Origin of the sequence: Rhodococcus sp. UFZ-B548 (assembly GCF_903819475.1) — a bacterium.
Taxonomy (GTDB): domain Bacteria; phylum Actinomycetota; class Actinomycetes; order Mycobacteriales; family Mycobacteriaceae; genus Rhodococcus_F; species Rhodococcus_F erythropolis.
This window is the reverse complement of record NZ_CAIJDS010000049.1, coordinates 1-56,333: the sequence shown is the minus strand read 5'-3', so window position 1 is coordinate 56,333 and position 56,333 is coordinate 1. Positions and strand designations below refer to the sequence as shown.

The following is a 56,333-nucleotide window of genomic DNA, read 5'->3' as shown; positions in this document are numbered from 1 at the left end:
TCGGGTGCGTTCATCTCCTGCATCGGTGTCGGTCCCGGCCGCGACGAGACGATCGTCCGGCGCGAGATCGTCCGCTAGTTCGTTCCCTCGAAATCCCCGCTCCTGCAAGCAGGAGCGGGGGATTCGTGTTTCAAGCCAGCTTCGACAAGTGTGCGGTGACGGTCTTCCAGTCGGGAAACTTGGTGCTGCCGAACTTGATCCACTCGCCCTCGAAACGATCTGCGCCGTTTGCTCCGCGGTCGTCGACGAGGTAATCGCCTCGATTGAGGTGCTTGTGGTGCGAGAGGATCAGACGTTTGTACGCGACGCTGCCCTCCTCCATGCCGAGGTGCTCTTGGACCCACAGAACCTTGTCGTGCCAGGCTGTGGCGTTCTTCCACGGCGCTGTCGAGAGGATGTAGGTGTCGAACTGCTGCGCCAGTTGGTGGTAGGCGTCGATAGCACCGTCGAGAGGATCCATGCGAGAGAAGATGTGCGGCGCTTCGTCGAGGTCGTTCTTGTACTTCTCCCGGACGCCGTCGGTCAGGCGATCGATGCCCGACTGGAAGTTGACCAAGGTGTTGTCGAGATCGATGTAGAGGATCTTTTTGGAAGCCGGCATGCAATCCCTCTCTGGAGACTTTCTGAGTGCGAAAAGAGTCCAGTTTTACGCAACTGGACTGAGATCAGTGAATTCTTCCCCTTGATCACAATCGCACGGAGGTCTGACAGAGTTGATCGCGCGGTCTGAAGTCTTGTCGTGGAAGATGCCGCCGAGGGGTGCTGCCAGGCGAAACTGCTCCAAACGAATGTAAGTACCTTCACCTTCGGCGGGCGCGAAGAAGTAGACGAGTGCCACGAAGAGTCCGATGCCGATCAGGGTTGCGAAGGTAGTCATGGACATATGATCAACTCGACTGGTATTGAGTTACATAGCCAAGTTGTCGATACTGGACTGCATGATGACTCGAGTTCTCGGTGCCCGTTCGCTTGCGCGCGATCTGGGGTCCTGGCAGGAAGAGTCCGGACGCAGGCCCGCGTACCGTGCGCTTGCCGACGGTATCCGCCTGCTCGTGCACGACGGTCGCGTTCCGCTGGGGGTCGCACTGCCGAGTGAGCGTGAACTCGCGGCGGTGCTCGAACTCAGTCGGACCACGATCACGTCGTCGTACTCGGTGCTGCGAGACGAGGGGTATCTGATCAGCCGGCAGGGTTCGCGAAGCACCGTGGCTTTGCCCGCCGGCGCGCGGCCGAACGGGTTGATGTTCCGCTCCCATCAACCGGGGCCGAGTGGGCCCGTCGTCGACCTCAGTTACGCGGCGATGGCAGCTCCCGCCGCTCAGGTCGAACTGGCGTATGCGTCTGCGCTGCAGGAACTTCCGAACTTCCTGCCCACGCACGGGATGGAACCGGTCGGGATCGCCGACTTGCGTGACGTGATCGCGCAGCGCTACACGGCGCGGGGTCTACCCACCACCGCCGAACAGATCATGGTGACCTCGGGTGCGCAGCACGCGCTTCGATTGTTGCTGTCGGTGCTCACCTCACCCGGCGAGCGAGTGCTGGTCGATCATCCGACGTACCCCAATGCGCTGGAAGCGATTCGGCGAAACGGCGCTCGGCCCGTACCGGTTCCGGTCCGACCGGAGTTCGCGGCGGCCGGAGCCTGGGATCTCGACGGGATTCGAAGTGCAGCAAGGCAAACCGCTGCCAGAATGGCGTACCTGATTCCCGACTTTCACAACCCGACCGGCCTCTGCATGGACTCTTCCGGCCGCGCCGAGCTTGCGAAGATTGCGCACGAAACGCGAATGACTCTGGTCGTCGACGAGACGATGGTGGACCTGTGGCTCGACGCACCGCCGCCGGCGCCGGTCGCGTCACATGGGCGAGGCGCGGCGAAAACCGAAGTGGTGACCCTCGGTTCGACGGCGAAGTCGCTGTGGGGCGGGCTACGTGTCGGTTGGATTCGCGCCGATGCCGCGCTCATCACCCAGTTGGTAGGGGCGCGCGCCGCGGTCGACCTCGGTACTCCCGTCATGGATCAGTTGGCAGCCGCTTACTTGCTCGCCGACGACCGCTCGTTGCTCGAACAGCGTCGCGAAGTGCTGCGAGAACAGCGTGCGGTACTCCTCGGCGCAGTGGCAGAGCATCTGCCCGACTGGCGTCCCACCATCGGCTCCGGTGGAATGTCGGTCTGGATGCGAATGTCCGCACCAGTCTCGACGGCGTTGGCGGCGGTGGCACCCAACTTCGGTGTACTCCTTGCCGCCGGCCCCCGTTTCGGCGTCGAAGGTGCGTTCGAACGATTCATCCGCGTGCCGTACGCACGTTCTCCCGAGGACCTCATTCGCGGCGTCGCGTCCATCGCCGCTGCGTACGACACCCTCGCGACGGATCGCGACACGGCAGACCAACGAATGGTCGTCGTCTGAGAACTGGGTACACACCCTGAAAGTGGTGTGAAACCAGGAGGTAGGGCATGACGGCGGTAGACGGTACAGGCGCAGCGGGAACAAGTGCGGCGGACGCGCTCGCAGAACGATTGTTCGCGGCCACGCTCGGGGCGTCGGAGCTGCAGGCTGTGTATCTGGGCGACCGGCTGGGCTGGTACCGCGCGCTGAGCGATCACGGCCCGCTCACGTCGACGGAGCTGGCGGACCGGACAGGGACCGTCGAAAGGTATGCGCGGGAGTGGCTCGAGCAGCAGGCCGTCGCCGGTTATGTGGAGGTCAATTCGGATGCCGATCGCCGGTACAGCCTGCCGCAGGCCCACGCCGATGTTCTGGTCGACGACGAGAACCTGCTTTTTCTGGCGCCGTTGGCGAGGCTGTTCGTCGCGACGACGTCGTCGATGCCGCGTCTACTCGACGCTTATCGTCACGGCGGGGGAGTCACGTGGGAATCGATGGGCCCCGATGCTCGCGAGGGCCAGGCGCTGCTGAACCGGCCGATGTATCTCCAGCAGCTCTGTCAGCAGTTCCTGCCGGTAGTCACCGACCTGCACGCCATTCTTGTCGGCGGCGGGCAGGTCGCTGATCTCGGGATGGGGGAGGGCTGGTCGTCGATCGCGCTCGCCCTCGGATACCCGAAGATCGAAGTGCACGGCTTCGACGTCGACGCGGCATCGGTGAACGCTGCCCGTCGTAACGCCCACGATCGTGGGGTGGACGACCGAGTACATTTCTCGTTGGTCGACGTCGCCGGACAGGCTCCTGAGGCCGGGCGAGTCGATGCCGGGACCTACGATGCCGTCTTCGCCTTCGAGTGCCTTCACGACGTTCCGGATCCGGTGGGATTTCTGTCCACGGCTCGGGCGATTGCCCAGCCGGGCGCCCCGGTGATCGTCATGGACGAACGAACGGCAGATGCGTTCGATCCCGAGGCTGGTCCGATCGAGCAATTGCTGTACGGATTTTCGCTGACGTGCTGTCTGCCCGACAGCCTGTCACATCCGGGGAGCGTTGCCACCGGGACGGTGATGAGGCACTCGACACTCGAAAGCTATGCCAAGGCGGCCGGTTTCGAGCGGGTTGACGTGCTGCCGATCGAGCACGAGATGTTCAGGTTCTACAGGTTGGGCTGACGCCCCGTGCGTGGTTAGAGAGTCCTGAGGCTCCTTAACCGCGCACGGGGCCGAAGGCCCTAGGTCCAGACCGTGTCGATATCCGTCGCCTCACGCGCCGGCGCAGCGGGCGTCGCGGTGGGCGTGCGCGAGAAGCGCGGTGCGGGAGCATGCTGAGTGACGCCGTCGAGTTCGATGAGCGAACCGCGGGCCGCGATGTGTTCGTTGGACGGAGCCTCGGCGAAAGTCAGGACAGGGGAGACACAGGCGTCGGTGCCGAGGAAGATCTTGGCCCACTCGTCGCGAGTCTTGGACAAGAACTTTTCGGTGAAGAGCGTCTTCATGTCGTCCCACTTGGACGTGTCCATCTGGTGAGGGAGCGTCGCGGGATCGAGTTCGAGGCCCTCGAGCAACAATGCGTAGAACTGCGGTTCGATGGATCCGACGGCCATGTACTTGCCGTCGGAGGTCTCGTAGGTGTCGTAGAACGGAGCGCCGGTGTCGAGGAGGTTGACGCCGCGCTCGTCGGACCAGACGCCGCGACCGCGGAATGCCCACATCATGTGCGAGAGCGCGAGGGTTCCGTCGACCATCGCCGCGTCGACGACCTGGCCCTTACCGGACGTCGAGCGCTCGACGAGAGCCGACAGAATGCCGAAGATCAGGAACATGGAACCGCCGCCGAAATCGCCGACCATGTTGAGCGGCGGGACGGGGCGTTCACCCTTGCGTCCGATGGCGTTGAGGACACCGGTCAGTGAGATGTAGTTGATGTCGTGACCGGCGGCGTTGGCGAGCGGTCCTTCCTGTCCCCAGCCCGTCATACGGGCGTAAACGAGGCGCGGATTGCGCTCCGACACCACGTCGGGTCCGAGTCCCATGCGTTCCATGACGCCGGGGCGGAAGCCCTCGATGAGGACGTCGGCGCGGCCCAGGAGATCGAGAACCTTGGCGACGTCGGCCGGATCCTTCAGGTTGGCCTCGACGATGCGGCGGCCGCGCTTGATCTGGTCGGTTGCGTTCGAGTCCTGCGGAATCTGCCCTGCGCGCTGCACGATGACGATGTCGGCGCCCATGTCCGCCAAAAGCGTCGCGGCGTGCGGGCCCGGTCCCAATCCAGCGAATTCCACGATCCGAATGCCCGCGAGCGGGCCCTTCTTCTCCACAGCTTCTGCAGACACACGCACTCCCAATTCAGACGGTGACAACACTCCTGACTCGACGGTAACGTGTCGAATCGGTCAGGTGTGCTCCGGGGCACTGTGTCCGCCGAGGGAGGCGCCGATCACTAGACGGCGGCACCCTCGAACTGAGCGTTGTAGAGACGGAAGTACGCGCCCGCAGCTGCGATGAGTTCGTCGTGTGTGCCCTGCTCGACGATCTTGCCCGCCTCCATCACGACGATCAGATCGGCGTTACGGATGGTGGAGAGCCGGTGCGCGATGATGAAGCTGGTGCGCCCGACGCGCAACGCGGACATTGCTTGCTGCACAAGCTGTTCCGTACGTGTGTCGACCGAGCTGGTCGCCTCGTCGAGAATCAGCAGCGACGGCTCCGACAGGAATGCTCGGGCAATCGTGATGAGCTGCTTCTCGCCGGAGCTGATGTTCGATGCCTCCTCGTCCAGCACGGTGTCGTACCCGTCCGGGAGCGTGTGGATGAAGCGGTCGACGAAGGCAGCGCGTGCGGCTTCGTGGATCTCGTATTCACTGGCGTCGAGCCGGCCGTACGCGATGTTGTCGCGGATCGTTCCGCCGAAGAGCCAGGTGTCCTGCAGGACCATGCCGACGTGCTTGCGCAAGTCGGAGCGGCGCATCTGCGAGATGTCGACGTCGTCGAGAGTGATTCGGCCCGAGTCGACTTCGTAGAAGCGCATGAGCAGGTTGACCAAGGTGGTCTTGCCGGCACCGGTGGGTCCGACGATGGCGACCATCTGCCCGGGCCGAGCCGTCAGGTACACGTTCTCGATCAACGGCTTGTCCGGCTCGTAGCGGAACGAGACGTTCTCGAACTCGATGTGTCCGACGTTGCGATGGCGTCCGGCAGGCTCGGGCATTAGTGGCACGTCGATGTCGGGCGACTGCTCGGGTTCGTCGAGAAGCTCGAAGACCCGCTCAGCCGACGCGGCTCCGGACTGCAGGCTCGTCGACATGGACGCGATCTGCGTGAGTGGTTGGCTGAACTGGCGCGAATAGACGATGAACGCCTGAACGTCACCGAGTGACATGTTGCCGCTGGCGACCTTGAGTGCGCCGACCACAGCGAGCAGCACGTAGGTGATGTTTCCGACGAAGTTCATGACCGGCATGATCAGGCTGGAGAGGAACTGTGCGCCGAAGGACGCGTCGAGGAGTTTCTTGTTCTGCTCGGCGAATTCACGCTCGGCTTCGGCCTGATGCCCGTACACGCGTACCAGGTCGCGACCGCTGTAGTTCTCCTCGATCTGTGCGTTGATCTTGCCCGTCTCGGTCCACTGAGCCTTGTACAACACCTGTGCACGCTTGGCGACCCTGGCAACGAGGAGCACCGATACCGGCACCGCAATCAGTGCGATCAGGGCGAGCATCGGGGAGATGACGAACATCATCGTCAGGACGCCGAGGACGGTGAGCACCGACGTCAGGAGTGAGGTCAACGTCGACGACAACGTCGACGAGATGTTGTCGATGTCGTTGGTGACGCGGCTGAGGATCTCGCCGCGCGGCGTCTTGTCGAAGTATGGAAGGGGGAGACGGTGAAGCTTCGCCTCGACCGAGGCACGCAGGTTGTAGATGGTCTTCTGGACGATGATGTTGAGGAGGAATGCTTCCAACCAGGCAAGTAGCGACGAGAGCAAGTACACGACGATCGCGAGCATGACGACTTTGCCGATGGCGTCGAAGTTCAGACCTACACCGGGAACGACGTCGGTCGAGTTGGCGACGAGGTCGGCGAACGTCGAATTTCCTGATGCGCGGATCGCCTCTGCTGCCTGATCGCGGGTCAGTCCGGCGGGCAGGCTCTTGCCGATGAACCCGGCGAAGATGAGGTCTGTCGCGTGACCGAGGATCTTCGGCACCGCGACGGAGAGCGCGATGCTGGCGATCGTCGCAACGACGACACAGACGACCGCAAACTTGTGTGGCTGCAGAAGCGAGAGAAGCCGCTTCATCGTCGCCTTGAAGTGGCGAGGTTTGGTGTCCGTCGCGGTCAGCGCAGGCTTCGGCTCTTTGTCGGGATTCTCGGGGCTACTCGACTTCGCATCCCCGTCCGCGGATTCAGGTTCGCTCGGGATCTTGGCGAACACCACCGTCGGGGCATCGTCGAAGTACTGGCTGTTGGGGCTGCCCCACGTCGGGTCCTGCGGGCTGGTCATGCGCTCATCTCCGCGGGAATCTGGGAAGCCACGATCTCTTGGTACGTCGGACAGTTGGCCAGGAGGAACTGATGGTCGCCGAGACCGACCGGAGCGCCGTCTTCGAGGACCATGATCTGGTCGGCATCGATGATGGACGCGACGCGCTGCGCGACGATGATGACCGTCGAATGAGTCGAGACCGTGCGGAGTTCGCGTCGGACTGCGGCGTCGGTGTGCATGTCGAGTGCGGAGAACGAATCGTCGAAGACGAAGATCCGGGGTCTGCGGACCACAGCTCTGGCGATGGCGAGACGTTGTTTCTGTCCGCCCGAGAGATTGCCGCCGCCCTGCGCGATCGGAGACTCGAGACCGTCGGACAGTTCCCGGACGAATTCGTCTGCCTGGGCGATGGTGAGGGCTGCCCAGATGTCGTCGTCGGTGGCGGTCGGGTTTCCGTAGCGGATGTTGCTCGCGATCGTGCCGGCGAACAGGTAGGCCTTCTGGGGCACGTATCCGAAGTTGGCGAAGAGTTCGTCCTGATCCCAGCCACGCACGTCCAAGCCGTCGACCAGGACGGCGCCGGCCGTGACGTCGAACAGTCGGGGGATGAGTGAGACGAGGGTCGATTTGCCACTACCGGTACTGCCAACGATCGCGGTGACCGTTCCTGGCATGCATCGCATCGAGACATTCGACAGGACCGGCGTTTCAGCTCCCGGATACGTGAATCCGGCTCCACCGAACTCGACAACGCCGTAGGGGCTGGTCGGGCGAAGGGGCTGGGCCGGTGCGGGCACGGTCGGCTCGGTGTCGAGTACCTCGGTGATGCGGTCGGCACACACGGCCGCGCGGGGGATCACGACGGCCAACATGGTCGCCATGACCACGGACATCAGGATCTGCATGACGTAGGCGAGGAAGGCGCTGATCTGGCCGATCTGCATGTCTCCGGTATCGACCAGATGCGCGCCGAACCACAGCACCGCGACGCTCGACAGGTTGGCGATCAACATGACGGTGGGCAGCAGAACCGCCTGGTAGCGACCGATGAGGAGCGAGGTGTCGGTCAGTTCCTTGTTGGCTTTGTCGAAGCGGATCGTCTCGTCGGGTTCTCGAACGAAGGCGCGGATGACACGCATACCGGTGAGCTGTTCGCGCAGTGATCGATTGATGTTGTCGATCCGCGTCTGCATCGTCCGGAAATGCGGGATCAGCTTGGCCACCACGACCGAGACGGTGATGCCGAGCAGTGGTACCGAAATCGTCAGGAGCCAGGACATCTGCAGGTTCTCGCGCAGCGCCATGATGATGCCGCCGATACACATCAGTGGGGCGCTGACGAGCATCGAGGACGTCAGCATGACCAGGGCCTGGATCTGCAGGACGTCGTTGGTGTTCCGTGTGATCAGCGTCGGCGCACCGAAACTGTTGAATTCGCGATCAGAGAAGCTGCCGACGGCCTTGTAAAAGGCGCCTCGAACGTCGTGGCCGAAGCCCATCGACGATTTTGCCGCCAGATAGGTCGACGCGACCGACGCGATGATCGACGCAAGCGAGACCAGCAGCATGATCCCGCCGGTGGACATGATGAATCCGGTGTCGCCTCGGGCGACACCGTCGTCGATGATCCGAGCGTTGAGCGTGGGGAGGACTAACGACGCGATGGCCCCGAAGAGTTGAAGTGCGAGGACCCCGGCAAGCAACCAGCGGTACGGCGGCAGGTACGCCTTGAGGAGTTTTGCTAGCACGACGGTTCCCGGTGAGTTGCTTCGGTTGCCGCTCGTTCGCGATTGATCACAAGCACACGGTATGACAGATCGTGGTCGAGGTTGGCACCGACTCTGACGATTGCATCCATTTGTCCAAATCGAATGTGATGTCCAACACACTTGAATTCGATATTGGTTTCAGGTCACAGGGCCTGAACTGCTGGTTTACACATTGCTCCAATATGTCACGGTCCTTCTTGGATAGAAACAAACTGGACGTACGTATTTAGCTTGGCTACAAAGAGGCGGAGCGAACAAAACGTGCGCCGCGTCATAGATATTCATGCAAGGAGTCACACATGGGATCCCTCGGAAACCTTCTCAAGGCCAACGGCATGGGCTGGGGCATTCTCCAGCTTCTTCCCCTGGTCAACATGCTCAAGACCCTTCAGGGGCTGGACACCGCGAGCTCGAACTCCTGACGTTCGACCACAACAATTCTTCCGAAACAACACAGGAGTAGTCGCATGACCTCAATTCAGAATCTCGACGCCTTCCTCAAGAGCGTTCTCGCATTCGTGACCAAGTTGAACGCGGGATCGGCGGACGGCTCGGGTTCGGCTGGTTCCACTGCCGAGTAATTCTCGGTCCCCACTTCATTTCAACTGCATCCCGACATAAGGAGGCCCGACATGGGTTCGTTCGAAGACTTCAGCGGCGTCGTCAAGACGTTCATTCCGGTACTCAAGGACCTGTTCACGGCACTCGGTGGTGGCTCGCTCACCCCGGGCACAGGATCGGCGGCTGACAAGTAAGTCCCGTTTGTCCGAAAGTGTGGCTCGCGGTTGTCTGCGGGCCACACTTTTTGCATTTCAATTGTGAGCTAAATCACATTATGGGATATTTCGAACCGTCTATTTGGCCTCTGAACTGCAATTATGTCAGAAGGTGTTACCGACAGTTCAAGTTGGTAGCTATTCGGTAGCTAGACAAGTGTGGGCAGTCAGTCTATAAATGCAGGCAGCGCCAAGTTAGTGCGCTACATCACAGCTCGGGATGTTGTTCGGGGGGCGGTTCAGCCATCCGCGCGGCAGAAGTTCCCGAACCATCTCGGCCACCGCCTGCGGCCGGAATGGCGCTGGAACATCACACCACCTCACAAACAGGAGAACCTCCTATGTTCGGATCACTCAGCACCCTCGGACCCCTGCTCACCGCGCTCGGAGCTTTCCTCAAGTCCGTTCCCACCGAATCGCTGTCCGGCGAGGGCGAGGGCTCGTCCACCGGTTCACTCTCGGGTCTGTCCAGCGGATCCGCCGAGTAGTCATCCCTTCCGGCAGGTCCATTCGGCTCTGCCAATCGGATTGCATGCAGGTGCCCTCTGTCCACTGTCGTGGCCGGAGGGCACCCGCGTTTGCGGAGATTTTCGTAGTTGCCGTTTTGGCGTGTGAACACAGAACTGTGAGTGGCAGCACCTGCGTACGATGGTTCGACGACATCGGCATACGGTCACCGCGACGTCCGGTGCTCCCGAATTCAGAGGTAGCCGACCGCGAGGTGACGCATGGTAGGGACGAGTCGCTTTCTGCGCCTTCTCCTAGTGCTGGCCGTTGTACTTGCGGCTTCGTTGATCGGCATCCTCACGCGCCCACCAGGTTTGCTCGCGACATTCTGGTGCGCCAACGCCATTCTGCTGGGAATGATGGTCAGATGGCCGGTCCTGATCGAGTGGCCGACGTGGATCGCTGCGGCTGTCGGATACGTCTGCGCTGACCTGATCACCGGCAACTCGCTCTCGCTTGCGGTGCAGTTGAACGGGGCGAACCTCGCCGGAGTCACAGTCGGTGTTCTTGTTCTGTACTACTTGAAGCGCACACCGTTCCGATTGGTCGATTCGCAGTCGCTGGTGTGGATGGTCTTCGTCTCGTTCGTCGCGGCGACTGGTACCGCGGCCACTGCCGGCGCCTTGGACCGGCTCTTACGCGGTCAGTCCTTTACCGACACGTTCTTCCACTGGGGTGCCACCGAGGTCATGGCGTACCTGCTGGTCCTTCCTCTCATTCTCACTCTCACCATCCCGTCGAGCCTTGCCGAGTTCCGCAGCAAACTGACTGCCAAAACCGTCGCCGCTATGAGCGTTCCGCTACTCGCCACTGCAGCCTGCGTGCCGATCGCCCTCAGCATCGAAGGGCCGATCGCGCTGGTCCTTCCGATTCCGGCTCTCCTGTGGTGCGCCACTCGCATCTCGGTTCCGAGCACTGCCTTCGTTTCAGTGGTCTGGTCGGTGTGGTCACTCATGATGGCGGGAAGCGGTCGACTCGATATCGGAGATCAAGCTGCCTCGACGTGGAACGAGGACGTCATCACGTCCATTGCCGTCACGCTGATCGCGTTGGGGCCGATCGCGGTTGCCTGTGCGACCGAGGAACGTCGCGCTGCCGAGCGTGAGCTCTTCCTTGCTGTCGAATTCGACCATCTGACCGGGGTCCTCTCGCGTGGTGCGTTTCTCGGACACGCGGAATCGGAGCTTGCCGCCGCGGCTCGCACACAATCCCCGGTCGGCCTGCTGATGCTCGACCTGGACCACTTCAAGAGCATCAACGACACGCATGGACATATGACCGGTGACAGCGTTCTCGCGAACTTCGCCGAACGGGCCGCTGACCGATTGTCGGACGGCGATCTGATCGGAAGGCTCGGCGGCGAGGAGTTCGCCATTCTGCTTCCGGACTGCAGCTACGCGCGAGCAGTCGATGTGGCCGAGGCGGTCCGCGGCGCGCAAGTCGAGTACTCGGCCGAATCAGAAGTGACGAGCACCGTCAGTGTCGGCGTCGCGTGGGTCGATCATGCGACGCCGACGTTGACCACCCTTATGACCGTCGCGGACGAGGCTCTGTACGAAGCCAAGCGCGCCGGGCGCAACCTCGTGAAAGTGCGCCGGCTCGGCAACGATGCATTGCCGCAACGGAATTCCGAGCCGGATATGGCCACCCGCACCTATCGCAAACCTGACATACCACGAACGATCAGGCGAGGATTTGGCCGCGAAGGTGTGGTGGACGGCCGATAACCGCGCTGACCTGCATCGGGATTGGCATATAGTCGCACCCATGCAGCTTGATTCGACGCCTTCGCCCCTGCCGACGCTTCCGCTCCGATTCGGAACTCCCCTGACCGAGAACTCCATCCGCGTGATGATGTTGGGATCAGGCGAGTTGGGTAAGGAAGTTGTCATCGCGTTGCAGCGTCTTGGCGTCGAAGTGATTGCGGTGGATCGGTATCCCGATGCCCCTGGGCACCAGGTGGCTCATCGTGCGCATACCGTCGACATGACCGATCCGGAAGCGCTGCTTGCCGTCATCGAGTTGGAAAAGCCTCACTTCGTGGTTCCCGAGATCGAGGCCATTGCGACGGATGCGCTTGCACTCGTTGAAGAACGCGGGGCCGCGGTGGTCATTCCCACCGCCCGCGCCACCCAGCTCACGATGAACCGTGAGGGGATCCGTCGGCTCGCGGCCGAGGAGTTGGGCCTGCCCACTTCGCCGTACGCTTTCGCGGACTCGCTTGCCGAAGTGCAGGCAGCGACAGACCGAATCGGTTTCCCGTGCGTCATCAAGCCCGTCATGTCCTCGTCGGGGAAGGGACAGTCGACGGTTCGATCCGCCGAAGATCTCGACGCCGCATGGGATTACGCGATGGCCGGAGGTCGTGTGAATCACGGCCGGGTGATCGTCGAGGGTTTTGTCGATTTCGATTACGAGATAACACAATTGACGGTTCGCGCCGTCGGTGAGAGCGGTCAGGTCGAGACGTCGTTCTGCGAGCCGATCGGGCACCTGCAGGAAGCCGGTGACTACATCGAATCGTGGCAGCCGCAGCAGATGTCCGCAGTTGCCCTCGCCTCGGCCCGAGACGTCGCCGAGAAGGTGACCACGGCTCTGGGCGGGCGAGGCATCTTCGGCGTCGAGCTATTCGTGAAGGGTGACGACGTCTTCTTCTCCGAAGTGAGCCCACGGCCGCACGACACCGGATTGGTGACTCTGCGGACGCAGCGACTTTCGGAGTTCGAGCTGCATGCCCGCGCGATCCTGGGATTGCCGGTCGACACGACGCTCACGGTGCCGGGAGCATCGGCGGTGATCTACGGCGGAATGGAGGCCAAGGGGATCGGATTCGACGGCGTCGCCGAGGCACTCTCGGTTCCCGAGACGGACCTGCGGCTCTTCGGCAAGCCCGAGAGCTTCACGCGTCGTCGCATGGGTGTTGCAGTGTCGACGGCCGCCGATGCGCCGACTGCACGCGCCCGTGCTCGCGAGGCCGCGTCGAAGGTGCGTCCCGTCGGATGAGTCCTGTGGCCGAGGTCCTCGTCGGGCTGGTCATCCTGGTCGGTCTGATCGGTGTCGTCGTTCCGATTCTTCCGGGGACACTTCTCGTTTTCGGTGCAATTCTGGTGTGGGCGATCATGACCGGCGGCGCGACGGCGTGGACGGTGTTCGCGCTGTCCACGCTGGCACTGGTGGTCACCGGGATCGTGAAGTACACCTGGCCAGGCAAGCGGATGAAGTCCGGGGGAGTGCCCAACCTGTCGGTGGTGGTCGGCGGCGTCGTCGGCATCATCGGGTTCTTCGTGATTCCGGTCGTGGGCTTGTTCCTCGGATTCATCGTCGGAACGTATTTCGCCGAACTAGCGCGGCTGCGCCGTTACGACATCGCCTGGTCGTCGACGCTTCACGCGGTGAAGGCAGTCGGATTGTCCATGCTGGTGGAACTGTTCGGAGCGCTGATCGCGGCGGGGCTGTGGCTGGGAGCCGTCGCGTTCACTTGAGCGCAGCGGTACCAGGAGCGGGCGTTGTCGCACATGACCGCGGACAGGTCGTCGCCGACAGCTTCGGCGATCACGTCCAGGTCGTGGACCTCGAACGCTCGACGTGCCCGTGTGCCGGGTAGATCGGTGCCGAACATCAGCGCAGCGGGGTTGACCGCGTGGATCTGGCGAAGCACGTCGCCGACGTCGGAGATGGTGGTGCGTCCGAACCCGGTGGCTTTGACGCGTACCCCGCGGTCGACGAGGTTCAGGAGATACGGCAGTCCGCGGGTGGACATTCCCAAGTGGTCGATGCTCACCGCCGGCAATTTGGCGAAGACGGGTTCCAGCGACAGCAACAGCGTGGCATCGACGTAGAACTCGGCGTGCCAGCCGACCAGATCGAATGCGCGGTTGGCGAGATCGGCGAGTAGACGCAGGTCGGTGGCGCCTCGGCGCAGATTGAATCGGACGGCGCGCACTCCCAGCGCGTCCAGCGCAACGATGTCTTCATCCGTCGCATCGAGCGGCAAAGCAGTGACGCCCACCCAGCCTTCGCCGAGTTCGGACAAGGCGGCTTTCAGGTATTCCTGGTCATTGCCCTGGTACGACGCGGTCACCACCGCGCCGCCGTCGACACTCAGGCCCTTCAGTGAGGCAAGCCGGGCCCGGTAATCGGCCACGGTGAAGGGCTCAGGCAGGTACCCGTGATTCTCGACCAGCGGGAAGCGCGGGTCGATGATATGCACGTGGGCGTCAAACACGGGGTCTATTTTGCCCTGTTGCCTTGGGTCCCCGCACACACCACCGGCCCGATGTGACCTGGGTCGCGTCGGGCCGGTGGAGGGCTTCTGTTCAGTTACTTCTGCGCACTCAGTTCGCGCGGTCGGGCTCGGATGCCTTCAGCATGTCGTGACGCTCGACGACCTTGATGCGCTCACGGCCTTCGGGCTCGCCCAGGCTGCGCTCGTGCGCGTCGAGGCGGTACCAGCCCTGCCAGGTCGTGTACGGCACCTGCTTGCCTTCGAGGAACTCGATGACGGCGTTCTCGTCGGGGTTCGCGGCGCCGGCGAAGCCGACGGAATCCTCGAGAAGATTCGCGACGGTTTCGTTGGCGTCACCCTTCGTGTGGCCGATGAGGCCGACGGGGCCGCGCTTGATCCAGCCGGTGACGTAGGTGGCCGGCATGAACCGGGCTGCGCCCTCGGCGTTGTCGTCGGCGACGACGCGTCCGGCGTCGTTGGGGACGGTGCCCGCCTGGTCGTCGAACGGCAGCTGCGTGACGTTCTGCGAGAGGTAACCGACGGCGCGGTACACGGCCTGGACATCCCAGTCCTTGTACGTGCCGGTGCCCTTGACGTTGCCGGTGCCGTCGAGCTGAGTGCGCTCGGTGCGCAGGCCGACGACCTTGCCGTCTTCACCGAGGATCTCCGTGGGAGATTCGAAGAAGTGCAGGAACAGCTTGTGGGGGCGGGCTCCGACGTCGCGGATTGCCCAGTCCTGCAGCGTGTTCGCGACCATGTCGACCTGCTTGGAGTTGCGGCGAGCCTGCTCCGAGCCCTCGTCGTAGTCGATGTCCTCGGGGTCGACGATGACCTCGATGGTCGGGGAATGGTCGAGCTCACGCAGTTCGAGAGGCGTGAACTTGGCCTGGGCCGGGCCACGGCGTCCGAAGACGTGAACCTCGACGGCCTTGTTGTTCTTGAGGCCCTCGTAGACGTTGGCGGGGATCTCGGTCGGCAGCAGTTCGTCGCCGGTCTTGGCGAGAACGCGGGCGATGTCGAGCGCAACGTTGCCCACGCCGAGGACGGCGACCTTCTCGGCTTCGAGCGGCCACGTACGCGGTACGTCGGGGTGGCCGTCGTACCAGGAGACGAAGTCGGCCGCGCCGTAGCTGCCGTCGAGTTCGATACCCGGGATGCCGAGCGCGCGGTCGGCGTTGGCGCCGGTCGAGAAGATGACCGCGTCGTAGAACGACTGCAGGTCGTCAAGGGTGATGTCGGTGCCGTAGTCGATGTTGCCGAGCAGGCGGACCTGAGGCTTGTCGAGCACCTTGTGCAGAGCGGTGATGATGCCCTTGATGCGCGGATGATCAGGCGCGACGCCGTAACGAATCAGGCCGAAGGGCGCGGGCATGCGCTCGAAGAGGTCGATGCTGACGCCGCGGCCGGAGACTGCGGTGTCGGATTTCATGAGGGCGTCGGCGGCGTAGATGCCGGCGGGGCCGGCGCCGACGATCGCGACCCGGAGTGGGCGGTTGGAGTCAGTCATCGTGAGGACAGCTACCTTCTTCGAAGTTCGGACAACATATCGACAAGTATCCAATTTAGCCGAACCTAAGCACAGTGCCTCGGTTGCGGCCGAACGGATCCACACTCTCACTCGATCGGTTGTGGGTAAACCTATTCTTTCTTCCCATTCTCCCGTTGTCTCGGGTATTCGGGGTAGGGGCCTGGTCCTTGACGGGCCACAATTTCAAGTTGTGGGGGAGTATTGGCGTTATGAGTGACGAGCTTCGCGAATCCGACAACATCGATGGCAAGAAGGCGTCTGCGGGGCCGTTCCTCTTGGCTGTTGCCATCGTCGCCTTGATCCTGGGTGGAATCTTCGTCGCATCGTGGATCTCGCCGGCCGAGGAGAACGTCACCGAGTCGGACCGCGTGAGCCGCTCCGTCACCGACTACGTCGATGCCGAGAATCGAAATGACGCGGAGACGGTCAAGACCCTGACCTGCGCGAGCTTCAATTCGAGCACTGGTCCGATGGCCGGAGTCGACGGGACGGTCGAACTGAAGGGTGTGGACGGGGTCGTGGTCAACGGCGATCGCGCCAGGGCCGACGTGACGATCACCGGCGGCGGAGCGGGCGAGCGGGTCTCGACCTGGGCCCTGACCCGTGACGGCAACCGTTGGGTCGTCTGTAACTGACGGCCCGCTCAGGCGCTCAGGGCAGTCTTGTGAAAACATGGACTACGTGAGTTACGCAGGCGATCTGACGCCGGAGCAAGCCTGGGAGCTGCTCCGCGAAAACCCCGACGCCGTGCTGGTCGACGTGCGGACCGATGCGGAGTGGAAGTACGTCGGTGTCCCCGATGTTTCCTCCCTCGGCAAGCAGGCCGCACTGATCGAATGGGTGAGCCACCCGACCGGCGCGCGCAATGACAACTTCGTCGACCAGTTGAAGGAAGCCGGCATCACCGCCGATTCCTCCGGGTCGGAGCGTCCGGTGATCTTCCTGTGTCGATCCGGACAACGTTCCATCGGTGCGGCGGAAGCTGCGACTGCGGCGGGCATCGGCCCGTCGTACAACGTGCTCGACGGGTTCGAAGGCGCATTGGGTGCCGACGGACATCGCGGACTTGTAGGTTGGCGGGCCATCGGCTTGCCATGGAGGCAGCAGTGAGCGGAATTCCCCAGGGTGGCGCATTTCAACGAGCGCTGCCGGACGACGTCGGTCTCGGCACTCTCGGTGTTCGCGGCGGACTGATGCGTACCGGGTTCGAGGAGACTTCCGAAGCGTTGTTCCTCAACTCCGGATTCGTCTACGAGAGTGCAGAAGCCGCCGAACAAGCCTTCACCGGCGAGGTGGATCATTTTGTCTACTCCCGCTACGGCAATCCGACGGTCAAGATGTTCGAAGAGCGTTTGCGTCTCATCGAAGGCGCAGAAGCGTGCTTTGCGACGGCCAGCGGAATGTCGGCAGTCTTCACGGCGTTGGGCGCACTGTTGGCCAACGGCGACCGATTGGTTGCCGCGCGCAGCCTCTTCGGATCCTGCTTCGTGGTGTGCAACGAGATCCTTCCGCGCTGGGGCGTCGAGGTTGTTTTCGTCGACGGTGAGGACAACGCGCAGTGGGAAGAGGCGCTGTCCGTGCCGACCACTGCCGTGTTCTTCGAGACGCCGTCCAACCCGATGCAGTCCCTCGTCGACGTTCGGCGGGTGTCGGAGCTTGCTCATGCTGCCGGTGCAAAGGTAGTGCTGGACAACGTCTTCGCGACGCCGCTTCTGCAGCGCAGCCTCGATCTGGGCGCCGACGTCGTGGTGTACTCCGGTACCAAGCACATCGACGGTCAAGGCCGCGTGCTCGGCGGCGCGATCCTCGGCACCGAGGAATACATCAGCGGTCCCGTCCGAGAACTGATGCGGCACACCGGTCCTGCGCTCAGCCCGTTTAATGCGTGGACTCTGCTCAAGGGTCTCGAAACCATGCCGGTCCGTATTCGGCATTCCGTGGCTTCGGCACTCGAGATCGCCGAATTCCTCGAAGGACACTCCGGCGTCAAGTGGGTCAAGTATCCGTACCTGACTTCGCACCCGCAGCACGAACTCGCGAAGTCTCAAATGAGCGGCGGCGGAACTGTAGTCACATTCGAGCTCAATGCGCCTGACGGCGAGGGCAAGAAGCGGGCGTTCGAGGTTCTCAACGGCCTGCGCGTCATCGACATCTCCAACAACTTGGGAGATTCCAAGTCGTTGATCACCCACCCCGCAACCACAACGCACCGGGCCATGGGGCCGGAAGGCCGTGCAGCAGTGGGTCTTACAGACGGAGTTGTCCGTCTGTCCGTCGGGCTTGAAGACACGGCTGATCTGTTGGCTGATCTGAAGCGAGCTCTGGGGTAGTCCCGTCGCAAGCCGCGGAGAGTTTCGAGGGTAGTACCGTCGAAGCTCTCCGCTCAGATTGGCGCCAATTGTTGTGTGACGAGGCTGAGGCCGGCCATGTTCAGGGTTCCACCTGCGCTGAGTGGGTCGTTCGGAAGGATGCTGAACGCCACGGTTACCAGAACGTCTTGGGCATTCTGCGCTGAGGTGAGGTCACTGCGGATCTTGGGAGTCAGTGTGCTGTTGTACAATTCGACGTTCGACTGTGTTGTTACATAGGTTCTGAATGCGTTGACAGTAGTTGGCAGGGTGCCACCGGCAAGTGATGGGTCCGCGGTTACCGATGCTCGCAACCGAGGGCCAGTAGCTGAAACCGGTGAATAGCAGTAGTAGACGTAGTCGTAGCCGGCCCGCAGTCTGAACGAAGCGATATCGGCAATTTCGGTGTAAATGTTCGGGTTGGGGTCTGGGGCGTACACTCTCTCGGACCACCCGCTCGCGCCGTCTTTGACACACGCCCCGAGGGACAACGTGCCTGCCGTGACCTTCGCGCCCGACAGTGATTCCTGGTCGACCCATTTTGCGAGTGAGTTTCCCCCGCCGAGCATGACCGCCAGCGCGACGGTCGCTGCAAGCGCACCCTTTATTTGTCTCTGCATCAGGGCACCAAGTCCTCGATCTCGGCCGGAAGTTCGCCCGTTGCTGTCTGTCGCACTCCCGCTCCGGTTGTGAATTCGACGAATTCCGCTCCTGCGGTGCCGATGATCCACAACTGATTGGTGCCGGATAGCCAGTGCAGTACATCGGTCGATTCGATGGACGTGCGATAGATCCGAGTCCCGAGCGCGTCGTACACGTCAAGCAAAATTCCGGTGTCGCTGTGGATTCTGCGGGCGGTGTATGAATCCGGACCGGCTGAGACGAGGTCGGATCCGACCTGTGTTCCAGTCGGGGGCGGGGCAGTTGTTGTCGCTGTGATCTCGGCGGTGGTCGTGGTTTCCGGTGTTGTGCTCGCAGTAGTCGTCGGCGTGGTTGTTGTCGGTGTAGTTGTCGTTGTGGTCGACGCAGACGTGGATGGAGTCGGTTCGGTGGTACCTGTGGTGGTGGTTGCCGTCGGTGTTGTTGTTGCCGGAGTAGTGGTTACGGTCGACTGAGTCGATGTGGGCGCACTGGCAGCCATTCTGCTGGCGGCGCTGGTTCCGGAAATCATCGAGCCACAGTATGTTCCACCGAAGAGAAGACCTTTGCTCAGACTGAAGCCCGTCCATGTAGGGGCCGTCAGTCCGTTTTCAATCGAGTAAATTCGTACTGTAGAGGTGCCGCTCAGATCGAGAAGTGCGGGTGGGAGCGTGATGTCAACGGTATTGGCGCTCTGCATGTTATCGCTGTACGTGGTGCCGTCGGGCTTGAGTACCAGAACACGATAGGTGTAGGTTCCCGCCCCTGGCGCCGTCCACGTGATTCGAGCACTGGAGGCAAGAAGGCTCGGCGAATAGTTCTCGCATGTGAAGGTCTGGACTGTGGCGAACTGGCCGGTCTTTGCGGTTACGGTGTCGGTGATCTCGGCGGCGGTATTACCGATCGGTGACATCACCAGCAGTGCACCCAGTCCGGCAGCTGTAACGAGGATCAATTCCCTCTGCCGCCAGGGTGCTGTGAGGATGCGCGGCGAGACCTGCGTCGAACCTGAACGAGGCGAATTGTGTTCGGGTGCAGTCGGAGTGTCGTTGGGTGTACCCTCTCCAGGCATGCCGCCGTTCGGTGGACCTTCGCCGCGTGGTGCTGGACGAAATGCGATCATCAACAGGGATCCGGCAAACAATCCGCCGGCGAAGATTCCGATCGGACCGGACAGCCACGCAAGTACGTAGCCGACTCGACTCATGCTGAATACAACCAGGTCTGCGTCGGCGACCACGTATGTTTCACTGTCGGGAGCATTGTTGGCGTCACCTTTGAGTGTCAGTGACGACAGATTGTTGTCCAGCTGATCGATTCCGTACACGCGGTGAGTGAGTCGATCTCCGCCGTTGGTGGTGACACTGACAATGTCGCCAACCGACAGCTCGGATACCGGTTGGGATTTCACAAATGCCAACGAGCCCGTCGGTATCGCGGGAGACATCGAGCCGGATCGAAAGACGACGGGTTTGATGCCGAATGTCAATGACAGTGCTGTGGCGACGATGCACAGAACTCCGAGGACGGCGCCTGTGGTCAGAGCAGCTTGCTTGAAGCGATTGATCGTGTCCGGGCGGTTGGGATGTGACATATCGATTCAGACCGCCGTTCCCGCGATGTTGAGTTGCGTATAGGGGAGGTTTCCGCCTCCCGGAGTACCTGCGGCCAGAGTCATTTTCACGCACAGAATCCTGCTGGCCCCAGCGGCCAGCGTTATCGGGCTTGCGAGGAGCGCAGCTGTACTGCCACCGCCGACCAGCGCGAGCTCTGCCTTTTGCGCAGTGCCGGAGCACGCCGATCCAGAAGATGTGCTGTCCAGATATACCGAGATTTTCAGCGCCGCAGCGAAACTCGGCGGAGTCGATGCGGGAGACTGGGCTGTGATGCCGAGAGAGGCACCGAAGGACCCGGTGTTCTTCACGGTTAGACTCTGTGTCACAGCGGTTGTGGATGACATGGCGCTCGACGACAGGGTGATGGTGATGTTCTTTGCCTCGGTCACACCAGTGCTCGATGCGACCAGGTTGACGGTTCCCGCGGAGAAGTCTCCTGACGTGGATGTGGCTGTTGCACCCCAGGCCGCCATGGTGCTCAAAGTGCCGACTCCGAGCACCATACCGAGTGAGAGCAGCGCCCGAATACGAGTGCTTCGGGCTCCGGAAAAGCGCTGACGCAACGAGCTGTCATTGCCCGCCATGGTGCACACCATCTTTCGTCGATCTAGTTGTTTCCGGATTTGCGGTGTCAGCTGAATCGTCTGGTGCGGATCCTTGTGGCTCGCTCCGGTTCTTGTTGCGAGAGCGCATACTTTCACGTGTCCCGCTGGCGATCATGTACAGCGCGTAAACACCCAGCGTGCCGACTGCAACGGTAAGAATGGTCTTGCGTTGGTCGCCGGTCAACCAACTGTTGACGTGTCCAAGGTAGGGAACGGAGTACCACACCTTGCCTCGAATCTGTACGGGGCGTACGGGCTTCTCGTCGGGGGTGTTGTTGGCGTCGCCCTGCGTGATGAACGTGCGTTCGCCTTTGGTGTTGATGCTCATCGAAATGATTCGATGTGTGACAACAGTCGGCTGGCCTGATTCGAGTTGGTAGGTGATAGGCATGCCGACGGTCAGATCGCCCTCGTCCACAGGTTTGACAATGATGAGTGTGCCCGGTTGGTAGGTAGGGCGCATCGAGCCCGTGAGGATCGTAAATCGTTGTGAGCCTGTGACGATCGGTATCACGATCGTGACGACGATTACCGCGCACAGAGCGAACAGCAAAACCCAGGTCACAACCGAGCTGACCCACCACAGCGGGCCGGTCCGTTCACGTCGATGGGAGTGTTTTGTAGTCATTCACTTGCGCCTGTCATCTCGATCGAGTCCTACGACTGTTTTGCCGTGAAGGTGAAAACGAGCTTGGTCGACACCCCGCCCACGGTGGTTTTTGTCATGTTGACCGACGCGCGCATGCACCAGACCGTGGAACTCCCGTTGGCCAAAGAGATTCCGGGGTTCGCGGGCAACGGGTATGCGGCGTTTGTTGCCACTCCCGAATAGACCTGGGCTCCGGGGAGGGCAGTGCCTGTGTTCACGGTGTTCGGACAGTTCAAAGCACTTGTCACGGTCGACATCTTGAGGTCGAGAACAGGATTTGCATTGGTGGCAGTCACCGAGGCCAATCGAAATGTCAGTGCAGCGTTGTTCGTAGCCGGATTCACGATGGTCAGCGGCATCTGAACGGCCGTCGTTGCTGTCATCGCTGAGCCCGCGAACGTGCTCCAGGTGTAGGTGCTGGCGGCGTTGGCAACCGTAGAACCAACCTTGAGTGCAAACGTGCTACCACCGGCGGTCAGTACGTCGTTGCTGATCGGGGCAGCGGACTTCCAAAGCGCGCCGGTGCCTTGCGCTGATGCGAACATCAACACAATCACCGACGCGCCCGCAAGGACTCCCCAAGCTCTCCCCTTCATAGATCGCTTATGCCGGGATGGCTTGCTGTTGCAGCTTGATGGCGAGGTTCGACAAGTTGACCGACGCGCCCTGAGCCACAAGAAGCTGGACGTCAGCGAAGGTCAAAGTCACCTTCACCGTCACAGGTTTGCCGTTGTCGGCTTCGGTCAGTGGGGATGCGGCCGTGACTACGGTGCCGCCTACGGTCACCACCGTTGTTGCCGTGATGTTGTCTTTGAGTTGATTCGCGGTGGCTCCTGGAGCCGCCGTCGTGCCTGCCGTGATGGTGCTCGTGTCCGCTGCGATAGTTGCAGCGAGGCGATCGCCATCTGCGGTGATCGAAGTTGTGCAGTCGAAAGTGAGCACTTCGGTCGGCACAATTCGCCATGCGGTGATATCCGCAATCGGCTTCACCGTGGGGTTCGTGGACTGCCACCCCGTTCCGGATACCGGGGCGCAGGGAGCGAGCTGCAACGTGCCCGCTGTGACAGCGCCGCCGCCGCCGACAACTTCGCTGTCACTCCACATTGCGAGCGAGCCCGCACCGCCGAGGAGGAGGGCGCCGGCCGCCGCAGCAGCGATCGCGCCCTTGGTCTGCTTCTTCATGAAAATCTCATTTCATGTCTGGGACCCGAAATGGGTCGTTCAGACATGAGTATCAGCCACGGCAAACGATTCGTTACTACTTTTTCGAAATTTATTTTTCGACTGTGATCCACCTTTCTCTGTCGAACAAATTGCCTTCTGACCTGCAGATAACTATCAGTATGTAATTTTGGAGTGAAGAAAACCGATTGTTTGTCCAGTTGGACAAAGCGGACGAGTCGGAACCTGGCAAATCTGGTGCTTTTTACCAGCTAATTACCGACTTGCGGTTTTGTTTTGCAATTGAATCAATTCTTTGCGTTGCTACGGAATGGATCGGTTGTCATTCCTACAAGATCGGCGACCGACTCGAGAACGACTGTGGGTCGGTACGGGAAGAGCTCGACCGAGGCTCGGGTCGAGATCCCGGTCATGACCAGAATCGTCTGCAGTCCGGCTTCGAGGCCACAGACGATGTCGGTGTCCATCCGGTCGCCGATCATCAACGTGTTAGCCGAATGAGCGCCGATGGACCGCAGGGCAGAGCGCATCATCAAGGCGTTGGGCTTGCCGACGTAGTAGGGATCGCGTCCGGTTGCCTTGGTGATGAGAGCGGCGACCGAGCCGGTGGCCGGCAGCGAGCCGTCACGCGACGGCCCAGTGGCGTCGGGGTTAGTGGCGATGAACCGCGAACCACGCTCGACCAGGCGAATGGCGGTGGTGATCGCCTCGAACGAGTACGTGCGCGTCTCGCCGAGGACGACGTAGTCGGGGTCACTGTCCGTCAGGACGTAACCGATGTCGTGCAGGGCAGTGGTCAGGCCCGATTCGCCGACCACGTAGGCGCTGCCGCCTGGCCGCTGGTTGGCCAGGAACGTCGCGGTAGCGAGCGCTGACGTCCAGATCGACTTCTCCGGGATGTCGAGTCCCGAATTGAGCAGGCGTGCTCGCAGGTCACGCGGGGTTCGGATGGAGTTGTTGGTGAGCACCATGTACGGGATGTCGTTCGACGCCAGCTCTGCCAGGAACGTGTCCGCTCCAGGTATCAAGTGCTCCTCGTGGACGAGAACCCCGTCCATGTCCATGAGGTAGGTCCAACCGGTCTGATCTTCTGTACTGGTCATGACTCCAGTATGTGCGGGTGCCGCCCGATGTGGGCGATCAAGCGAGAAGGCGCCACAGCCCGATCAGGCCGACGACGACAATCGTGTAGCGCAATGCAGTGGGGGACAGGCGCCGTCCGTAGCGGGCGCCCAGGACGCCACCGCCGAGCGAGCCGACAGCGATCAAACCTGCTGCTGCCCAATTGATCTGATCGAACGCCAGAGTGATGTACATCCCCGCTGCAACGATGTTGACGAGCAGTGAGAGCAGGTTCTTCGCGCCGTTCATGCGTTGGAGGGTTTCAGGGAGGATGGCACCCATCACACCGATGAGAAGGATGCCCTGCGCGGCAGTGAAGTAGCCGCCGTAGATGCCGACCGCAAAGGTGCCGGCGGTCAGGAGCATCAGCCTCTTGGTGGACAGCGTCGTTTCTTCGGTGGAACGCTTCTTGGCCCAAGCCTGGATGCGTGGTTGGAGGAGGACGAGCGCGAGAGCGAGGACCAACAGCACCGGAACGATGGTTTCGAACAGTTTCTCGGGTAGATGCATGAGCAACCAGGAACCGAGTAGTGCCCCGGCGAGTGACGCCGGAATCTGCCACTTCAGTCGATCCCACTGTCCGGACAGCTCGCGTCGGTAGCCCCAGGTGCCGGAAACTCCGCCGGCGACGAGCCCGACCGCGTTGGACATGGTCGCGGTCACGGGCGGCATGCCGAAGGCGACCAGCGTCGGGAACGTGATCAGCGTTCCACTGCCGACCACGGCGTTGATCGCGCCCGCACCGATGCCGGCCAGCAATATGAAGAAAGCGTCGAGTCCACTCACTCCGCAGACGGTACGGCAGAGGAAAAGTCGGTCCAGACGGCGGTCCCGGTCTTCGTTCGAACACTCCATTGAACACGTCGAACGCGGCTTCTGGCACCGTTGAAATCAGTGCGATTCCAACCTGGTTGATCTTTCATTTCCCTTGCAGTGCAGGGAAATACAACATTTGACGACTAGACAATTCGGGTCTAGTCTTTGCTCACCATCCAGAGCGACCGAGAGACCTGGCTCGTCGACGTCGCAGCAACCCCCCGAGCGATCGGGAGCGGGTGCTACCGCCAGGACCGATGGAAGGCATCACATGGGTTCCACTTCGCACGCTCCGCACAGGCGCCGCCATATCGATCTGTGCCGCACCGCTTCGTGTCACTGTCGCTGACCGAACCGTCGTCTTCGCAACTCGAGCTCACCAACTCGAGACCACAGCTGCGTTCCCATTCCCCGAAAGGTCTATTCGTCATGTCCACTCCGTCAGGTAGCGCGCCGTGAGCGCGCCCACCGATGTCCGCCCCGAAAAGTCGGTGTCCGAGCCGCAACTTCCGGACTCGGAACTTGTCGTTGCTCGCACCTGGCACCCGCTGCGCTGGGTGATCAGTGCGGTCGTGCTGGTACTGCTTGCTCAGTTCATCCACGGACTCGTCGTCAACCCCGGCTGGGACTGGCCGACCTTCGCGCAGTACTTCACCGCGAAATCAGTGCTCGCCGCGCTGTGGATGACGATCAAACTGACGCTGTGGGGGACGATCCTCGGATTCGGTCTCGGTGTTTTCCTGGCACTCGGTCGGTTGTCGAAAAACCCGGTCCTGCAGGTGATCGCTTGGACCTACATCTGGGCCTTCCGCTCGATTCCACTCATCGTGCAGCTGCTCTTCTGGTTCAACATCACCTACCTGTACCAGACGCTTTCTCTCGGAATACCTTTCGGGCCCGAGTTCTTCACCTTCCAGGTCAGCGGTGTGATCGGCGGATTCACCGCGGCGGTCATCGGTTTGGCGCTGCACCAGGCTGCATACTCGGCCGAGATCATCCGCTCCGGAATCATTTCGGTGGATCACGGCCAGATCGAAGCTGCTCACTCGCTCGGTATTCCGCGCAGTCGCCAGTTCTTCAAGATCGTTCTCCCGCAGGCAATGCGAGCGATTCTCCCCAACGCCGCCAACGAGGTCATCGGACTCTTCAAGGGAACGTCGATCGTCTCCACCATGGCAATCGCCGAACTGTTCTACCAGGTGCAGGTCATCTTCGGCCGCAACGGACGAGTCGTGCCCCTGCTGATGGTCGCCACGATCTGGTACATCATCCTCACGACGTTGCTCTCGATCGGTCAGTACTACGTGGAGCGCCACTATGCACGAGGATCCGCCCGTGCGCTTCCGTTGACTCCGGTACAGAAGGCGCGCAAGAAGTTCGAAGAGATTCGCGATGCGCGTCTCGATATTCCGAGAGGTGCGACCCGATGACCGCAGAACTGGCCGAAGAGACGGTGTATGCCGTCGAAGCGCGCGGAATTCACAAGTCGTTCGGCACGCTGGAAGTACTTGCCGGCGTTGATCTCCTGGTCCGCAAGGGCGAAGTGACCGTCATTCTCGGTCCGTCGGGTTCCGGTAAGTCCACCTTGCTGCGCACCCTCAATCACCTCGAGAAGGTCGACCGCGGGACCGTGCGGATCGACGGAGAACTGATCGGGTACCGGCGCAAGGGAAATCGGCTCCACGAACTGCGTGACCGCGAGATCCTGAAACAGCGTTCGCACATCGGATTCGTGTTCCAGAACTTCAACCTGTTTCCGCACCTGACCGCGTTGGAAAACGTGGTGGAAGCGCCGCTCTCGGCCCAGAAGCGTGATCGTGACGAGGTGTACCGCGAGGCCCGCGCACTGCTCGAGCGAGTGGGAGTGGGGGACAAGGCGGACGAGTATCCCCGCCAACTCTCCGGTGGCCAGCAACAGCGCGTCGCGATAGCGCGAGCGCTGGCACTGCGGCCGGCGGTCATTCTCTTCGACGAGCCGACGTCGGCGCTCGACCCGGAACTGGTGGGCGAGGTTCTCGAAGTCCTCGCTCAGCTGGCCCGTGACGGCGCCACCTTGGTGATCGTCACACACGAGGTCGGATTTGCTCGGGAAGTGGCGGACACAGCGGTCTTCATGGACGGCGGCGTCATCGTCGAACAGGGCCCACCTTCGCAGGTGATCGACAATCCGGTCCACGAACGGACCAAAGCTTTTCTCTCCCGCGTCCTCTGACGCGACCCAGACTCATTCCCGGAAGGAAAAATTGATGTTCTCCCCATCCCGTCGCGCGACTTTTCTGATCTCGGCCCTTGCCACAGTCGGACTGCTCAGCGCTGCATGCAGCAGCGCGGACGCGGAGTCCGACGGCGCCCAGGTCACCGCTGCTGCGGGTTACAACCTCACGGCCGATCAGAACCGCATTACCACCGACAAGGTGGATTCCATCGCCGCCGAGCTACCTCAGGACATCCGCGATCGTGGCACGCTGCGCGTCACCGGCAGTGCCGGTTCCGCTCCGCCGCTCCGCTTCTACGCCGACGACGACACCACTCTCATCGGTTCCGAGACCGACTTCGCCTACTTGATCGGTGACGTTCTCGGTTTGAAGGTCGACCTGCAGACCGCAGACTGGGCACAGAACTTCGTTCGCGTCGATTCCGGCGAGGCTGATGCATTCCTGTCCAATGTGACTGTGACGGAAGAGCGTAAGGAGAAGTACGACTTCGCCACCTACCGACTCGACACCCTCGCCTTCGAAGCCAAGAAGGGCTCCGGGATCTCCATCAAGGAGCCCAAGGACGTCGCGGGTAAGAAGATCGCCGTCTCCTCGGGCACCAATCAGGAAGCGCTGCTGGTCAAATGGAGTGAGCAGAACGTCGCGGCCGGCCTGGCGCCCACCGACATCTCCTACTACCAGAACACCACCGACTACTACCTGCCGCTGCAGTCCGGCCGGATCGACGCCTACTTCGGACCGAACCCGTCGTCGCAGTTCCATGCCAAGCAGTCGGGTGAAACCGAAGTTGTCGGTGAGTTCTCCGGTGCAGGCGACACGCTGCAGGGTCAGATCGCGGTTCTGGTGAAGAAGGACAATGGCCTGATCAAGGCAATCAACGACGCGATCAACCACACGATCGAGAACGGCACGTACCAGCAGATCCTCGAGCGCTGGAACATCACGAGTGAAGCTGTCGACACGTCCCTGATCAACCCGCCCGGCCTTCCGAAGACCAAGTGAGCTCTCGTCCATGAGTGAGATTTTCGATGCGATCGTCATCGGCGGAGGACTCGTCGGGTCCTCCGCCGCCTGGCGGCTCGCGGCGCGCGGACGTAGCGTCGTTCAGCTGGAACAGTTCGGGCCGGGGCACAAGCACGGTGCGTCGCACGGTACTTCGCGCATCTACCGTCAGGCGTACGACAATCACCTGTACACCGGGTTGGCGGCCGACGCGCTGCCGCTGTGGCGAGAGTTGGAGACCACGACGGACATCGGGTTCCTGGAACTCACCGGTGCCGTTGATCACGGCCTGCCGCAGGCAGTGCAGTCCAAGGCGAAGATACTTCTCGAGGCGGGCATCAAGGGCGAGATCCTCACCCCTGCCGAGGCGTCCGCCCGTTGGCCGGGGCTGCGATTCGACACCACGGTGCTCCATCATCCCGATGCAGGCCGGTTGCACGCGGACCGCGCCGTGACCGCTCTGAAGGCGGGAGCGGTGTTTGCCGGCGCCGAGGTCCGTCACGACGTTCGGGTGTTGGCACTCGCGCGGGCGTCCTACGGCGTGGACGTGGTGACGGACAGTGGAACGCTCGCAGCTCGTCAGGTAGTGATCGCGGCCGGTGCGTGGACTGCGGATCTGATCGCAGACAGCGGTCTCGGCTCCGAGATCGTATTGCCGACGCTGCGCACGACGCAGGAACAACCGGCACACTTCGCACCGCTCGATCCCGGAGTCGAGTGGCCGAGTTTCGTCCACCACACCGGCGCAGAATTGGAGACCGCGGGGATCTACGGGCTCGGTTCCGAGGACGGGATCAAGATCGGCGAACACGCGACCGGGCCGGTGGTGACTCCGCAGACCCGTGACTACACCCCTGGTGTCGACGGAGAGCAGCGATTGGTGGAGTACGCCGAGTCGTGGTTGCCCGGTGTCGATTCCACCCGTGTCGAGTCGCTCACCTGCCTGTACACGAGCACGCCGGACAGTAACTTCGTCATCGACCGAGTCGGCGCCGTCACAGTGGCGGCGGGGTTCTCGGGGCATGGGTTCAAGTTCGGTCCGGCCTTGGGTGAACTTGTGGCGGACCTCGTCGACGGAACCACCATCGCTCCGGAAGTTTTCAGGCTGGGGGAGCGTTGACCAGATTCATGGAGGAAAGTGTTGTGGCACTGGAGCTCGGAACTCGGCAGCTCGAGGGTATCGGAGCGGTAGAGGTCTATTCGGTATCGCAGGACGATCCCTTGGCAGCTCCACTGATCGCGGAGTTGGCACTCGAATACAGTTCGCGTTACGGCGGGACTCGCGAAGCGATGCTCGAGGATCTCACGACGTATCCGGCAGAAGAATTTGCCTACCCGCAGGGTGCGCTTCTGGTGCTCACCCACGACGGTCTGCCGATCGCCGGTGGTGCGTTTCGTCAATTCGATTCCACCACTGCCGAACTGAAGAGAATCTGGACATCGGTCGACTATCGGAAGCGCGGCCTCGGCAAGGCCGTCGTTCGCGAGTTGGAACGAGAGATCGAACTTCGTGGATACAACCGGGTGTTTCTCACGACGGGTCCTCGGCAACCCGAGGCCGTCGCGCTGTATCTGTCCAGTGGATACACACCGCTTTACGACGCGTCACTCTCGCCCGAAGAGGTGGGCATCCACCCGTTCGAGAAACAACTTCGGGTCCTCGAAAATGTGACTCGAGCAGCAATTCCTACCGACCGGGTTGACAACACCCGGGTTTAACCTCGTACACTTGCGAACGACCATCCAGAGCGACCGAGAGACCTGGCTCATTGAAGTCGCAGCAACCCCCCGAGTGATCGGGTGCGGGTGCTACCGCCAGGACCGATGGAGGAACACGAAATGAAGGCAGTCGAAGGCGGTTTCGATACCGCCTGGTCGCGTCGTCACGTAGACCTGTGCCGCACCGCGGGATCTTTCTGTACCAACTGACCTCGGTCAGTCATTCACACTCAGGCGAGTCGTCGACAAGTCTGTTTTCTCTTCTCTCACAAGTGATTCGTGCTCGATCGCCTTTCTCGTCTCAGGCGACGGGTGCGCTCTTCGGCATGCCTCTTTAGGAGTTCTTGGTGTCTTCGCCCTCATTCGGTGCCCGCAAACGCGCGACCGTAATCGCCGGTATCGGTGCTGTCTCGGTTCTCGGCACCGTCCTCGCCGGCTGCAGCAGCGGGAGTGACAGTGCTGCCGACGCAGGCCCCGCCCAGTCCGGCGGAACCCTTCGCTACGGTCTGTCGCAGGCGCCGACGTGCGCCGATCCGGCCCAGGCCGGCAGTAACCAGACCGTGTATGTCACTCGGACCGTGGTGGATTCGCTGACCGATCAAAATCCCGACACCGGAGAGATCACCCCGTGGCTCGCCAAGAGTTGGGAGATCAGCCCCGACGCCGCTAGCTTCACGTTCGTCCTTCGCGACGACGCCACCTTCAGTGACGGCACACCGGTGACGGCGGATTCGGTGAAGAAGACCTTCGACTCGGTCAAGAATCTCGGACCGAACGCGTCGTTGGCGAAGAGTTACCTGTCCTCGTACACGGGTACCGACGTCGTAGATGCTCACACGGCGAAGATCAATTTCTCCGGACCCAATGTTCAGTTCCTGCAGGCAACTTCGACGCCACAGCTCGGAATCCTCGCCGATTCCACCACCGCGCTGGCATCCGAGCAGCGCTGCCCCGGTGCCGCGGTGATCGCCTCCGGACCGTTCGTGTACACCGACTGGCAGCAGGACAAGAGCGTCAAGATCGCCAAGCGTGCGGGATACAACTGGGCGTCGGACGCGGTCGCGCATCAGGGTGAGGCCTACCTCGACGGCGTCGACTTCACTGTGGTCCCCGAATCCGGTGTGCGGGCAGGCAGCGTGGCCTCCGGCCAGCTCGATGCGGTCAGCGATGCGCTTCCGCAGGATGCGCCGCAGATCGAGGGCGCAGGCGGACGAATCCTCACAAGGCCGAACCCGGGTGTGAGCTTCTTCTTCCAGCCCAACGTCAGTCGCGGCGTTCTCGCCGATCAGGCTGTTCGCCAGGCCATCATTCCCGCGATCAACCGCCAAGAACTCGTCGACACCGTTCTGGATCCGTCGTTCTTCCCGGCCACGAGCCCGTTGGCTCACACCACTCCGCTCTACAGCGACGAATCGAGTGTCGTGACGTACGACGCCGACAAGTCGGCGAAGCTTCTCGACGCGGCTGGTTGGAAGGCCGGCAGCGACGGTATCCGCGAGAAGGACGGGCAGAAGCTCACTTTCAGCGTCACCTTCAGTCCGGTGTTCTCGGGTAACCAGGCCATCCTCGAGCTCGTACAGCAGCAGCTCAAGAAGGTCGGCGTCGACTTGCAGCTCAACCTGGTCTCGAACGGTGAATGGACCGAGAAGGGAGTATCGGGTGATTACGATTCGCTGTATTACAACAGCACTCGCGCGGACGCCGACATCCTGCGGGCATCGTTCAGCACCGAGGGCCGCAACCTGAACCGTCGCGGCGCAGATCCGGAGCTCGACAAGGTACTCACAGACCAGCTTGCAGCCACGGACAACGGCCAACGCGGCGAACTGGTATCCACTGCACAGGAATTGATCCTCGACCGTGGACTCTCCATCCCGACCATCGAGCTCTCACAGGCCATCGGCGCCGGATCGAGTGTGCAGGACCTGAACTTCGAAGCCTCTTCACGCCTGCAGTTCTACGACGCATGGTTGTCGGGTAAGTAATCATGACTCGATACGTACTCACCCGACTGGGTCAGGCCGCAGTGGTCCTGTGGGCCGCCTTCACCATCTCGTTCGTGATTCTGTTCCTCCTGCCGAGTGACCCCGTCAGCATGGCTGCCGACTCGTCCGGTCAGGGTGTTGCAGTGGATCAGGCCGCGCTCGATCAGCTTCGGGCGCGGTACGGCTTGGACCAGTCGGTGTGGGTGCAGTACTGGACGTCGCTGACAAATGCTCTTCGCGGCGATTTCGGTACATCGATCTCCACCGGTCAGTCGGTGACGGATGCCATCTTCTCGGCGCTGCCCAGCACTCTGGTGCTGGCAACCACCGCCTTGGTTCTGGCCGTGTTGTTCGGAGTGGCGATCGCGTTCTTCGCTACCTACACCCGCAAGCGGTGGCTCGCGAACCTGTTGTTCTCTCTGCCGCCGCTGGGTGTGGCAGTGCCTACTTTCTGGGTGGGCCTGATTCTTCTGCAACTCTTCTCGTTCCGTCTGCACATCTTCCCGGCATTCGGAGACAAGGGATTCGCAACGGTGATTCTTCCGGCGATCACCTTGGCGATCCCGACCGGCGCGGTGATCGCGCAGGTGCTCACGACCAGCCTGCAGTCGACGCTACGTTCGCCGCACGTGGAGACTGCGTACGCCAAGGGCGCAAGCCGTTGGCGCGTGCAGACCCGTCACGCGTTGCGACTGGCGAGCATTCCGGCATTCACCATTGCCGGTGTGCTGGTCGGCACGCTGCTGGCGGGCTCGGTGGTTGTGGAAACGGTGTTCTCTCGCGCGGGCGTCGGCCGTCTGACACAGACGTCGGTGATGGCGCAGGACATCCCGGTGGTGCAGGGAGTCGTTGTGTTCGCCTCTCTCGTGTTCGTGCTCGTCAACCTCGCGGTCGACCTCTTCTACCCCTTGATAGATCCACGGATCATCCAGACGAAGAAGAGTCACACCGAAAAGTCGAATACCGAAAGCTCGACCGATCTGGAGCCGGCTCATGTCTGACACATTGATCGAACCCCTACTCCTCGATCCGAGCGTCGAGGCGAAGGCACCTGTTGTTTCGCGCCGAAAGTCCACGGCCATCGGCTGGATCCGAAAGCCCGGCTTGGTGATTCCGGTGTTGATCGTGTTGCTTGCCATCGGCTTTGCCGTCGCACCTGGATTTTTCGCCAGCGGCGATCCGTTGTCCGGTGTCCCGGCGGACAAACTGCAGGGCCCGAGCCTGGCTCACTGGTTCGGAACCGACAATCTCGGACGTGACCTGTACACACGGTTCGTGCACGGCGCCGCGCTGTCCCTGACCGCAACCCTGGTGGCGGTCGGAATCGCATTGGTGGCGGGATCGATAATCGGTTTGCTCGCGGGCTTTGTCGGTGGCGTCGTCGACGCCGTGCTGATGCGCATCGTCGACGTGCTGCTGTCCATTCCGGCACTGCTGCTCTCGTTGGCCCTTGTCACCGCACTCGGCTTCGGCACCATCAACGTCGCCATCGCGGTCGGCGTCAGTATGGTCGCCAATTTCGCGCGAGTGATGCGTGCCGAAGTGATGCGGGTGCGCGGAGCTCAGTACGTCGAGGCTGCGTTCAGTTCAGGTGTGCAGTGGCTCGGTGTCCTGCGTCGGCACGTGCTTCCCAACTCCTACGCGCCGGTGGTCGCGCTGTCCGCTGTCGAGTTCGGGCAGGCAGTACTGGCCGTGTCGGCTCTGAGCTTCTTGGGATTCGGCGCCGTTCCGCCTACCCCGGAATGGGGATCGCTGGTATCCGAGGGACGCAATTTCCTCGCCAATGCCTGGTGGATGACAACACTTCCCGGTCTCGCGATTGTCGCCGTGGTCATCTCGGCACACCGTATCGGCCACGAGATCGAAAGGAACAACCGGCGATGAGCACGACTGAGGACCAGTTGCTTTCCGTCACCGACTTACAGATCGCCTACGGCGCCGAGCCCGCGGTATCCGGCGTGAGCTTCACCGTCGGTCGGGGCGAAGTAGTTGCGGTGGTCGGGGAATCGGGTTCCGGTAAGTCGACCACGGCGCACGCGATATTGGGTCTGCTCGCCGGCAGTGGCCACGTCACCGGCGGGACCGTCGAGTTCGAGGGTGAACAGATCGACTCGTATTCCGACCGTGCGTGGCAGCGAATCCGCGGCGCGCGTATCGGTTTGGTACCGCAGGATCCGACGACCTCGCTCAACCCGGTGACGAGGATCGGCGACCAGGTTGCAGAAGTCCTCCGGATCCACGGCCTCGCAGACCGTCGCAAAGCCCGGTTGGACGCCGTCGAGGTGCTCGAGCGCGCGGGTATCGACCGGCCGGAAATCCGAGCACGCCAGTACCCACACGAGCTCTCCGGCGGTATGCGGCAACGAGTTCTGATCGGTATCGCGCTCGTCGCGAACCCCGCCCTCATCATCGCCGACGAGCCGACCAGTGCTCTGGACGTCACGGTTCAACGACGCATCCTCGACCACTTGGACGAGCGAATCGCCGAATCCGGTGCCGCCGTGCTCCTGATCACGCACGACCTGGGAGTGGCCGCAGACCGCGCGGACCGGATCCTGGTGATGCAGGGCGGCAGGATCGTCGAATCCGGCCGCACCGCAGATATTCTGGACAACCCGCGACACGCGTACACGAAGAAGCTGCTCGACTCGGCTCCGAGCCTGTCCTCGGGACCGGTCGATCGGCCGGTCCGTCAGGATACGAGCCCGCTGCTGACGTTGACCGGAATCACCAAGCGTTTCAACGTCGGACGCGGGAGTTCGATCACCGCGGTGAACGAGGTATCGCTGACTGTTCCGCGTGGTCAGACGGTGTCATTGGTGGGGGAGTCCGGCTCCGGCAAGTCGACCACGGCGCGCATCGCCGTGCGGTTGGAGCAGGCGGATGCCGGCACCATCTCCTTCGACGGACACGACATCACGAAGGTCAAGGGCAGCGATCTGCGCGAGCTGCGCCGAAAGATCCAGCTCGTGTACCAGAACCCCTATGCATCACTCGACCCGAAATTGTCCGTCCAGGACATCGTTGCGGAGCCGCTGCGGGCCTTCAAGGTTGGTGGACGCAGCCAGCAGCAGAGTCGTGCAGCAGAGTTGCTCGATCAGGTTGCACTTCCCGAGCAGTTCCTGAGCCGCAAACCGGCCGAACTCTCGGGCGGCCAGCGTCAACGGGTGGCGATCGCTCGTGCGCTTGCGTTGAAGCCGGACCTGCTCGTTCTCGATGAACCTGTGTCCGCTCTCGACGTCTCGGTGCAAGCGCAGATTCTGGCGCTACTCGACGAGTTGCAGCGCGAACTGGGCCTGACCTATCTCTTCATCTCCCACGATCTTGCGGTTGTTCGCCAGATCAGCGACGTCGTCGGCGTCATGCAGGCCGGGCGATTGCTCGAAATCGGCACTACCACCGAGATTTTCGACAATCCCCGAAACGAGTACACACGCACACTTCTCGACGCGATCCCCGGGCGGGATCATTCGACACGAAAGGCCGAACATGTCCGAGCGTAGTTCCGGAGCATTCCTGGTCGGCCTCGAATTCGAGGGAACCGGAGCTCATCCGTACTCCTGGCGACGCGAGGATTCGCGCGCCGAAGATCTGTTCACGCCGTCGTACTGGATGGACCTGGTGACCGCCGCGGATCGGGGTGGGGTGGATCTGGCGTTCCTCCCTGACTCGTTCGGACTGCAATCCGAGGGCCAGCACGCAGTGCGGGGCAGATTGGAGGCGGTTGCAACTGCGGCGCGGCTGAGTGCTGTGACCTCGCGTATCGGCCTGATCCCCACCGCGACAGTCACGCACACCGAGCCGTTCCACATCTCCAAGGCCGTCGCGAGTATCGACTACTCCTCAGCGGGGCGGGCCGGCTGGCAGGTCGCGGTGTCCGACACCGCTGAGCAGGCGTCGTTGTTCGGCCGAAAGGCATTGCAGGGCCCCGAGTCCGCGTGGGAGGAAGCGTCCGAGGCTGTCGAGGTGGTCAGTCGGCTGTGGGACAGCTGGGAGGACGACGCCGAGATACGGGACGCTGCGAGCGGACGATTCATCGATCGAGACAAGCTGCACTACATCGACTTCGAGGGAAAGAACTTTTCCGTCAAGGGGCCGTCCATCACGCCGCGCTCCCCGCAGGGGCAGCCGCTGATCGCCGTCGACGCGAGCAGGCCGGAGGCACGCGAGCTCGCTGTTGCGCGCGGAGATCTGATTCGGATCTCGGCAACCGACCTCGGCGAGGCCAACGCCACGGCCAAGTTGGTCCACGCGAATGCCGCTGCCCTCGGGCGCAGCGTCAGGGTTCTCCTCGACGTCGACGTGCTTCTCGGCGCTGATCGCGGAGCCGCCGACGACGCTCTGGCGGAACTCGAGGAATGGGCGGGAGCGCCGTACGCCCCGCACTCGCTGTTCTATCGCGGTGACAGCGCCGGCCTGACTGTCCTCCTTCGCGAGATCGGTGGGCTGGCCGGGGTCGACGGTGTTGTCCTGCGTCCCTTGGCTTTGGCTGCCGCAGTGGAGAAGATCGCGGCGGACGTGGTGCCGAATCTCAATCCGCGACCGACTACCGGCCCGACGCTGCGCGAGCGGTTGGGTTTCGAGTTGCCCGTCAATCAGTTCGCGTAGCGCGAACAGAGAACAGGAACACCGATGACACAGAACAGGATTCGCAAGCAAGTTCATCTGGGTGCTCATTTCCCCGGCGTGAACAACACCACGGTGTGGACCGATCCGGCGTCCAAGAGCCAGATCGAGTTCAGCTCGTTCGAGCATCTCGCCCGCAGTGCCGAACGCGGATTGTTCGACTTCTTCTTCCTCGCAGAAGGTTTGCGCCTGCGCGAGCATCAGGGCAAGATTCACGACCTCGACGTGGTCGGTCGCCCGGATACGTTCAGTATTCTCAACGCGGTTGCCGGTGTGACAACGCATCTCGGCCTGGCCGGGACGATCAACACCACGTTCAACGAGCCGTACGAGTTGGCCAAGCAGTTCTCGACGCTCGATCATCTCTCCGACGGCCGCGCCGCGTGGAATCTGGTCACCTCTTCGGATGCCTTTACCGGTGAGAACTTCCGCCGCGGTGGGTATCTGGAGCATTCCGAGCGGTACGCACGCGCAAACGAGTTGGTCGACGCAGTACGGACGCTGTGGGACAGTTGGAGCATCGATCGTCCGATCGTCGACCGTGAGCGCGGCGTTTTTGCCACCGACCAGCAGGTCGGTCAGTTCCAACACTCCGGTAAGCAGTTCGACATCACCGGACGCTTCGAAGTACCTCGGAGTCCCCAAGGACACCCAGTCCTGCTGCAGGCAGGTGACTCCGATGAAGGACGCGAGTTCGGCGCCGCCAAGGCAGACGCCATCTTCACCGGGCACGGAACGCTCGAAGCAGGCAAGGCCTTCTACGCCGACGTAAAGGGACGCTTGGCCAAGTACGGACGCACGCACGCAGACCTCAAGATTCTCCCCGCCGCCACCTTCGTGCTCGGTGACAACGCCGCGGACGCACAGGAGAAGGCGTATCACATCCGGCGGCAGCAGGTCGGACCCCAGACTGCCATCGCTTTTCTCGAACAAGTCTGGGGCAGAGACCTTTCCCAGTACGACGCCGACGGCCCGTTGCCGAAGGAAGATCCGTCGGACGACGTCAACATCACCCGCGGACGCGTCCGCCACGTCAAGGATCCGCGAGCGGTCGCAGATCAGTGGCGTGCCAAGGCCGAGGCCGAAAACCTCAGCATCCGTGAACTCATCATCGAAGTAACTGCCCGCCAACAGTTCGTGGGTAGTGCAGCGGAGGTGGCTGCCGAGATCGACACCTACGTCCAGGGCGACGCGAGCGACGGATTCATTCTCGTTCCCCACATCACCCCCGCGGGCCTCGACGAGTTCATCGACACCGTCGTACCAGAACTACAGGACCGCGGCAGTTTCCGGACCGAATACTCAGGAACCACCCTGCGCAGCCATCTCGGGCTGCGCCACCCGTACGAGCAGGCTGAAGGAGTCCGCGCATCATGACCGTTACCGACACTTCCACCAGCACCTTCACCGGCGAGTGGAATGCTTGGCATGCCTCGCGCGACGCCACCTTCAGTGAGCCACTCGGCTGGCTGAGCCTGACTGCGTTGCATTGGCTGGTTGACACCGATTCCACCTTCGCGGACCTGCCCGGTGCGTGGCGCGCCGACGCGAATGCCGTTGTCGTCACCGCGACGCCGGCCGACGACCTCTCGATCGACGGCGTCGCAGTGGACGGTTCAGTCACTCTGAATCCGATCGAGGGTGCGCCGGGACTGATCGTCAAGCAGGGCGCGCGGTTGGTCGAGGTCATCCGCCGCACCGGCGAGGTGGCTCTGCGGATCCACGATTCGTCGGCCCCGGCATTGGCGCAGTTCAGTGGTATCCCGACCTTCGAGCCGAACCCGCAGTGGCGCATCGAGGGTGTCTTCACAGCTTTCGAGGAGGCTCGCACGGTGACGACAGGTGCGGTCGTCGAGCGCCTCGAGCATCATCACGACGCCCGCGGAACCATCAGCTTCGAACACGATGGTGCAACGCATACGCTGATTGCGTTCGCGGGCAAGGACAACGGCTTTCACATCCTGTTCACCGACGCGACCAGTGGTGTATCCACCTACCCGGCCGCACGCTCGCTGCACGTGAGTGCACCGGAGCCCGGTGGTGCGGTAGCCCTCGATTTCAATCGGGCGTCGAACCTGCCCTGCGCCTTCACCGATTACGCGACGTGCCCCGTCGCCCCCGCCGAGAATCGTTTGCCGTTCGCGGTGGAAGCCGGCGAGAAGACACCGAATACCCGCGACGGAAGCGCACCGAGGTGAGCGCGCCCCTGTCCGTACTCGATCTCTCGCCGATCAGTGAGGGTGAAACGGCCCGCCAGGCCTTGCGGAACTCGCTGGACCTCGCTCGTTCTGCCGAAGCGTGGGGATACAAGAGGTACTGGGTCGCCGAACACCACTTCGTCGGCGTAGCCAGCTCGTCACCGGCCGTTCTGGTCGGACTGATTGCGGCCGCGACCAACACCATTCGCGTCGGCTCGGCCGCCGTGCTGCTGGGCAACAACACGGCAGCTCAGGTGGTCGAGGCCTTCGGTACCGTCGAAGCGTTGTATCCGGGTCGTATCGATCTCGGTATCGGGCGCAGCGGGCAGCGTCGGGTGGAGGCACTTCGTGCCGTCGCTGCCGGAACGCCTGCCCCGGCAGAATCGAAGCGGGAGACCGTCGTACGCGACGGCGTCGTGATCCCGGCGCCCTTCGATCCAACCGGTCTTCTCACGTCACCGAGATTGCAGGCGTCGTTCGAGGCATTGGCGTTTCCGGGCGCACAGGCGCCCGATTTCGAGCAGCAGGTCGACGACATACTCTCGCTCCTGAACGGCACCCACCGCACCCGCGACGGCATCGAATTGCACGCCAGTCCCGGTGAGGACGCCGACGTCGAATTGTGGGTGTTCGGAAGCAGCGCAGGCCCCAGTGCCGAACTCGCCGGACGACTCGGATTGCCGTTCGGCGCGAATTACCATGTGGCGCCCTCGAGTACGCTTGATGCCGTCGAGGCATACCGTGCAGCATTCCGACCGTCGGCAGTTCTGTCGGAGCCGTATGTCGTCGTCTCCGCGGATGTTGTTGCTGCGGAAGACGATGCGACGGCGAGGGAGTTGGCGTCGACGTTCGCGCACTGGACGCACAGCATTCGCAGCGGGCACGGCGCCATCCCGTACCCCGATCCGGCCACAGCGCTCCCACTTTCCGATGCCGACAAAGCAGTAGTGGAGGATCGGCTGATCACGCAGTTCGTCGGTTCACCCACCACCGTCGCCGACAGGCTCGACAGTTTGCAGAAGCTCACCGGAGCGGACGAATTGGTGATCACCGGGGTGACCCATCGGCACGAGGATCGCCTGCGCTCGTACGAGCTGCTTGCCAAGGAATGGGGACTACCCGCACTACTGGCGGCATGAGCTTGCCTTGGTCCATTAGTGTCGAGTGATGTTTTCGCCCCGAGATGCGCTTTCCCTTGCTCTTGACGTAGCGCGTGAGGGCATGGAGCTCGGGGAGATGCCGATCGGGGCAGTCGTGTTCGACGACGACCGTGTGCTCGGGCGGGCGTATACGCAAGAACGGGCACTCGGCCGACGGGTAGTCCATGCGGACCTTCAAGCGCTCTTGCAGGCCGACGAGGCTCTCGGGTTCACTCGAGCGTCAGGAGAATTGACATTGGCGGTCAATCTCGAACCATGCCTGATGTGCATGGGTGCCGCGATCACACTCGGCGTGTCCCGGGTGTGGTTCGCTCTCGAATCCCCGAACGACGGTGCAAGGGAACTCGTGCAGCTGTGGGCGCCGCCTGAGGAACTTCCGTTTTTCCGGAAACCGCGTGAAGTCCTCGGCGGCATTCGCCGTGACGAATCGCGAAATCTGTTCGCTGAATACGCCACTGGCACTGGCCCCGCCGGGATGCGGGACTGGGCGCGCAGTCTCACCTGACGCCATGGCTTGAAAGGCGGGCCGTGAGGCTTACGCCCCGATCGCGCCCGCGATCATCGGCCACGACGCACGCATGTCGGCTTCGAAGAGTCCCCAGGTATGGGTGCCTTCAGGTCGGAAGCTGAACGTCGCGGGAATGCCGAGCTGACCGAATCGACCCTGTAGGGCAGCGGTGCACATGTTGGTGATGCCTTCGAGCACAGCGCCGGGAACGACGCCGGCAGCCATCGCCAATGAGTTGATTCCGTCCACCGGACCGGGAAGGCCGTTGCCGGTGGAGATGAACAGCGCTGTGCCGCGCAGTTTCTCGGCATTGATCAGCGGGTCGTGAGCAGCCCACTGCGGGCTACCCCACGGCCCCCACATGTTGGCTGCGTTTCCTCCGCCGAGTATCTCGACCATCGAGCGCACCGCTGCCTGGCCGAGCGGGTCGCCGGCGCGCGGGCAGCCGCTGTACGAGCCGACGGCGCGGTAGGTGCCAGGCGACTGGATCGCGAGGTCCAGAACCGGTCCACCGGCCATCGACACGCCGCCGAGTGCGTTGACGCCGGTCGTGTTGTATCGAGCGTTGACCGCTGCCGGTAGTTCCTTGGTGAGGTAGGTCTGCCATTTGTTGCGGCCGAGCACCGGATCGTCGGCGTTCCAGTCGGTGTACATGCTGAACTTGCCGCCGACCGGCATGACCACGTTGACGTGCTTGTCGTCGAAGAAGTCACGAACTCCGGTGTTGTTGAACCAAGAGATCCCGTCCTCACCGCCGCCGACGCCGGTCAACAGGTAGAAGGTCGGGGCGGGGCCACCGCCGGCCGGGGAAATCACGTCGTTGGCGATCCAGCGGTCCATGGAGGGGGAGTAGACATCGATGCGGCTGACCACTGAATCCGCGCTCGCGGTCGGCGTGCTGAGGCCGAGAAAGCCGGCAGCCATGGCCACCGCCATCGTCAAGCGGGCCGTGAATCGACGTGCCTTCATTATTTCCCCCTGGCGCAAGCCGGACAGCGTATTTGTGCCTACCAACAGTGGCACAATGCGAAGGAGAGTGACGAATGTCCGGATAACAGTCCGGTAAGAAGATGGAGACAATTGGGTGGGATCGCAGTCGCATCACCCCGAATCCGACGTGATTCGGCTGGCCTTCGGGCTGGCCGCGATCACGGCTGGTGCGGCGCGCAGAACCGCTGGTCTCGCCATTGATTCGGTGCAGCGGATCCCCGTTGTCGGTGACGCACTCGACGACGCGATCACCCAGGTAGCCACCCGCGGCACGGAAGCGATTCGCTCGACAGCGGAATTTGCCGATTCTACGTTGAGAACGGTGATCAAAGCTGTCGTCGACGCTGCTCTTGCCGAAGTCGACATCACGAAGATCGTCGTGGACCACGTGGACATCGACAAGATCGCCGAGAACATCGACGTGGACAAGATTGCTGAACGGGTCTCGCTCGAACCGATCATCGATCGCGTCGACATCGATGCGATCGCAAGCCGACTCGACGTCAAAGCAGTGATCGATCGCCTCGACCTCGACGGCATCGTCGACAGCGTCGACCTCGAGCGCCAGATCGACCGCGTCGACCTCCTCAAGATCGCCGACCAGGTCATCGAGGGTGTCGACCTCCCACAGATGATTCGTGAATCGACCGGTTCACTCTCCACCGAAGCCGTGCACGGGGCGCGCGTGCAGGGGATGCAGGCGGACGACGCTGTCGCCGGGTTCGTCGGACGATTGTTCGGCCGCGACAACGCACCACCCTCACACGAGCCGCATCCGGACACGAACGCAGGTGAACGCTAGTGGCCCAGGAGAATTCCGGCCCGGCCGGAATCGTCACCCGCGGCCTCGCCGGACTGATCGACCTGGGCGTCGTGCTGATCCTGATGGGTTCCATGTACGTGGCCTTGGCCTTTGTTCGATTGCTCTTCTCGCCGCAGAGTTTCACGTTCTCGGAACCGGGAATCTTCCTGTCCACGACGGCATTTCTCGGCGTCTCGGTGGCCTACCTGACTGCCTGCTGGGCGACCACCGGCCGAACTGTCGGTTCCCTCGTGATGGGGTTGCGGGTGATCACGTCGGGTCACCGGTTGGTCCGTTGGCCGCTCGCCTTCATCCGTGCGGTGCTCTGTGTGCTCTTCGCCTTCGGATTGCTGTGGTCGGCGGTCGATCGGCGGCGACGATCGTTGCAGGACATTGTTCTGCGCACCGAGGTCGTCTACGACTGGCGTCAGGACCCGGATCTGGTGGCACCCCACGGAGGCGAGCACGCATGAGTGAACCGAACCGCCCGGACGAGCGATTCACCCTTGCCAGCGAGCGCACCTTCCTCGCGTGGATGCGTAGCTCGCTTGCCCTGCTGGCGGGCGGCATTGCCGTCGTCCAGTTGGTCCCCGAGTGGAGTACAGGGTGGGTTCGTACGGCGCTCGGTCTGACGTTGATCGCACTCTCGGCAGCAGCCGCCCTCGTCGGTATGCGACGCTGGCTACAGGTGAAGAAGGCGCTCGAGGACGGAGCGGCGATGCCGGAACCGCATGCGCTGTGGCTGTTCGCACTGGCATTGGCCGGGGTTGCCGTCGCGGCCGGCGTGGCAACGGTGGTTACCAGCCTCGCTCGCTGAGATACCTCGTGAGATACGCAGAGAAGTCCGAGCGGTGTCTGGATAGTCTGCAAAGAACGAGAAGCAAGTCAGAGAAGTAAACGAAACAGACGACAAGGGAGTGCACGGTGGCGCAGGAACTCAAGCTCGGATACAAGGCATCGGCTGAGCAATTCGGCCCTCGCGAACTGGTAGAGCTGGCAGTTCTGGCAGAGCAGCACGGCATGGATTCCGTTGCGGTGAGCGATCATTTCCAGCCGTGGCGCCACAACGGTGGACACGCGCCGTTCTCGCTCGCCTGGATGACGGCCGTCGGTGAGCGCACCGAGCGCGTGCAGATCGGCACGTCCGTGATGACGCCGACGTTCCGCTACAACCCGGCGGTCATCGCTCAGGCGTTCGCGACGATGGGATGTCTCTACCCGGGGCGCATCATGCTCGGCGTCGGCAGCGGTGAGGCTCTCAACGAGATCGCCACCGGCTTCCAGGGTGAGTGGCCCGAGTTCAAGGAACGCTTCGCGCGCCTGCGTGAGTCGGTGCGGCTGATGCGTGAGCTGTGGCTGGGCGATCGTGTCGACTTCGAAGGCGAGTACTTCACCACTCGTGGCGCGTCGATCTACGACGTCCCCGAGGGTGGGATTCCCGTGTACATCGCGGCCGGTGGACCCGTTGTCGCCCGGTACGCGGGACGTGCCGGTGACGGCTTCATCTGCACCTCCGGCAAGGGCATGGAGCTCTACACCGAGAAGTTGCTTCCGGCGGTTGCCGAGGGCGCGGCCAAGGCCGAGCGCGACGTCGCCGACATCGACAAGATGATCGAGATCAAGATCAGCTACGACACCGACCCGGAGGCTGCACTCGAGAACACGCGCTTCTGGGCGCCGCTGTCCCTGACGCCGGAGCAGAAGCACAGCATCGAGGATCCGATCGAAATGGAAGCAGCTGCCGACGCTCTGCCCATCGAGCAGGTGGCCAAGCGCTGGATCGTCGCTTCCGATCCCGACGACGCCGTCGAGCAGGTCAAGGCCTACGTCGACGCCGGTCTCAATCACCTGGTGTTCCACGCACCGGGCCACGATCAGCGCCGCTTCCTCGAACTGTTCGAGCGTGACCTCGCGCCCCGCCTGCGTGCTCTTGGCTGATCCTCGAGATCAACTGAACGGTGTCTGCCACTCGACGTGTGGCAGGCACCGTTCGTCTTTCTCGTAGCGGCCGGTTGTCGGCTGCACCGTGAGCGTGACCACGATCAGTGGCAAGGTGGGCGGCGGCCCACACTAGGCTGTTGGGCATGCCAGAAGCGCCCGCTGCCGTGTCGAGTGTCTACGTCGCCTCCCCTGAAGGTGACACCGGAAAATCCACCATCGCGCTTGGCGTACTGCAGATGCTGTGCGCGACCGTCGCCCGGGTCGGTGTCTTCCGCCCGATCGCCCGCTCGACCGAGGAAACCGACTACATCCTCGAACTGCTGCTAGAGCACACCACTGCCGATCTCTCCTACGCCGACGCACTCGGCGTCACCTACGAGCAGGTTCACGCCGATCCCGAAGCTGCACTGGCCGACATCGTGGCGAAGTACCACACCGTGGCCGAGCAGTGCGACGCCGTCGTGATCATCGGAAGTGATTACACCGACGTCGCAAGCCCCAGCGAACTGAGCTTCAACGCCCGCATCGCCGTGAACCTGGGAGCGCCGGTCCTGTTGGCGGTTCGAGGCGCTCGGCGCAGCGTCGAGGAGGTTGCTCAGCTCGCGCACCTGTGCGCCGCCGAGTTGGCCGCCAACCACGCTCACCTGCTCGCGGTCGTCGCCAATCGCTGCGATCCCGACAAGCTCGACGAGGTCACCGCAGCCCTGTCCGACATCGGAGTTCCGACGTGGAGCCTGCCGGAGATTCCGTTGCTCGTCTCACCCACGATGGCCGAGTTGATGGAAGCCACCGGCGGCGAGTTGTACTCGGGTGACCCGGAACTGCTGCACCGCGAGGCACTGAAGGTGATGGTGGGAGGCATGACCGCCGAGCACATCCTCGAGCGTCTGGTCGAGGGCATGGTCGTCATCGCGCCGGGTGACCGCTCGGACGTGCTGCTCGCGTTGCTCAATGCGCATGAGGCGGAGGGATTTCCGTCGCTCGCGGGCATCATCATGAATGGCGGGATCACACCGCACCCGGCCATCGCGGCGTTGATGGCCGGCCTCAAACAGCGTCTTCCGATCCTCACGACAACCCTCGGCACTTTCGACACCGCAAGCGCTGCAGCCCAAACCCGCGGACGCGTGGCAGTCGGTTCGCAGCGAAAGGTCGACACTGCGCTGAGCTTGATGGAACAGCGCGTCGACGCCGACGTCCTGATGGACCGACTGGCACTGCCGATTCCGTCGGTCGTGACCCCACAGATGTTCGAGTACAAGCTCATCGACCGCGCTCGACGCGATCGCAAGCACATCGTCCTCCCGGAGGGTGACGACGACCGGATCCTGCGCGCGGCCGGCCGGCTGCTGCAGCGCCAGGTTGCCGACCTGACGATCCTCGGCGACGAACCCAGTGTGCGTCGACGCGCAGCGGAACTCGGCGTGGACATCAGCGGCGCGCAGGTCCTCGCGCCCGCGCAGTCCGAGTACACCGAGCGCTTCGCACAGGAATACACCGCGCTGCGGGCGCACAAGGGCATGACCATCGAGCGGGCACGCGAGGTGATCGCCGACATCTCGTACTTCGGAACGATGATGGTGCACTTGGGTATTGCCGACGGCATGGTCTCCGGTGCCGCCCACACCACCGCTCACACGATCCGGCCCTCGTTCGAGATCATCAAGACGGCCCCCGGAGTTTCGACGGTTTCGAGCATCTTCCTGATGTGCCTGGCCGACCGCGTTCTCTCCTACGGTGACTGCGCCGTGGTTCCGGACCCGACGTCGGAGCAGTTGGCGGACATCGCGATCTCGTCCGCACAGACGGCGTCGCAGTTCGGTATCGATCCGCGCATTGCGATGCTCTCGTACTCCACCGGCGATTCGGGCAGTGGAGCCGACGTCGACAAGGTTCGCACCGCGACCGCTTTGGTGCGCGAGCGCCGACCGGACCTGTTGGTGGAAGGGCCCATTCAGTACGACGCGGCCGTCGAGCAGAGTGTCGCTGACAAGAAGATGCCGGATTCTCTGGTGGCGGGCAAGGCCACGGTGTTCGTGTTCCCGGACTTGAACACCGGCAACAACACCTACAAGGCAGTGCAGCGTAGCGCCGGCGCTATCGCCGTCGGCCCGGTTCTGCAGGGACTGAACAAGCCGGTCAACGATCTCTCGCGTGGAGCGTTGGTCCAGGACATCGTCAACACCGTGGCTATCACGGCAATACAGGCACAGGGAGCGTAAGCGTGAGCGACGGCACCGTACTGGTCATCAATTCCGGCTCGTCATCGATCAAATTTCAACTCGTGCATCCGGATACAGCGGAATCGGTAGCGCACGGCCTCATCGAGCGCATCGGTGAACCCGACGGCCACATCGTCTACAACCACCGCACCGGAGTCGAAGACCGCAGCCTCCCCATCGCCGATCACCGTGCGGGACTGAAGATGGTGCTCGACATCGTCGCCGAGGTCGGACGGCCGCTGAGCGAGGCAGGAATCATCGCCGTCGGTCACCGAGTCGTGCACGGTGGTGACATCTTCTATTCGCCGACGCTCATCGACGACGGCGTCGTGAAAGCAATCGAGGATCTGTCGAACCTTGCGCCGCTGCACAATCCGGCCAACGTGATCGGTATCGAGGTGGCGCGCGAAGAACTGCCAGACGTTCCGCACGTAGCAGTGTTCGACACTGCCTTCTTTCACACGCTGCCCGCCGCAGCGTCGACCTACGCGATCGATCGGGATGTGGCCAAGGCCAACCAGATTCGTCGATACGGCTTCCACGGGACCTCACACGAATACGTGTCGGGACGAGTCGCGGACTTCCTCGGCAAGGATCCGGCCGAGCTGAATCAGATCGTTCTGCACCTCGGAAACGGCGCTTCGGCCTCGGCAATCAAGGGCGGCAAGGCTATCGACACCACGATGGGCCTCACCCCGCTCGAGGGTCTTGTCATGGGCACCCGCAGTGGCGACATCGACCCAGGCATCATCTTGCACCTCAACCGCAACTCGGGAATGAAGGTCGACGAGATCGACGACCTCCTCAACCGTCGTTCCGGTTTGAAGGGACTGTCGGGAGTCAACGATTTCCGTGCCCTGCTCGCACTGATCGAGGGCGGCGACGAAGACGCACAACTTGCCTACGACGTCTACGTACACATGCTCCGTAAGTACATCGGCGCCTTCATCGTTCAACTCGGTGGCGTCGACGTCATCACCTTCACCGGCGGTGTTGGCGAGAACAACATCGACGTACGACGCGACAGCCTGGCCGGCCTTTCCCGACTCGGAATCGAGGTCGACCCGGCTCTCAACGAGGCGAAGAGCCGCGACGAGCGTCGTATCTCCGCATCCACGTCGGCCGTCGAGGTGCTGGTGGTCCCCACCAACGAGGAGTTGGCGATCGCCCGCGCGGCGAAGGCTTTGGTGGCCGCGCTGTAAATCTCGGGGAGCGCGTCAGAAATTGCTGCGCGGACGCACCGCGTTCGCCCGGTCCACGAGGGCGTAGCGGTGCGTGCGGGAGGTCGTGGCGCGGGCGAGGGCGCGAAGGCAGGCTTCGGCTCCGGTGCGCAGACCCTGCTCGGTGAATGGCAGGTCGAGGATGGGTTCGAGTTCGGTGTGCGAGCGGTTTCCGTAGCGAATCCAATCGAGTGCCGTGCCCAACACCAGGGTTCGCATCTGCAGACTTCGGCTCTCCTCGGCCGGTAGCGCGCGAACGCGACGGGCGGCTTCCCTCAGAGTCGATTCGTCGAGTTCGGCGATCGGAACGCCGGACAGCATCGTCAGAGCGCTCGACATCCGTGCGACGTTGTAGTGCCGGGAAGACGTGGGAACTTCGTCGAGGGCGGCGATGGCTGCCTTCTTGTTGCCGTGATCGGCGAGTTGCCTGGCGAGCCCGAATGCTGCGCTGACGTAGTTCCGTTCGGTCCGCCAGACGGTGCGGTAGTACTTCTCCGAGAAGCGGCACCATTGGTCCGGGTCGTCGCTCTCCCAATGCTGGAGGATCAGTTCTGCCGTCGCCGCCAACGCGAGTTTGGGTGCAGCCTCGCCCGGCAGAGCCGTCAGGACGGTCTCGAAATGACTGAAGGCGGGCTCGAATCGGTCCAGTTGCAACGCTGCAAGCCCTCGATACCACTCGATCTTCCAGTGATCACCGATGCTCTGCTGGAGTTCGTCCAGAACACTCAGCGCGGTCTCCGGATCGCCGAGATCGAGATGAGCCTTGGCCTCGGCCAGTCGGACCTCGCCGGAGATGGCGGCCGCCGGTGTGCCTGACGTTCGGTCGATTCCGTTCTCGCGGGCGTGTTTCAACGCATCGAGAGTCTGAGACGGTTCGCTGTGCACCGCTGCCGCCAGCAACGGCGCGCTGGGATCGGTGGGGTCGACCAACGGGATGGGAAGTGCGTGCGCAACTTCGCGCGGATCGAGAGCAGCGTCGTGGCTGACACCGTCGACGTACACATCGGTTTGCCCGACCAATTCATCGGTGCCGAAAGACGTTCGCTGCCTGCTGAACACGAGCGAGAGCCCGGGATTCTCCTGCCCGGTCTGCTCCGCGAGGATTTCTCGCAGAACGCCGGTGAGTTGGCCCGCGATCTCCTCGGCCGACTGGAAACGCTTCTTCGGATCCGGGTCGGTGGCGCGCAGCAGCAGGCGGTGGAAGAACTCGTTGTCGCGCAGTAGTGGCTCGTCCTCGGGTTCGGGAAGGCCGTCGAGGTACCGTCCGTGCTTCGAGGGCATGTCGAGGGTGAGAACCGCGAGTGTTCTTCCGACGGTGAAGATGTCGGAGGCGATGGTCGGGCCGGTCTCGATGATCTCCGGCGCTTGATAGCCGGCAGTGCCGTACAGGTATCCGTAGTCTTCGATCCCGGACACGGCGCCGAGGTCGATCAGCTTCAGTTGGTCCTCGGTGACCATCACGTTCTCGGGTTTGAGGTCGTTGTACGCCAGGCCGGTGGAATGCAGATAGCTCAGCGCCGGAAGGATTTCCAGTACGTAGCCGATTGCCTGCTCGATCGGCATGTGCTTGCCGTCCGGGAATTCGGCCAGCACCTCGCGCAATGATCGTCCGCCCACGTACTCCATGACGATGTACCCCATGGGTGTCCCGTCCGGGCGCGGATGCTCGACGAAGTTGAAGATCTTGACGATGCTGGGGTTGGCGACCTCGGCGAGGAACTGACGCTCGGCCACCGCAACGGCTTGCGCTTCGGAATCACCGAAATGCAGGAGTCCCTTGAGAACTACCCACCTGTCGCTGACATTACGATCGATCGCGAGGTAGATCCATCCGAGGCCGCCGTGCGCGATGGGCCCTTGAACCTCGTACTGACCTGATACCAATTCGCCCTCTTCGAGGAGTGGGCGGAAGTCGAAAGTGGAACCGCACTTGGGGCAGGTGCCGTGCTGAGTTGCCTTGGTGCTTGCGCTCTTACGGCCGACCGGTTCGTTGCATTTCCAACAGAACCGTTTGCGCTCGGGGACCGTCGGGTCACTCATCACCGCAGATGCGGGGTCGATCTGCGGGACGGGGGGAACTTCGACCAGGCCGCCGCCGAGGCGCAGCTTTCGTCCCGACCGGCTGCGGCGGGATCGAGTGGAGCGGCCGGTCGGGGAGGAGGATGCGGACGGCGTGGTTCCTCGTATCTGGGCCGAGGTCGGTTCGAGGCGCTCGTAGGCGCCGGTGGCTTCGGGTTCGGGGCGTACGGAGGCTTGCGTGGAGTCAGGCTCGCGGTGAACCGCCTGCGTGGAGTCAGGCTCGGGGCGTACGGAGGCTTGCGTGGCGTCGGGCTCGGGGCCGGATTCTTCGGTCATGTCAGCCTCAATCCCGGTAGACGGCCGGCGGGGGACCGGGTGACGGACCGAGGACGCTGAGCCAACGGTCGTAGATACGGTTCCAGGTCCCGTCACCCCGGATCCGCTCGAGGGTTCCGTTGACGAATCGGACCAAGTCGGGGTTGTCCTTGTTCACTCCGATTCCGTAGGGCTCGACGCCCAGTGAACCACCGACCATCATGAGATACGGGTCTTGCGAGGCGAGTCCGGCGAGGATCGTGTCGTCGGTGCTGATCGCGTCCACCTGCCCCTGCTGGAGGACGACGAGGCAGTCGGACCACATCGGGACGGTCACGACGGTGGCTTCGGGTTGGAGCTCCTGGATTCGCGTAGCCGACGTCGTTCCCCGGGCAGCGCAGACTCGCTTGCCTGCGAGATCGGCGATGCCGCGTACCGGTGAACCCTGCAGGACCTGAATTCGTTGCTCGGCGGAGAAGTACTGCGTCGAGAAGTCGACCTTCTCGCGCCGCTCGCACGTGATGGTCATGGTTTTGACGACCACGTCGACCATGGATTCCTGGAGTGCGGCGATCCGATCGTCCGAGGTCAGGATTCGGTACTCGATCTTCTCCGGGTCGCCGAGCAGATCGCGGGCGATCTCGCGGGCGATGTCCACGTCGAAGCCTTCGAGGCGTCCGGTGGCTGGATCGCGAAAGCTCATGAGGTTGGAACCGGTGTCCAGGCCCACGATCAGCCGCCCGCGGGCGCGGATGGCGTCGAGGCTCGGCGTGGGTGGCTGCGGAGATGCGTCTGCGGGTGTGGGGCGCAGGCTCGCAGTGAGGTTGGTGCACGACGCGGTAGTCGTCGGTGTCGGACTGGGCGCGATGGTGGCCTCGGCCGGCAGCGGCGGTTCCGTGTACGACGTGGCGGCCGCGTTGTTCAGGTCTTCGGCTCGATCTGCACCGCAACCGGCGAGCGCCAGCACGGACGCTGCCAGAACCGCGACGCACACGGCCGGGAGCTTCCTCCGCATCTCCGGTACTCCCGTCACTGATACTCCCGCAGTCGGGGCCAGAACCCGATGAAGATTCCGGCAACTCCGAGAACTGCCAATACAGTCATGCCCGGTGCAGAGGCAGCCAACACACGTGAGGCGTACGAGACGTCGGACCGAAGATTTGTGCGCGAATCCACGATTCCTTGCCAGAGTTCGTGATCGAGCTTTCCGTATTCCGCGGCCGAATCCTGTTCTCCGGAGCCGATGGTGATGGCGGCAGCGGAAGTGAAGTCGCCGGTCCCGAGACGGTCGTACATGCGCGTGTGCGCAGCCACCCATTGCTCGCGCGAATCCAGTGCGGCGGTCAGCACCTCGTTGTTCACTCGGGCGCGTTCGTCGCTGCGTAGGCCCTCGAGGATGTCGCGCAGGGCGTCGACCTTGCGAGTGAACGTCACGTTGTCCTCGGCAGTTGAATCCCGTCTCGCCAACGTGAGGGTTTCGACGGTACGTGCCTGCTGTGCCATGATCCGGGCCTCGGTCAGTTCGTGCAGTGGCTCGGCGCCCGCGTCGAGTGCACGTCCGGTGGCAAGTGCGGACACCAGTCCGACGGTGAGCAGCCACAGCAGCGCAGCCGCGACGGCGAGCGAGGCAAGGATCAACCCGAGATTGAAGCGTCGGCGACTCTTGCGGGAGAAGTACACCTGTGTTGCCACCAGCGCGCACAACACGAGGACGAATGCCACGATCGGCCACCACGGTGGAGTCTCGAAATCGCGCTGTACCTGCGAGACCAGGGTCTCCTGCGAGGCGTGCAGTTGCTGAGCCATCGGCAGCAGCGAGGTCTGCATCAACTGCGAGGCCTCGCTCAAATATGCTGCCCCGACCGGGTTTCCGACGCGATTGTTCGCCCGTGCAGTTTCGACCAGCCCGGTGTAGACGGAGAGGTCGGTCGAGATGGTGGTCAACGCGCTGTGCCCGGCAAGATCAGTCGAGTCGAGACCGGCCGACGCCTGGACGATCTCCGCCGACGCCTCACCGATCGACTGCGTGTATCGGTCGCGTACTTCGGCGGGTTCGAGGCCGCCGGAGATGAAGGCGGTGGCCGCGGCGGCGTCTGCCAAAGACAACGCGCTGTAGAGGTTCTGGGCCGAGTTGGCGAGAGGTTCGGTTTCGACGAGGAGGAGGTCGAGGTTCGCCTGTCGGTTCTCGATCGCTGCGGTGGCGAGGAGTCCGGCGATCAAGGTGATCGCAATCAAGATCACTCCGACGACGGTCAACCGGCCAGGCGTCGAGGACATGAATGCCTGGAGTTCGCGCCGCAGAAGTGCTCGCTCGTCCTCCGCCGATACCGAAGTGCCCTCGGAGGGCGGCAGCGACCGGGGTTCGATGGACGGGACGACACGGTCGACCATCGAGCACCTCACTTCGCTGTAGGCGGGCTACCGAGAAATGATGCCGCCGAGAAATGATTCAGGGCATCTTCGCGAGCATATAAGCATCACCTACACCTGGAGCAGTTTGAAACGGTTAGTGTGGGACAACGGCGAGAGCAGGCGGAGCGAGGTAGTCGATGCGTGGTGACGGTGACGGTTGGTCGATCGGACCGGACGGTACTCGGCATTGGGGTAAACACGGAGCCGCTGGACTGCTTCTGCGCGCCCCCGATTCGGACGGATCGCCCCTGGTCTTGCTGCAGCATCGTGCGGCGTGGAGCCATCAAGGTGGTACCTGGGCATTGCCCGGTGGAGCACGGGACTCACACGAAAGCACGACGCACGCCGCTGTCCGGGAGGCACACGAAGAAGCCGGAATCGCCGAAGACGCCGTTCGCGTCCGCGGTGAGGTAGTGACGATGCACGCGGAGAGCGGGTGGACCTACACCACCGTCGTGGCTGATGCGGCACATCCACTGTCGACGGTTGCCAACGGTGAGAGCACCGAGTTGCGGTGGGTGCGTGAAGCCGACGTCGATTCGCTGCCATTGCATCCGGGATTCGGTTCCTCGTGGCCCGAGCTCCGAACTGCGCCTGTACCAGCCGAGACCGAAGACCTACAGGCCGGCGACCCACACACCGTCGTACTCGAAGACGGTGGCTTCGGATGGTTGTCGGTCAGCTCGCACCAAGGCAGTTCCCACCAAGGCAGTTCCCACCAAGGCAGTTCCCACCAAGGCAGTGAGCAGTCAGGCAGTGACCAGAACCTGTCCGAGGCGTCGAGTACGCAGTCTTAACAGGGCATATACAGCAGAAGGACCGGACTCCTCAGGAGTCCGGCCCTTCTGTGTTTCGGTCTCCCGACCGAAACGAGGCTCAGCTGAGCGAGTTCAGCGCCGTGATGAAGCTGACCGCGGTGATACCGAGCTTGAGCAGCTCGCTGATCTTGCCGAGGTTCAGGTCTTCGAGCGATTCGGTGCTGAGCGAGCCGGTGTCGAGGGATCCCATTTAGTGCTCCTAGGTTCAGTTAGTAACTGGAGGTAAACTACAACAAACCGAATGGGATGTGACACGCAATCGAAACAACTGTGATCAAGATCACGTAATCCGACTTTTCGGACATCCAATCGCACCTAGGAACTGGGGGTTTGTTGTCTGATCGGACAACTTCCGTTCATGTTTCGAGTCAGGCGTGCTGACCCGTAACTGTGTGGAAATCGCCCGGCAAACAGTTGACGGTCGCCAGTTACCGGTTTTCAGCGTCCAGCGACGGCCGCGGCGAGGCGCTGCGCAGCCGCCTGCGGATCCGACGCCTGCGTGATTGCACGCACGACGACGATGCGCGTGGCACCGGCATCGAGCAGCTCCGGCAGGCGTTCCTCGTCGATACCGCCGATTGCGAACCAGGGGCGCGGCGGTGCGGCGTCGGCGGTCGATCGAACCAGTTCCAGACCGGACGCACTTCGATTCGGTTTGGTCGGTGTCGCCCAGACCGGCCCGGTGCAGAAGTAGTCGACGCCCTCTTCGATTGCGGCCAGACTCGCCTGCGCGCGACTACTCGTCGAACGCCCGATGACGACGTCTTCACCGACAACGGTTCGTGCGTAGGGGACGGGAATGTCGTTCTGCCCGAGGTGGAGGATGTCGGCACCGGAAGCCATCGCGAGATCCGCGCGATCGTTCACGGCCAACAATGCGCCGTGGCGTCGCGCTGCGGCCGCGAGAATGCCCAGTGCTACCAGTTCGTCCTTGGCCTCGAGCGGGCCGAACTCGCGCTCACCGGCAGAGCCCTTGTCACGCAATTGGATGATGTCGACTCCGCCGGACAATGCTGCCTCGGCGAACTGCGCGAGGTCGCCTTTCTCGCGGCGCGCGTCGGTGCACAGGTACAGCCGTGCTGCTGCCAGGCGCTCGCGCCGGTCGATGACGTTACTGGGATGTGTGGGGTGCACGGAGCAAACGGTAGCCTCTAGGGAGCAAGGTTCGACACGGGAGTCCTGAAACGTCGCCGTCACTTTTTGTCGTGACTGCGAGGTTCGTGGGGCTGAGAGGGGATCGCGACCAGATCCCGACCGTCAGACCTGACCCGGATCATGCCGGCGCAGGAAGTGGAGGTGGAGTTTCGTGAGTACACACGCTCGTACGGTGTCGGTTGTCGGCGGCGGTGTCATCGGTCTCGCCATTGCGTGGCGAGCAGCCCGCGACGGGTGGTCCGTTCGGTTGTACGACCCGTCCATTGGATCAGGTGCTTCGTGGGTGGCGGGCGGAATGCTCGCCCCGCTTTCCGAAGGCTGGCCGGGTGAAGAGACAGCGTTGACGGTTGGTGCAGCGTCCCTGGCACGGTGGCCGACGTTCGGTGAGGAGCTCGGAAAGTTCGGGCCATCGGTCTTCACCGCGGACAGTTCGCTGACGGTTGCACTCGATGCGGCCGACGCGCAGGACCTGCAGACCATCGCCGAGTGGGTGACCGCGCAGGGCCATGAACTCGAAGTTCTCGGTCGCGCCCGCATCCGCGAACTCGAACCGATGCTCGGCCGGGGCATCCGGTCGGGACTGATGGCTGTCGGTGAGTCCGCCGTCGACAACAGACTTCTCTTGGAGGCGTTGCAGAAGGCCTGTGCGGAATCCGGCGTCGAATTGATCGCGCGTGCCGTCAACGACCTCGCCGAACTCGACACCGATCAGATCGTGCTCACCGCCGGTATCGCGTCACCCAAGCTGTGGCCCGGGTTACCGGTACGCCCGGTCAAGGGCGAAATCCTTCGCCTGCGGAGTAGGCCTGGAGTCACCCCGGCGCCCAGCCGCACCATCCGCGGAAGCGTCCACGGGCGGCCCGCCTACCTCGTCCCGCGCGGTGACGGAATCGTCGTCGGCGCAACACAATACGAGTCCGGTGAGGACACGCAGGTCACGATGGCCGGAGTACGGGACCTGATCAACGACGCCGAGGCGCTGATGCCGGCGATCGGCGAATACGAACTGTACGAATGCGCGGCAGGCCTGCGTCCCATGACGCCGGACAACCTGCCCTTGATCGGGCGCGTGTCCGATCGTGTTGTCGTCTCCACCGGACACGGACGCAACGGTGTCCTGCTGACGCCCGTCACCGCCGATGCGACGGTCGCGTTGCTGAACGGCACATCTTTGGTCGAGGTAAAAGGAACCGAACCCGAGCGGTTCGCAGTAGTTAAGGAAAATTCATGAGTGAGCAGGTCCCGATCGGGATCACCGTCAACGGCGAAGATCTCGAGTTCGATCGAGCAGTCACGGTGACCGAGCTACTGACGCACCTCGAGTTGCCGAGCAAGGGTATCGCCGTCGCCGTCGACGGTGCGCTCTTTCCTCGCGGGCGTTGGGACGAATCCGTCGGACGTGGTTGGGAAATCGAGATCCTCACGGCGGTGCAGGGTGGCTGAACAGGACCTTCTCACTATCGCTGGCCGCAGCTTCGGTTCCCGGCTCATCACCGGAACAGGCGGCGCCGCCAACCTTGCGGTGCTCGAGGAAGCGCTTGTCGCCTCCGGCACCGAACTGACCACCGTCGCGATGCGGCGAGTCGACGCGGCCGGCGGCACGGGTGTTCTGGACCTGCTTCGTCGTCTCGGAATCGAACCGTTGCCGAACACCGCCGGGTGTCGGGGCGCCGCCGAAGCAGTGCTGACGGCGCAGTTGGCACGCGAAGCGCTCGAGACGAACTGGGTCAAACTCGAAGTCATCGCCGACGAGCGGACACTGCTGCCCGACGCAATCGAACTCGTCTCCGCCGCAGAACAATTGGTGGACGACGGATTCACCGTTCTGCCGTACACGACGGACGATCCGGTGCTGGCGCTTCGCCTCGAAGAGGTTGGTTGCGCTGCGGTCATGCCGCTCGGTTCACCCATCGGCACCGGGCTTGGTATCGCGAATCCGCACAACATCGAGATGATCGTCGAGCGCGCCGGCGTACCCGTCATCCTCGACGCCGGGATCGGAACGGCCAGCGACGCCACCCTTGCCATGGAGTTGGGCTGCGACGCCGTCCTACTTGCGACAGCGGTGACGCGGGCCAAGAATCCCGCGCTGATGGCGTCGGCGATGCGTCACGCTGTCGTGGCAGGTTTCGAGGCGCGGCACGCCGGCCGGATCCCCAAGCGATTCTGGGCTCAAGCGTCGTCCTGAGGGACGAGATCCGGGTGATTTCTCGGGGTTCTGCCCGAATTGCCCGGACTCATGTCCTACCTGAGTACCACTCGGAACTAGACCTGTGGCCGATGTGCTGGTCATTGCCGGTAGGGCAGAGTTCTCCTCATGATTGAACTGAGGGGATTGACCAAGGTTTACGGACCGACGAAA

58 protein-coding genes and 3 riboswitches (1 of these 61 running past the window's edge) are annotated in these 56,333 nt (G+C 62.8%); of the genes, 37 read left to right on the top strand and 21 right to left on the bottom strand.

The window, feature by feature from the left end:
* Positions 1–78 carry the final stretch of an adenylosuccinate synthase gene (locus tag H7C86_RS29470; protein ID WP_003944351.1) on the top strand. Its footprint begins 1,212 nt before the window's first position, so 78 of the gene's 1,290 nt are visible here — the last part of the coding sequence; its start codon lies beyond the left edge, outside the window; its stop codon occupies positions 76–78.
* A gap of 52 nt (positions 79–130) precedes the next feature.
* Here H7C86_RS29470 and H7C86_RS29465 read toward each other — a convergent pair whose 3' ends face one another.
* Positions 131–601 carry a 5' nucleotidase, NT5C type gene (locus H7C86_RS29465; RefSeq protein WP_042951097.1) on the bottom strand — a complete coding sequence of 157 codons (471 nt, stop codon included), beginning with the start codon at positions 599–601 and terminating at the stop codon, positions 131–133.
* A 45-nt stretch (positions 602–646) separates the two neighbouring features.
* Positions 647–877, bottom strand: a complete 231-nt coding sequence (locus tag H7C86_RS29460; protein WP_134998285.1) for a hypothetical protein — start codon at positions 875–877, stop codon at positions 647–649.
* Positions 878–938: 61 nt separating this feature from the next.
* Here H7C86_RS29460 and H7C86_RS29455 point away from each other — a divergent pair, with 61 nt between their 5' ends.
* Together H7C86_RS29455 and H7C86_RS29450 are read left to right on the top strand one after the other, a co-directional pair.
* Positions 939–2,414, top strand: a complete 1,476-nt coding sequence (locus tag H7C86_RS29455) for a PLP-dependent aminotransferase family protein (protein ID WP_019749471.1) — start codon at positions 939–941, stop codon at positions 2,412–2,414.
* A gap of 47 nt (positions 2,415–2,461) precedes the next feature.
* Positions 2,462–3,565 (top strand): bifunctional 2-polyprenyl-6-hydroxyphenol methylase/3-demethylubiquinol 3-O-methyltransferase UbiG, encoded by a 1,104-nt coding sequence (locus H7C86_RS29450; RefSeq protein WP_133728349.1) that lies wholly within the window; start codon positions 2,462–2,464, stop codon positions 3,563–3,565.
* Between the two features lie 59 nt (positions 3,566–3,624).
* Here H7C86_RS29450 and H7C86_RS29445 read toward each other — a convergent pair whose 3' ends face one another.
* From H7C86_RS29445 to H7C86_RS29435, 3 genes are all read right to left on the bottom strand, one after another.
* Positions 3,625–4,725 (bottom strand): CaiB/BaiF CoA-transferase family protein, encoded by a 1,101-nt coding sequence (locus H7C86_RS29445; RefSeq protein WP_020968820.1) that lies wholly within the window; start codon positions 4,723–4,725, stop codon positions 3,625–3,627.
* A gap of 107 nt (positions 4,726–4,832) precedes the next feature.
* Positions 4,833–6,899, bottom strand: a complete 2,067-nt coding sequence (locus H7C86_RS29440) for an ABC transporter ATP-binding protein (protein ID WP_182262736.1) — start codon at positions 6,897–6,899, stop codon at positions 4,833–4,835.
* The gene (locus tag H7C86_RS29435) at positions 6,896–8,629 is read right to left on the bottom strand and encodes an ABC transporter ATP-binding protein (protein ID WP_182262735.1); all 1,734 of its coding nucleotides are present in this window, start codon (positions 8,627–8,629) and stop codon (positions 6,896–6,898) included. Before H7C86_RS29435 ends, H7C86_RS29440 begins: the two co-directional genes overlap by 4 nt.
* A 320-nt stretch (positions 8,630–8,949) precedes the next feature.
* Between H7C86_RS29435 and H7C86_RS37475 the strand changes: the two genes are divergently transcribed.
* The 6 genes from H7C86_RS37475 (at position 8,950) to H7C86_RS29415 (ending at position 13,415) form a co-directional block, all read left to right on the top strand.
* Entirely contained in the window at positions 8,950–9,072 is a 123-nt protein-coding gene (locus H7C86_RS37475) for a hypothetical protein (RefSeq protein WP_003944443.1), read from the top strand.
* Between the two features lie 210 nt (positions 9,073–9,282).
* A complete protein-coding gene (locus H7C86_RS37470; protein WP_019749478.1) occupies positions 9,283–9,405 on the top strand; it encodes a hypothetical protein in 123 nt (40 codons plus the stop codon).
* A 362-nt stretch (positions 9,406–9,767) separates the two neighbouring features.
* A complete protein-coding gene (locus H7C86_RS29430) occupies positions 9,768–9,914 on the top strand; it encodes a hypothetical protein (RefSeq protein ID WP_003944356.1) in 147 nt (48 codons plus the stop codon).
* Positions 9,915–10,154: 240 nt separating this feature from the next.
* Entirely contained in the window at positions 10,155–11,660 is a 1,506-nt protein-coding gene (locus tag H7C86_RS29425) for a GGDEF domain-containing protein (protein ID WP_238077012.1), read from the top strand.
* A gap of 40 nt (positions 11,661–11,700) precedes the next feature.
* Positions 11,701–12,936: a formate-dependent phosphoribosylglycinamide formyltransferase gene (gene purT, locus H7C86_RS29420; protein ID WP_182262734.1), complete on the top strand. Its 1,236-nt coding sequence runs from the start codon at positions 11,701–11,703 to the stop codon at positions 12,934–12,936.
* Positions 12,933–13,415 carry a DUF456 domain-containing protein gene (locus H7C86_RS29415; RefSeq protein ID WP_019749482.1) on the top strand — a complete coding sequence of 161 codons (483 nt, stop codon included), beginning with the start codon at positions 12,933–12,935 and terminating at the stop codon, positions 13,413–13,415. Before purT ends, H7C86_RS29415 begins: the two co-directional genes overlap by 4 nt.
* Here the strand turns inward: H7C86_RS29415 and H7C86_RS29410 are convergent.
* Positions 13,319–14,158 (bottom strand): amidohydrolase, encoded by an 840-nt coding sequence (locus H7C86_RS29410; protein ID WP_024487914.1) that lies wholly within the window; start codon positions 14,156–14,158, stop codon positions 13,319–13,321. The two genes, H7C86_RS29415 and H7C86_RS29410, sit on opposite strands and share 97 nt — an antisense overlap.
* A 109-nt stretch (positions 14,159–14,267) precedes the next feature.
* Positions 14,268–15,665, bottom strand: coding sequence for an FAD-dependent oxidoreductase (locus tag H7C86_RS29405; RefSeq protein ID WP_019749484.1), 1,398 nt, complete (start codon positions 15,663–15,665; stop codon positions 14,268–14,270).
* Positions 15,666–15,895: 230 nt separating this feature from the next.
* Here H7C86_RS29405 and H7C86_RS29400 point away from each other — a divergent pair, with 230 nt between their 5' ends.
* Genes H7C86_RS29400 through H7C86_RS29390 form a run of 3 tightly spaced genes read left to right on the top strand, consistent with a single transcriptional unit; the run spans position 15,896 to position 18,016 of the window.
* A complete protein-coding gene (locus H7C86_RS29400) occupies positions 15,896–16,321 on the top strand; it encodes a hypothetical protein (protein ID WP_019749485.1) in 426 nt (141 codons plus the stop codon).
* Positions 16,322–16,367: 46 nt separating this feature from the next.
* A complete protein-coding gene (locus H7C86_RS29395; protein ID WP_007726822.1) occupies positions 16,368–16,796 on the top strand; it encodes a rhodanese-like domain-containing protein in 429 nt (142 codons plus the stop codon).
* Positions 16,793–18,016 (top strand): O-succinylhomoserine sulfhydrylase, encoded by a 1,224-nt coding sequence (locus H7C86_RS29390; RefSeq protein WP_020968824.1) that lies wholly within the window; start codon positions 16,793–16,795, stop codon positions 18,014–18,016. Before H7C86_RS29395 ends, H7C86_RS29390 begins: the two co-directional genes overlap by 4 nt.
* A 53-nt stretch (positions 18,017–18,069) precedes the next feature.
* On the opposite strand, the gene H7C86_RS29385 is transcribed toward H7C86_RS29390, so the two are convergent.
* The 8 genes from H7C86_RS29385 to H7C86_RS29350 form a co-directional block, all read right to left on the bottom strand.
* Positions 18,070–18,654: an alternate-type signal peptide domain-containing protein gene (locus H7C86_RS29385; protein ID WP_019749487.1), complete on the bottom strand. Its 585-nt coding sequence runs from the start codon at positions 18,652–18,654 to the stop codon at positions 18,070–18,072.
* The gene (locus H7C86_RS29380) at positions 18,654–20,267 is read right to left on the bottom strand and encodes a signal peptidase I (RefSeq protein WP_182262733.1); all 1,614 of its coding nucleotides are present in this window, start codon (positions 20,265–20,267) and stop codon (positions 18,654–18,656) included. The genes H7C86_RS29385 and H7C86_RS29380 overlap by 1 nt, the downstream gene beginning before the upstream one ends.
* Before the next feature lie 6 nt (positions 20,268–20,273).
* Positions 20,274–20,873 carry a hypothetical protein gene (locus tag H7C86_RS29375; protein ID WP_021333957.1) on the bottom strand — a complete coding sequence of 200 codons (600 nt, stop codon included), beginning with the start codon at positions 20,871–20,873 and terminating at the stop codon, positions 20,274–20,276.
* A complete protein-coding gene (locus tag H7C86_RS29370) occupies positions 20,860–21,522 on the bottom strand; it encodes a signal peptidase I (protein WP_019749490.1) in 663 nt (220 codons plus the stop codon). Before H7C86_RS29370 ends, H7C86_RS29375 begins: the two co-directional genes overlap by 14 nt.
* A gap of 29 nt (positions 21,523–21,551) precedes the next feature.
* A complete protein-coding gene (locus tag H7C86_RS29365) occupies positions 21,552–22,139 on the bottom strand; it encodes a hypothetical protein (RefSeq protein WP_182262732.1) in 588 nt (195 codons plus the stop codon).
* 7 nt (positions 22,140–22,146) lie between these two features.
* Entirely contained in the window at positions 22,147–22,725 is a 579-nt protein-coding gene (locus tag H7C86_RS29360) for an alternate-type signal peptide domain-containing protein (RefSeq protein WP_007726829.1), read from the bottom strand.
* 287 nt (positions 22,726–23,012) lie between these two features.
* Complete coding sequence (locus H7C86_RS29355) at positions 23,013–23,828, bottom strand: HAD-IIA family hydrolase (protein WP_020968831.1); 816 nt, start codon at positions 23,826–23,828, stop codon at positions 23,013–23,015.
* 37 nt (positions 23,829–23,865) lie between these two features.
* Positions 23,866–24,633 carry a sulfite exporter TauE/SafE family protein gene (locus H7C86_RS29350; RefSeq protein WP_003944404.1) on the bottom strand — a complete coding sequence of 256 codons (768 nt, stop codon included), beginning with the start codon at positions 24,631–24,633 and terminating at the stop codon, positions 23,866–23,868.
* Between the two features lie 199 nt (positions 24,634–24,832).
* Positions 24,833–24,927, top strand: a riboswitch (SAM riboswitch).
* Positions 24,928–25,118: 191 nt separating this feature from the next.
* Here H7C86_RS29350 and H7C86_RS29345 point away from each other — a divergent pair.
* The 15 genes from H7C86_RS29345 (at position 25,119) to H7C86_RS29280 (ending at position 40,074) form a co-directional block, all read left to right on the top strand.
* Positions 25,119–26,093 carry an amino acid ABC transporter permease gene (locus H7C86_RS29345; protein ID WP_020906669.1) on the top strand — a complete coding sequence of 325 codons (975 nt, stop codon included), beginning with the start codon at positions 25,119–25,121 and terminating at the stop codon, positions 26,091–26,093.
* Complete coding sequence (locus H7C86_RS29340) at positions 26,090–26,875, top strand: amino acid ABC transporter ATP-binding protein (RefSeq protein ID WP_020968833.1); 786 nt, start codon at positions 26,090–26,092, stop codon at positions 26,873–26,875. Before H7C86_RS29345 ends, H7C86_RS29340 begins: the two co-directional genes overlap by 4 nt.
* A 34-nt stretch (positions 26,876–26,909) precedes the next feature.
* Positions 26,910–27,881 carry an ABC transporter substrate-binding protein gene (locus H7C86_RS29335; protein WP_020906671.1) on the top strand — a complete coding sequence of 324 codons (972 nt, stop codon included), beginning with the start codon at positions 26,910–26,912 and terminating at the stop codon, positions 27,879–27,881.
* Positions 27,882–27,891: 10 nt separating this feature from the next.
* A complete protein-coding gene (locus tag H7C86_RS29330) occupies positions 27,892–29,001 on the top strand; it encodes an FAD-dependent oxidoreductase (RefSeq protein ID WP_020906672.1) in 1,110 nt (369 codons plus the stop codon).
* An 8-nt stretch (positions 29,002–29,009) separates the two neighbouring features.
* A complete protein-coding gene (locus tag H7C86_RS29325; protein ID WP_050768581.1) occupies positions 29,010–29,600 on the top strand; it encodes a GNAT family N-acetyltransferase in 591 nt (196 codons plus the stop codon).
* Between the two features lie 17 nt (positions 29,601–29,617).
* Positions 29,618–29,712: riboswitch (SAM riboswitch) on the top strand.
* Positions 29,706–29,810, top strand: a complete 105-nt coding sequence (locus H7C86_RS37980) for a putative leader peptide (RefSeq protein ID WP_019749498.1) — start codon at positions 29,706–29,708, stop codon at positions 29,808–29,810. It overlaps the preceding riboswitch by 7 nt.
* Positions 29,811–29,947: 137 nt before the next feature.
* Positions 29,948–31,585: an ABC transporter substrate-binding protein gene (locus tag H7C86_RS29320; RefSeq protein WP_019749499.1), complete on the top strand. Its 1,638-nt coding sequence runs from the start codon at positions 29,948–29,950 to the stop codon at positions 31,583–31,585.
* Between the two features lie 2 nt (positions 31,586–31,587).
* Positions 31,588–32,586 (top strand): ABC transporter permease, encoded by a 999-nt coding sequence (locus H7C86_RS29315; protein ID WP_003944382.1) that lies wholly within the window; start codon positions 31,588–31,590, stop codon positions 32,584–32,586.
* On the top strand, positions 32,579–33,469 hold the full coding sequence (locus tag H7C86_RS29310; protein ID WP_007726838.1) for an ABC transporter permease: 891 nt from the start codon (positions 32,579–32,581) through the stop codon (positions 33,467–33,469). The genes H7C86_RS29315 and H7C86_RS29310 overlap by 8 nt, the downstream gene beginning before the upstream one ends.
* Positions 33,466–35,088, top strand: coding sequence for an ABC transporter ATP-binding protein (locus tag H7C86_RS29305; RefSeq protein WP_182262731.1), 1,623 nt, complete (start codon positions 33,466–33,468; stop codon positions 35,086–35,088). The genes H7C86_RS29310 and H7C86_RS29305 overlap by 4 nt, the downstream gene beginning before the upstream one ends.
* Entirely contained in the window at positions 35,075–36,193 is a 1,119-nt protein-coding gene (locus H7C86_RS29300; protein ID WP_182262730.1) for an LLM class flavin-dependent oxidoreductase, read from the top strand. Before H7C86_RS29305 ends, H7C86_RS29300 begins: the two co-directional genes overlap by 14 nt.
* A 24-nt stretch (positions 36,194–36,217) precedes the next feature.
* Positions 36,218–37,588, top strand: a complete 1,371-nt coding sequence (locus tag H7C86_RS29295) for an NtaA/DmoA family FMN-dependent monooxygenase (RefSeq protein ID WP_020906676.1) — start codon at positions 36,218–36,220, stop codon at positions 37,586–37,588.
* Positions 37,585–38,409 carry a DUF1684 domain-containing protein gene (locus H7C86_RS29290; RefSeq protein ID WP_019749504.1) on the top strand — a complete coding sequence of 275 codons (825 nt, stop codon included), beginning with the start codon at positions 37,585–37,587 and terminating at the stop codon, positions 38,407–38,409. Before H7C86_RS29295 ends, H7C86_RS29290 begins: the two co-directional genes overlap by 4 nt.
* Positions 38,406–39,548, top strand: coding sequence for an LLM class flavin-dependent oxidoreductase (locus H7C86_RS29285; protein ID WP_047888733.1), 1,143 nt, complete (start codon positions 38,406–38,408; stop codon positions 39,546–39,548). The genes H7C86_RS29290 and H7C86_RS29285 overlap by 4 nt, the downstream gene beginning before the upstream one ends.
* 28 nt (positions 39,549–39,576) lie before the next feature.
* Positions 39,577–40,074, top strand: coding sequence for a nucleoside deaminase (locus tag H7C86_RS29280; RefSeq protein ID WP_167343319.1), 498 nt, complete (start codon positions 39,577–39,579; stop codon positions 40,072–40,074).
* A 30-nt stretch (positions 40,075–40,104) separates the two neighbouring features.
* Here the strand turns inward: H7C86_RS29280 and H7C86_RS29275 are convergent, their stop codons facing one another.
* On the bottom strand, positions 40,105–41,046 hold the full coding sequence (locus H7C86_RS29275) for an alpha/beta hydrolase family protein (protein ID WP_020968843.1): 942 nt from the start codon (positions 41,044–41,046) through the stop codon (positions 40,105–40,107).
* A 115-nt stretch (positions 41,047–41,161) separates the two neighbouring features.
* On the opposite strand from H7C86_RS29275, the gene H7C86_RS29270 reads away from it, so the two are divergent.
* The 6 genes from H7C86_RS29270 (at position 41,162) to H7C86_RS29245 (ending at position 47,234) form a co-directional block, all read left to right on the top strand.
* Positions 41,162–41,869, top strand: coding sequence for a hypothetical protein (locus H7C86_RS29270; protein WP_020968844.1), 708 nt, complete (start codon positions 41,162–41,164; stop codon positions 41,867–41,869).
* Positions 41,869–42,342 (top strand): RDD family protein, encoded by a 474-nt coding sequence (locus H7C86_RS29265; RefSeq protein WP_182262729.1) that lies wholly within the window; start codon positions 41,869–41,871, stop codon positions 42,340–42,342. Before H7C86_RS29270 ends, H7C86_RS29265 begins: the two co-directional genes overlap by 1 nt.
* The gene (locus H7C86_RS29260; protein WP_019749510.1) at positions 42,339–42,686 is read left to right on the top strand and encodes a YidH family protein; all 348 of its coding nucleotides are present in this window, start codon (positions 42,339–42,341) and stop codon (positions 42,684–42,686) included. Before H7C86_RS29265 ends, H7C86_RS29260 begins: the two co-directional genes overlap by 4 nt.
* Before the next feature lie 107 nt (positions 42,687–42,793).
* Positions 42,794–43,807: a glucose-6-phosphate dehydrogenase (coenzyme-F420) gene (gene fgd, locus H7C86_RS29255; protein ID WP_003944371.1), complete on the top strand. Its 1,014-nt coding sequence runs from the start codon at positions 42,794–42,796 to the stop codon at positions 43,805–43,807.
* A 146-nt stretch (positions 43,808–43,953) separates the two neighbouring features.
* The gene (pta, locus tag H7C86_RS29250; RefSeq protein WP_003944313.1) at positions 43,954–46,032 is read left to right on the top strand and encodes a phosphate acetyltransferase; all 2,079 of its coding nucleotides are present in this window, start codon (positions 43,954–43,956) and stop codon (positions 46,030–46,032) included.
* A 2-nt stretch (positions 46,033–46,034) separates the two neighbouring features.
* Positions 46,035–47,234, top strand: a complete 1,200-nt coding sequence (locus tag H7C86_RS29245) for an acetate kinase (RefSeq protein ID WP_019749511.1) — start codon at positions 46,035–46,037, stop codon at positions 47,232–47,234.
* Between the two features lie 15 nt (positions 47,235–47,249).
* On the opposite strand, the gene H7C86_RS29240 is transcribed toward H7C86_RS29245, so the two are convergent.
* From H7C86_RS29240 to H7C86_RS29230, 3 genes are read right to left on the bottom strand one after another with little or no spacing between them, the layout of a single operon-like run.
* Complete coding sequence (locus tag H7C86_RS29240; protein ID WP_113682321.1) at positions 47,250–49,607, bottom strand: serine/threonine-protein kinase; 2,358 nt, start codon at positions 49,605–49,607, stop codon at positions 47,250–47,252.
* 7 nt (positions 49,608–49,614) lie between these two features.
* Entirely contained in the window at positions 49,615–50,601 is a 987-nt protein-coding gene (locus tag H7C86_RS29235; protein ID WP_020968847.1) for a glutamate ABC transporter substrate-binding protein, read from the bottom strand.
* Positions 50,602–50,615: 14 nt separating this feature from the next.
* Positions 50,616–51,977 (bottom strand): hypothetical protein, encoded by a 1,362-nt coding sequence (locus H7C86_RS29230; RefSeq protein WP_029254777.1) that lies wholly within the window; start codon positions 51,975–51,977, stop codon positions 50,616–50,618.
* Positions 51,978–52,135: 158 nt separating this feature from the next.
* On the opposite strand from H7C86_RS29230, the gene H7C86_RS29225 reads away from it, so the two are divergent.
* A complete protein-coding gene (locus tag H7C86_RS29225) occupies positions 52,136–52,795 on the top strand; it encodes an NUDIX hydrolase (protein WP_099698628.1) in 660 nt (219 codons plus the stop codon).
* A gap of 79 nt (positions 52,796–52,874) precedes the next feature.
* On the opposite strand, the gene H7C86_RS37465 is transcribed toward H7C86_RS29225, so the two are convergent.
* Together H7C86_RS37465 and thiE are read right to left on the bottom strand one after the other, a co-directional pair.
* A complete protein-coding gene (locus H7C86_RS37465; protein WP_003944354.1) occupies positions 52,875–53,006 on the bottom strand; it encodes a hypothetical protein in 132 nt (43 codons plus the stop codon).
* 248 nt (positions 53,007–53,254) lie between these two features.
* Positions 53,255–53,950 (bottom strand): thiamine phosphate synthase, encoded by a 696-nt coding sequence (gene thiE, locus H7C86_RS29220; RefSeq protein ID WP_019749516.1) that lies wholly within the window; start codon positions 53,948–53,950, stop codon positions 53,255–53,257.
* A 26-nt stretch (positions 53,951–53,976) separates the two neighbouring features.
* A riboswitch (TPP riboswitch) is annotated at positions 53,977–54,123 on the top strand.
* Between thiE and thiO the strand changes: the two genes are divergently transcribed.
* From thiO to H7C86_RS29205, 3 genes are all read left to right on the top strand, one after another.
* Positions 54,123–55,202, top strand: a complete 1,080-nt coding sequence (gene thiO / locus H7C86_RS29215) for a glycine oxidase ThiO (RefSeq protein ID WP_060939860.1) — start codon at positions 54,123–54,125, stop codon at positions 55,200–55,202. (Overlaps the previous riboswitch by 1 nt.)
* On the top strand, positions 55,199–55,414 hold the full coding sequence (gene thiS / locus H7C86_RS29210) for a sulfur carrier protein ThiS (protein WP_003944402.1): 216 nt from the start codon (positions 55,199–55,201) through the stop codon (positions 55,412–55,414). Before thiO ends, thiS begins: the two co-directional genes overlap by 4 nt.
* Positions 55,407–56,159 (top strand): thiazole synthase, encoded by a 753-nt coding sequence (locus H7C86_RS29205; protein WP_007726857.1) that lies wholly within the window; start codon positions 55,407–55,409, stop codon positions 56,157–56,159. Before thiS ends, H7C86_RS29205 begins: the two co-directional genes overlap by 8 nt.
* Positions 56,160–56,333: the final 174 nt, after the last annotated feature.

Excerpts from the sequence above, each read along its gene's own strand:
- H7C86_RS29360 (WP_007726829.1), bottom strand. The coding sequence starts at position 22,725 with ATGAAGAAGCAGACCAAGGGCGCGATCGCTGCTGCGGCGGCCGGCGCC.
- H7C86_RS29260 (WP_019749510.1), top strand. The coding sequence starts at position 42,339 with ATGAGTGAACCGAACCGCCCGGACGAGCGATTCACCCTTGCCAGCGAG.
- H7C86_RS29240 (WP_113682321.1), bottom strand. The coding sequence starts at position 49,607 with ATGACCGAAGAATCCGGCCCCGAGCCCGACGCCACGCAAGCCTCCGTA.
- H7C86_RS29290 (WP_019749504.1), top strand. The coding sequence starts at position 37,585 with ATGACCGTTACCGACACTTCCACCAGCACCTTCACCGGCGAGTGGAAT.
- H7C86_RS29440 (WP_182262736.1), bottom strand. The coding sequence starts at position 6,899 with ATGACCAGCCCGCAGGACCCGACGTGGGGCAGCCCCAACAGCCAGTAC.
- H7C86_RS29385 (WP_019749487.1), bottom strand. The coding sequence starts at position 18,654 with ATGCAGAGACAAATAAAGGGTGCGCTTGCAGCGACCGTCGCGCTGGCG.
- H7C86_RS29405 (WP_019749484.1), bottom strand. The coding sequence starts at position 15,665 with ATGACTGACTCCAACCGCCCACTCCGGGTCGCGATCGTCGGCGCCGGC.
- H7C86_RS29280 (WP_167343319.1), top strand. The coding sequence starts at position 39,577 with ATGTTTTCGCCCCGAGATGCGCTTTCCCTTGCTCTTGACGTAGCGCGT.
- H7C86_RS29370 (WP_019749490.1), bottom strand. The coding sequence starts at position 21,522 with ATGACTACAAAACACTCCCATCGACGTGAACGGACCGGCCCGCTGTGG.
- H7C86_RS29380 (WP_182262733.1), bottom strand. The coding sequence starts at position 20,267 with ATGTCACATCCCAACCGCCCGGACACGATCAATCGCTTCAAGCAAGCT.
- H7C86_RS29230 (WP_029254777.1), bottom strand. The coding sequence starts at position 51,977 with ATGGTCGACCGTGTCGTCCCGTCCATCGAACCCCGGTCGCTGCCGCCC.
- H7C86_RS29465 (WP_042951097.1), bottom strand. The coding sequence starts at position 601 with ATGCCGGCTTCCAAAAAGATCCTCTACATCGATCTCGACAACACCTTG.
- H7C86_RS29295 (WP_020906676.1), top strand. The coding sequence starts at position 36,218 with ATGACACAGAACAGGATTCGCAAGCAAGTTCATCTGGGTGCTCATTTC.
- purT (WP_182262734.1), top strand. The coding sequence starts at position 11,701 with ATGCAGCTTGATTCGACGCCTTCGCCCCTGCCGACGCTTCCGCTCCGA.
- H7C86_RS37475 (WP_003944443.1), top strand. The coding sequence starts at position 8,950 with ATGGGATCCCTCGGAAACCTTCTCAAGGCCAACGGCATGGGCTGGGGC.
- H7C86_RS29275 (WP_020968843.1), bottom strand. The coding sequence starts at position 41,046 with ATGAAGGCACGTCGATTCACGGCCCGCTTGACGATGGCGGTGGCCATG.
- H7C86_RS29400 (WP_019749485.1), top strand. The coding sequence starts at position 15,896 with ATGAGTGACGAGCTTCGCGAATCCGACAACATCGATGGCAAGAAGGCG.
- thiS (WP_003944402.1), top strand. The coding sequence starts at position 55,199 with ATGAGTGAGCAGGTCCCGATCGGGATCACCGTCAACGGCGAAGATCTC.
- H7C86_RS29450 (WP_133728349.1), top strand. The coding sequence starts at position 2,462 with ATGACGGCGGTAGACGGTACAGGCGCAGCGGGAACAAGTGCGGCGGAC.
- H7C86_RS37465 (WP_003944354.1), bottom strand. The coding sequence starts at position 53,006 with ATGGGATCCCTCGACACCGGCTCGCTCAGCACCGAATCGCTCGAAGAC.
- H7C86_RS29375 (WP_021333957.1), bottom strand. The coding sequence starts at position 20,873 with ATGGCGGGCAATGACAGCTCGTTGCGTCAGCGCTTTTCCGGAGCCCGA.
- H7C86_RS29365 (WP_182262732.1), bottom strand. The coding sequence starts at position 22,139 with ATGAAGGGGAGAGCTTGGGGAGTCCTTGCGGGCGCGTCGGTGATTGTG.
- H7C86_RS29325 (WP_050768581.1), top strand. The coding sequence starts at position 29,010 with ATGGAGGAAAGTGTTGTGGCACTGGAGCTCGGAACTCGGCAGCTCGAG.
- H7C86_RS29235 (WP_020968847.1), bottom strand. The coding sequence starts at position 50,601 with ATGCGGAGGAAGCTCCCGGCCGTGTGCGTCGCGGTTCTGGCAGCGTCC.
- H7C86_RS29335 (WP_020906671.1), top strand. The coding sequence starts at position 26,910 with ATGTTCTCCCCATCCCGTCGCGCGACTTTTCTGATCTCGGCCCTTGCC.
- H7C86_RS29455 (WP_019749471.1), top strand. The coding sequence starts at position 939 with ATGATGACTCGAGTTCTCGGTGCCCGTTCGCTTGCGCGCGATCTGGGG.
- H7C86_RS29355 (WP_020968831.1), bottom strand. The coding sequence starts at position 23,828 with ATGACCAGTACAGAAGATCAGACCGGTTGGACCTACCTCATGGACATG.
- H7C86_RS29460 (WP_134998285.1), bottom strand. The coding sequence starts at position 877 with ATGACTACCTTCGCAACCCTGATCGGCATCGGACTCTTCGTGGCACTC.
- H7C86_RS29300 (WP_182262730.1), top strand. The coding sequence starts at position 35,075 with ATGTCCGAGCGTAGTTCCGGAGCATTCCTGGTCGGCCTCGAATTCGAG.
- H7C86_RS29425 (WP_238077012.1), top strand. The coding sequence starts at position 10,155 with ATGGTAGGGACGAGTCGCTTTCTGCGCCTTCTCCTAGTGCTGGCCGTT.
- H7C86_RS29430 (WP_003944356.1), top strand. The coding sequence starts at position 9,768 with ATGTTCGGATCACTCAGCACCCTCGGACCCCTGCTCACCGCGCTCGGA.
- H7C86_RS29305 (WP_182262731.1), top strand. The coding sequence starts at position 33,466 with ATGAGCACGACTGAGGACCAGTTGCTTTCCGTCACCGACTTACAGATC.
- H7C86_RS37980 (WP_019749498.1), top strand. The coding sequence starts at position 29,706 with ATGGAGGAACACGAAATGAAGGCAGTCGAAGGCGGTTTCGATACCGCC.
- pta (WP_003944313.1), top strand. The coding sequence starts at position 43,954 with ATGCCAGAAGCGCCCGCTGCCGTGTCGAGTGTCTACGTCGCCTCCCCT.
- H7C86_RS29225 (WP_099698628.1), top strand. The coding sequence starts at position 52,136 with ATGCGTGGTGACGGTGACGGTTGGTCGATCGGACCGGACGGTACTCGG.
- H7C86_RS29330 (WP_020906672.1), top strand. The coding sequence starts at position 27,892 with ATGAGTGAGATTTTCGATGCGATCGTCATCGGCGGAGGACTCGTCGGG.
- H7C86_RS29315 (WP_003944382.1), top strand. The coding sequence starts at position 31,588 with ATGACTCGATACGTACTCACCCGACTGGGTCAGGCCGCAGTGGTCCTG.
- H7C86_RS29340 (WP_020968833.1), top strand. The coding sequence starts at position 26,090 with ATGACCGCAGAACTGGCCGAAGAGACGGTGTATGCCGTCGAAGCGCGC.
- H7C86_RS29310 (WP_007726838.1), top strand. The coding sequence starts at position 32,579 with ATGTCTGACACATTGATCGAACCCCTACTCCTCGATCCGAGCGTCGAG.
- H7C86_RS37470 (WP_019749478.1), top strand. The coding sequence starts at position 9,283 with ATGGGTTCGTTCGAAGACTTCAGCGGCGTCGTCAAGACGTTCATTCCG.
- H7C86_RS29415 (WP_019749482.1), top strand. The coding sequence starts at position 12,933 with ATGAGTCCTGTGGCCGAGGTCCTCGTCGGGCTGGTCATCCTGGTCGGT.